Annotated in this window: 38 protein-coding genes; 9 read left to right on the top strand and 29 right to left on the bottom strand. The window is 65.4% G+C overall.

What is annotated here, in order from left to right; translation table 11 throughout:
• On the top strand, positions 1 to 1,267 hold a 1,267-nt coding region (locus ACU18_RS15730; RefSeq protein WP_157407769.1), incomplete at its 5' end, for a DUF4082 domain-containing protein.
• A 31-nt stretch (positions 1,268 to 1,298) separates the two neighbouring features.
• Here the strand turns inward: ACU18_RS15730 and ACU18_RS15725 are convergent.
• The 8 genes from ACU18_RS15725 to coaD all read right to left on the bottom strand — a co-directional run bounded on the left by ACU18_RS15725 (position 1,299) and on the right by coaD (position 7,619).
• Positions 1,299 to 2,342 carry a hypothetical protein gene (locus tag ACU18_RS15725; RefSeq protein WP_231686109.1) on the bottom strand — a complete coding sequence of 348 codons (1,044 nt, stop codon included), beginning with the start codon at positions 2,340 to 2,342 and terminating at the stop codon, positions 1,299 to 1,301.
• Positions 2,339 to 3,676 (bottom strand): MFS transporter, encoded by a 1,338-nt coding sequence (locus tag ACU18_RS15720; RefSeq protein WP_082178372.1) that lies wholly within the window; start codon positions 3,674 to 3,676, stop codon positions 2,339 to 2,341. Before ACU18_RS15720 ends, ACU18_RS15725 begins: the two co-directional genes overlap by 4 nt.
• Before the next feature lie 4 nt (positions 3,677 to 3,680).
• A complete protein-coding gene (locus tag ACU18_RS19745) occupies positions 3,681 to 4,070 on the bottom strand; it encodes a hypothetical protein (protein ID WP_157407766.1) in 390 nt (129 codons plus the stop codon).
• Between the two features lie 447 nt (positions 4,071 to 4,517).
• Positions 4,518 to 5,477 (bottom strand): bifunctional DNA-formamidopyrimidine glycosylase/DNA-(apurinic or apyrimidinic site) lyase, encoded by a 960-nt coding sequence (gene mutM / locus ACU18_RS15710; protein ID WP_050687047.1) that lies wholly within the window; start codon positions 5,475 to 5,477, stop codon positions 4,518 to 4,520.
• A 6-nt stretch (positions 5,478 to 5,483) separates the two neighbouring features.
• Positions 5,484 to 6,209, bottom strand: a complete 726-nt coding sequence (rnc, locus tag ACU18_RS15705) for a ribonuclease III (protein ID WP_050687045.1) — start codon at positions 6,207 to 6,209, stop codon at positions 5,484 to 5,486.
• Between the two features lie 21 nt (positions 6,210 to 6,230).
• Positions 6,231 to 6,434, bottom strand: a complete 204-nt coding sequence (gene rpmF, locus ACU18_RS15700; protein WP_009356569.1) for a 50S ribosomal protein L32 — start codon at positions 6,432 to 6,434, stop codon at positions 6,231 to 6,233.
• A 36-nt stretch (positions 6,435 to 6,470) separates the two neighbouring features.
• Positions 6,471 to 6,995 (bottom strand): YceD family protein, encoded by a 525-nt coding sequence (locus tag ACU18_RS19410; RefSeq protein ID WP_082178371.1) that lies wholly within the window; start codon positions 6,993 to 6,995, stop codon positions 6,471 to 6,473.
• Positions 6,996 to 7,118: 123 nt separating this feature from the next.
• Positions 7,119 to 7,619 (bottom strand): pantetheine-phosphate adenylyltransferase, encoded by a 501-nt coding sequence (gene coaD, locus ACU18_RS15685; RefSeq protein ID WP_050687040.1) that lies wholly within the window; start codon positions 7,617 to 7,619, stop codon positions 7,119 to 7,121.
• Positions 7,620 to 7,662: 43 nt separating this feature from the next.
• Here coaD and ACU18_RS15680 point away from each other — a divergent pair, with 43 nt between their 5' ends.
• Together ACU18_RS15680 and ACU18_RS15675 are read left to right on the top strand one after the other, a co-directional pair.
• Positions 7,663 to 8,892, top strand: a complete 1,230-nt coding sequence (locus ACU18_RS15680; protein WP_231686108.1) for an aminotransferase class I/II-fold pyridoxal phosphate-dependent enzyme — start codon at positions 7,663 to 7,665, stop codon at positions 8,890 to 8,892.
• Complete coding sequence (locus ACU18_RS15675; RefSeq protein ID WP_197273603.1) at positions 8,892 to 9,680, top strand: spermidine synthase; 789 nt, start codon at positions 8,892 to 8,894, stop codon at positions 9,678 to 9,680. Before ACU18_RS15680 ends, ACU18_RS15675 begins: the two co-directional genes overlap by 1 nt.
• A 9-nt stretch (positions 9,681 to 9,689) precedes the next feature.
• Here ACU18_RS15675 and rsmD read toward each other — a convergent pair whose 3' ends face one another.
• The 4 genes from rsmD to thiL are packed head-to-tail and all read right to left on the bottom strand — an operon-like array spanning position 9,690 to position 14,653.
• Positions 9,690 to 10,304, bottom strand: coding sequence for a 16S rRNA (guanine(966)-N(2))-methyltransferase RsmD (rsmD, locus tag ACU18_RS15670; RefSeq protein ID WP_050687035.1), 615 nt, complete (start codon positions 10,302 to 10,304; stop codon positions 9,690 to 9,692).
• Positions 10,305 to 10,343: 39 nt separating this feature from the next.
• The gene (locus ACU18_RS15665; protein WP_050687034.1) at positions 10,344 to 12,611 is read right to left on the bottom strand and encodes an ATP-dependent DNA helicase RecG; all 2,268 of its coding nucleotides are present in this window, start codon (positions 12,609 to 12,611) and stop codon (positions 10,344 to 10,346) included.
• Positions 12,601 to 13,587, bottom strand: a complete 987-nt coding sequence (locus ACU18_RS15660) for a DAK2 domain-containing protein (protein ID WP_050687032.1) — start codon at positions 13,585 to 13,587, stop codon at positions 12,601 to 12,603. Before ACU18_RS15660 ends, ACU18_RS15665 begins: the two co-directional genes overlap by 11 nt.
• A 22-nt stretch (positions 13,588 to 13,609) precedes the next feature.
• On the bottom strand, positions 13,610 to 14,653 hold the full coding sequence (gene thiL / locus ACU18_RS15655; RefSeq protein ID WP_050687053.1) for a thiamine-phosphate kinase: 1,044 nt from the start codon (positions 14,651 to 14,653) through the stop codon (positions 13,610 to 13,612).
• Between the two features lie 82 nt (positions 14,654 to 14,735).
• On the opposite strand from thiL, the gene ACU18_RS15650 reads away from it, so the two are divergent.
• The 3 genes from ACU18_RS15650 to wecB are packed head-to-tail and all read left to right on the top strand — an operon-like array spanning position 14,736 to position 16,836.
• Positions 14,736 to 15,302 (top strand): YdcF family protein, encoded by a 567-nt coding sequence (locus ACU18_RS15650; protein WP_231686107.1) that lies wholly within the window; start codon positions 14,736 to 14,738, stop codon positions 15,300 to 15,302.
• 55 nt (positions 15,303 to 15,357) lie between these two features.
• Positions 15,358 to 15,624, top strand: coding sequence for a hypothetical protein (locus ACU18_RS15645; protein ID WP_050687028.1), 267 nt, complete (start codon positions 15,358 to 15,360; stop codon positions 15,622 to 15,624).
• A 60-nt stretch (positions 15,625 to 15,684) separates the two neighbouring features.
• A complete protein-coding gene (gene wecB, locus ACU18_RS15640) occupies positions 15,685 to 16,836 on the top strand; it encodes a non-hydrolyzing UDP-N-acetylglucosamine 2-epimerase (RefSeq protein ID WP_050687026.1) in 1,152 nt (383 codons plus the stop codon).
• Between the two features lie 24 nt (positions 16,837 to 16,860).
• On the opposite strand, the gene ACU18_RS15635 is transcribed toward wecB, so the two are convergent.
• Positions 16,861 to 17,880, bottom strand: coding sequence for an ATP-grasp fold amidoligase family protein (locus tag ACU18_RS15635; RefSeq protein WP_197273602.1), 1,020 nt, complete (start codon positions 17,878 to 17,880; stop codon positions 16,861 to 16,863).
• 350 nt (positions 17,881 to 18,230) lie between these two features.
• Between ACU18_RS15635 and ACU18_RS15630 the strand changes: the two genes are divergently transcribed.
• Positions 18,231 to 18,941, top strand: coding sequence for a glycosyl hydrolase (locus ACU18_RS15630; RefSeq protein WP_050687021.1), 711 nt, complete (start codon positions 18,231 to 18,233; stop codon positions 18,939 to 18,941).
• 175 nt (positions 18,942 to 19,116) lie between these two features.
• On the top strand, positions 19,117 to 19,947 hold the full coding sequence (locus ACU18_RS15625; protein WP_050687020.1) for a glycosyl hydrolase: 831 nt from the start codon (positions 19,117 to 19,119) through the stop codon (positions 19,945 to 19,947).
• Positions 19,948 to 19,982: 35 nt separating this feature from the next.
• Here ACU18_RS15625 and ACU18_RS15620 read toward each other — a convergent pair whose 3' ends face one another.
• A complete protein-coding gene (locus ACU18_RS15620) occupies positions 19,983 to 21,245 on the bottom strand; it encodes an ATP-grasp fold amidoligase family protein (RefSeq protein WP_050687017.1) in 1,263 nt (420 codons plus the stop codon).
• A gap of 129 nt (positions 21,246 to 21,374) precedes the next feature.
• On the bottom strand, positions 21,375 to 22,715 hold the full coding sequence (locus ACU18_RS15615; protein ID WP_050687051.1) for a UDP-glucose dehydrogenase family protein: 1,341 nt from the start codon (positions 22,713 to 22,715) through the stop codon (positions 21,375 to 21,377).
• Positions 22,716 to 22,921: 206 nt separating this feature from the next.
• Here ACU18_RS15615 and ACU18_RS15610 point away from each other — a divergent pair, with 206 nt between their 5' ends.
• Complete coding sequence (locus ACU18_RS15610) at positions 22,922 to 23,719, top strand: hypothetical protein (protein WP_157407764.1); 798 nt, start codon at positions 22,922 to 22,924, stop codon at positions 23,717 to 23,719.
• A gap of 30 nt (positions 23,720 to 23,749) precedes the next feature.
• On the opposite strand, the gene ACU18_RS15605 is transcribed toward ACU18_RS15610, so the two are convergent.
• The 14 genes from ACU18_RS15605 to ACU18_RS15540 form a co-directional block, all read right to left on the bottom strand.
• Positions 23,750 to 24,862 (bottom strand): hypothetical protein, encoded by a 1,113-nt coding sequence (locus tag ACU18_RS15605; RefSeq protein ID WP_050687013.1) that lies wholly within the window; start codon positions 24,860 to 24,862, stop codon positions 23,750 to 23,752.
• Positions 24,863 to 24,929: 67 nt separating this feature from the next.
• A complete protein-coding gene (locus ACU18_RS15600; RefSeq protein WP_050687011.1) occupies positions 24,930 to 27,974 on the bottom strand; it encodes a glycosyltransferase in 3,045 nt (1,014 codons plus the stop codon).
• Between the two features lie 56 nt (positions 27,975 to 28,030).
• Positions 28,031 to 29,485, bottom strand: coding sequence for a hypothetical protein (locus ACU18_RS15595; protein ID WP_050687010.1), 1,455 nt, complete (start codon positions 29,483 to 29,485; stop codon positions 28,031 to 28,033).
• Entirely contained in the window at positions 29,482 to 30,408 is a 927-nt protein-coding gene (locus tag ACU18_RS15590) for a hypothetical protein (RefSeq protein WP_050687008.1), read from the bottom strand. Before ACU18_RS15590 ends, ACU18_RS15595 begins: the two co-directional genes overlap by 4 nt.
• 23 nt (positions 30,409 to 30,431) lie before the next feature.
• A complete protein-coding gene (locus tag ACU18_RS15585) occupies positions 30,432 to 32,702 on the bottom strand; it encodes a glycosyltransferase family 2 protein (RefSeq protein ID WP_050687006.1) in 2,271 nt (756 codons plus the stop codon).
• Positions 32,703 to 32,734: 32 nt separating this feature from the next.
• The gene (locus ACU18_RS15580; RefSeq protein WP_050687004.1) at positions 32,735 to 34,597 is read right to left on the bottom strand and encodes a glycosyltransferase; all 1,863 of its coding nucleotides are present in this window, start codon (positions 34,595 to 34,597) and stop codon (positions 32,735 to 32,737) included.
• A complete protein-coding gene (locus tag ACU18_RS15575; protein ID WP_050687002.1) occupies positions 34,594 to 35,430 on the bottom strand; it encodes a hypothetical protein in 837 nt (278 codons plus the stop codon). Before ACU18_RS15575 ends, ACU18_RS15580 begins: the two co-directional genes overlap by 4 nt.
• Positions 35,423 to 36,730 carry a UDP-N-acetyl-D-mannosamine dehydrogenase gene (gene wecC, locus ACU18_RS15570; protein ID WP_050687000.1) on the bottom strand — a complete coding sequence of 436 codons (1,308 nt, stop codon included), beginning with the start codon at positions 36,728 to 36,730 and terminating at the stop codon, positions 35,423 to 35,425. The genes ACU18_RS15575 and wecC overlap by 8 nt, the downstream gene beginning before the upstream one ends.
• A gap of 7 nt (positions 36,731 to 36,737) precedes the next feature.
• On the bottom strand, positions 36,738 to 38,660 hold the full coding sequence (locus tag ACU18_RS15565; protein ID WP_050686998.1) for a glycosyltransferase family protein: 1,923 nt from the start codon (positions 38,658 to 38,660) through the stop codon (positions 36,738 to 36,740).
• Between the two features lie 2 nt (positions 38,661 to 38,662).
• Positions 38,663 to 39,553: an ABC transporter ATP-binding protein gene (locus tag ACU18_RS15560; RefSeq protein ID WP_050686996.1), complete on the bottom strand. Its 891-nt coding sequence runs from the start codon at positions 39,551 to 39,553 to the stop codon at positions 38,663 to 38,665.
• Positions 39,540 to 40,418 carry an ABC transporter permease gene (locus tag ACU18_RS15555; RefSeq protein WP_050686994.1) on the bottom strand — a complete coding sequence of 293 codons (879 nt, stop codon included), beginning with the start codon at positions 40,416 to 40,418 and terminating at the stop codon, positions 39,540 to 39,542. The genes ACU18_RS15560 and ACU18_RS15555 overlap by 14 nt, the downstream gene beginning before the upstream one ends.
• The gene (locus tag ACU18_RS15550) at positions 40,415 to 42,154 is read right to left on the bottom strand and encodes a glycosyltransferase (RefSeq protein WP_050686993.1); all 1,740 of its coding nucleotides are present in this window, start codon (positions 42,152 to 42,154) and stop codon (positions 40,415 to 40,417) included. The genes ACU18_RS15555 and ACU18_RS15550 overlap by 4 nt, the downstream gene beginning before the upstream one ends.
• A 3-nt stretch (positions 42,155 to 42,157) precedes the next feature.
• A complete protein-coding gene (locus ACU18_RS15545) occupies positions 42,158 to 43,411 on the bottom strand; it encodes a glycosyltransferase family 4 protein (RefSeq protein WP_050686992.1) in 1,254 nt (417 codons plus the stop codon).
• Positions 43,412 to 43,414: 3 nt separating this feature from the next.
• Positions 43,415 to 43,855, bottom strand: a 441-nt coding sequence (locus ACU18_RS15540) for a hypothetical protein (RefSeq protein ID WP_231686105.1), incomplete at its 5' end; no start/stop codon positions are given.

Genomic DNA, 43,855 nt, shown 5'->3' with positions numbered 1-43,855 from the left:
AACCTGCCCCTGCACCCTCTATCAGGACACCCTCACCCCCGCTACCAGGGACATCGACGATGTCACGGCGCTGACGCTCGGCGTCCGCTTCAGCAGCACCACCGCCGGGACCATCACCGGGGTCCGCTTCTACAAGGCCGCCAGCAACACCGGCACCCACACCGGAAAGCTCTACACCGCCGGCGGCCAGGAACTCGCCACCATCACCTTCACCAACGAAACCACCGCCGGCTGGCAAACCGCCACCTTCAACCAACCCGTCCCCATCAACGCCAACACCGAATACACAGCCGCCTACACCACTCCCAACGGCACCTACTCCGCCACCACCGGCGGAAACAGCACAGCCCTCACCAGCGGACCACTCCAAACCGCCCCCGGCGCAGGTGCTTTCACCTACTCCCTCGGATTCCCCGGCAACGGATCCAACGCCAACTACCTCGTCGACGTCGTCTTCCAGGCAGCACCTCCGGCCGCTCCGCCTGCACCGCAGGCGCTGACGGTGGGCGCCCAAACACCGGCGCCGGGTGCGGTGAACGTCCCCCGCGATGCCAAACCGAGCCTGACAGTTTCAGCGGCGCTGCGGGCTGGATCGGCTTTGCAGGCAACCACGGCGGGGACCAGCGTGGCGGGCACGTCGGCCATTTCCGCAGACAGCAAAACGATCACGTTCTCCCCCGCCAGCCTGCTGGCTGCCAACACCCAGGTGACTGTGCGCGCCGTCAATGTGATCTCCACCGACGGTGCGGCGTTGCCGCCCACCAGTTGGCAATTCACCACGGCCAACCCGGCAAACCAATCCATGTTTGCCACTGTCAACCCGGCATCCTCCATCTCCAGCGAGACGCGGGCCATTGAACTTGGCGTTTCGTTCCGGACCACACGCACCGGGCTGGTGACGGCCATCCGGTTCCACAAGGGTGCACTGAACACGGGAACCCACTATGGGTCGCTCTGGACCGCCGCCGGCGCCCGCCTGGTGCGGGTGGCATTCACCAATGAAACACTGTCCGGCTGGCAGACGGTGACGTTAGGCACCCCGATCCTTCTGGCCGCCAACACGGACTACGTCGTCTCCTACAACGCACCCCGTGGCCGGTACTCCTTCACCACCAACTATTTCAGCCAGGCCAGGACAGTGGGCTACCTCACCGCCGCCGCGACCCGGAATGGTCTTTACAGGCTGGGAACGGGCACCGCTGTGCCCAACCTGACCAGCAACGCCACGAACTACTTCGTGGATGTGGTCTTCTCCCCCGCGTCGTAGCGGAGGGCCGGACCTATCCAGCCCTTCAGGGTCAACGGACCACCGATGGAGACCAGGCGTGCTCCAGGAAAACAGCCGGAGCTCCCCCGGCTTTGGCGGGGAGGCTCCACACGTCGCTGTCGCCCGGTTCCCCCTCGCGCGGCAATCCGTACAGCAGCGTCTGGTCATCCAGCCACTCCACCTGGTCATCGACGTTGCGTTCCTCACCGAGAGTGACGCGCGTTCCCGTGGCGAGGTCCAGGACGGCAACCCGCCACTGGGGAGTCAACCCCGACGAGACGTTGGTTTTGAAGGCAACGCGGGTGCCATCGGGCGAGACGGATGGGCACTCCACACCATCGGCTACAGCAGTCAGCGTCCGCCGGGAGATGCTGCCCCGGACAAGCCAGAGCCTGCCGGAAGAGGCCGCAGTGGCATAAAACGCATCGGGCTCACCGGGGACAAACGTGACACCCCATAGGTTCCGGTCCGCAGCGGTGACCTGCTGCCCGTTCACCATCAACGCGAAGTCCTCCAGGTTATCCGGCGCCATTCCGCCGCCCACATGGGTGATCACGGTATCGGTGGAGAAACCCGCCGCAGCGTACGAGTGACCCGTGACGAATACAGTCGTGGCGACAAGGCTGCCGTCGCCGCTCGACCTGGTCCGGCTGGGAATACCTTTAAGCGACCAATCCTGCAGCCGCTGATAGCTGCCACCCAGCAGGGCAGCGTCAAACCGGGTGACCATGCCGCGTTCGGTGGCCAGGCACATAAATCCGCTGCCCGTCGAGTAGACCCTGTCGCACGGCACGGTGCTGAGTGACCGGGCGCCTGTGGGATCGGCCAGGGGCACGGTGCCAGCCATACCGTAGCCCTGGCCGGCCGCCGTGTTGCGGAACAAAAGATACTGGCCATCCGGCAGCGTCCCCCCGCCCGAAGTGACAATGACGGAAGGCAGGGCAGCGCTGCTCTCCTGCAGCCGCTGGAACGCCATCACCGCGTACAGCCCGGTTCCTGCCAGGACTACCCCAGTGACCACCAAGAGGATAACCCACCGCATCCGGTTGGGCGCTGCTTCGGTCTCCGGACTCACGCAGCCGTGCCCTGGTAGCGGGCGTTCCGGAGGATGAAGTACGAGGCCGGAACGGCCACCGCCAGCAGGCACCCGACGATCACCATCGCCAGAGACGCGCCCACAACGAACCACAGCACACCAAATAGGGTGGACGACAGCACGCGGCTGAGCGCCACAACAGTCTGCGCGGCGCCGATTCCAGTGGCCAGTTTGTGCTGTGGGGTCAGTTGGCTGGCGAAAGCTGACAGCACCCCGTCGGTGGCGGCGTAGAAGGCTCCCAGGAGAACCAGGCAGCCCAGCGTTCCAGTCAGTCCCATGGCGGGGGCCGCAGCAAGGAAGTAGCAGGCCAGCAGTGCCACATGCCCGGCCAGGAACACCTTTCCCTTGCCCCACGTGTCGGCCAGCCGGCCCATGGGAACGGCCAGCAGCAGGAACACAACGTTGGTACCGACATACAGCAACGGGAACCACTGCACTGCGAATTGGTCCTTGTTTTGCAGGACCAGGTAAATGAAACCATCGCCAACGGTCAGGACGCCCAGGACAGCTGATGCCACCAGGAGCCGGCCGAGGCCGGGTTCGCGGAACATCGACCAGCGGATCGCCGGAATCCTTTGCCGCCGTGCCTCCAGAGCAGGCTCCCTGAGCACACCGGGCTCGGCCGCCCTGGCCTTCTTCACCCGGCTCTGCTGCCGGATGGGCCGGCCGGTGCGCAGATCGGGAACCACCAACACCAGGGCTGCCACCCCGATGGCGGCGAAAGCGAGCGAAACCACAAAGACTGTGCCATAGCCGTTGGGCATCAGCATGAGGATGACAAAGGCGATCAGCGGTCCGGCGGCGGCACCGATGTTGTCGAGCAGGCGGTGAACACCAAAGTGCCTCGCCAGATGCTCAGGCTGTGCCGCCGTCGTAATCAACGCATCGCGGGGTGCGGTCCGGATCCCTTTGCCGATCCTGTCGCCCGTGACCACTGCGGCGATCGACCAGAACCCGCCGGCGAAGAGGAACCCGATCCGGGCCACCAGGGACAGGCAGTAGCCGGCCATGGCGACAGCCTTGGGTCTGCCGGCCCGGTCCGAAGCCCAGCCCGCAGCAATGCGGACCAACGCGCTGGCGCCCTGGTTGATGCCGTCAATAACACCGAACGCGATCACGGACAGGCCAAGGAAACCGGTGATGTAGAGGGGCAGCACCGCCGCCACGGATTCGGAGGAGATGTCTGTGGCCATGCTGACCACGCCGAGCCAGAGAATGGCGGGGGAAAGCCGGAAAGGCGGCGCTGGGGTGCCTTGGCTTTCTTCAACCGTGCTTTTCCTGCCGCCCTGGCGGTCCGACATGGAGATGTACATGGATCTAAGCCGCCGGCCCGGCGGTGAAGTTCCCCAGGAGGGAAAAACGGGTATTGCCGGTTCCTGTAGTAGACAGCGTCACTGACACGGAGTCGGTGCCCCTGCTCAGACGCCGGGCCTGCTGGTCGGCCGCTGACGCGGCGTCTTCCGATGTGAAGCCTTTGGGCTGGAGGATCTGCTGGAAATAGCCTGCCACCTCATCGCGGCTGAGCCCGACTATCCCCTCTGCCGTGGCCTGAAGCCTGTCGCCGTCCGAGCTGACGCCCGTGAAGACAATCACCGTTCCTTCCGGAAAGCTCAGCACCTGGGACGGGAAACCGTCCACGGTCTTACCTTGGGCCGATGCGGTCGCGGGCAACGGTGCCCGGATCAGGGCCGGCAGCGGCGCAGGCATGGGCAGTCCGGTAGGTGGCGCGGTGGCCGGCGGCAGAACCTCCAACGGTTTTTCGTCAGGTTCGGGCACTCCGGCGGCAACACCGGGGGGCGGCCGGTCACCGCTGACCTGCCCCTCCCCGGCGCCTTGGTTTGGGCTTTCGGCCGGTTGCGCTGCGGGCTCTGAGGCAGGCGTTCCGGGCGGCGGTGCAGCGGACATCGTGCCGGACCCGCCAGCCGTTTCCCGGCCCCCGGGTTCCGCTTGAATGGAGCTGTCCGCCTGCTGGCGGGCAATGCTGTCCAAGGCAACGGCCGAGCCCCCGAGGACTATGGCGGCAGCTGCTCCAATGAGCACCAAACGCTTCACCAACATGCGCCCAGTCTGACACCGGGGAATGCCACTTCATAGGTGTATTCCCACAACATTCCCGCGCTTTCCGCACCGGAATTCCGCAGACTTCGCCGGGGCCTACCAGCGTCCGTTACGCGGGCGGGGCTGGCAGACCGGGCAGGTGTGGGAGGAGCGGTTCATGAACTGCTCCCGCCGGATGGTTGCGTGGATGCCCGCGGCGGCGCACCGCTTGCAGGGCTGGCCCTCGCGCCCATAGGCGTCCAGTGACCTGTCAAAGTACCCCGATGCCCCATTGACGTTGACGTAAAGGGAATCGAAACTTGTGCCGCCCGCTGCCAACGCATCCGTCATGACTTCGCGGGCGCTCTCCAGTACCCGCTCCGCGTCGCTGCGGCGCAGCGTATCCGTGGGCCGGGCGTAATGCAGCCGGGCGCGCCATAGGGCTTCATCCGCATAGATGTTCCCGATGCCTGACACCAGGCCCTGGTCCAAAAGGGCCCTTTTCAGCCCCGTCCTGCGGCGGCGCAGCCGGGCGTAGAACAGCGGGAAGGAAAATGCCGGGTCCAGGGGGTCGCGGGCAATGTGCGCGGCTTCCTCGGCAATGAGCGGCACCGGTGTGGCTGACAGGCCGCCCGGGCCGCCGTCGTCAGTGGGGATCAGGGCCGTGACGAACAGTCCGCCGAAGATCCGCTGGTCCACGAACCGCAGTTGGGCGGGCATGCCGTCGCGGCGGCTGAGCCGGAAGCGCACTTTGAGATGCTTCTGGTCAGGAGCGTCGTGTTCCTGGAGCAGAAGCTGGCCGCTCATGCCCAGATGTGCCATCAGCGCCACTTTAGGTTCAGCGGCGGCGCCGTCCGTTGAGTGCGGATTGTCCGTCAGAGGCAGCCAGAGGAATTTCCCGCGGCGCACCACATCCGTCACCACGGCGCCTTCCAGGTTGCCCCGGAAGTCCTCAACGCCAAGGGCATGGCGGCGGATGGACCGGGGATCGAGCACGTCCACGGCCTCGATGGTCCGGCCGCTGACCCAGCTCGCCAGGCCGCGGCGGACCACCTCAACCTCGGGCAGTTCAGGCATGGATTCCTACTTTTGGGCCCCGGAGCCGGCGGCGCCGGCCTCGACGCTCCCCGGAGTTCCCGAAAGCACGCGCCAGGCGTCGGCGGCTGCTTCCTGCTCGGCTTCCTTCTTCGAGTGGCCGGCGCCCTTGCCGTAGTCGGTCCCGCCGATCCGCAGCACTGCGCTGAACGTCCTGGCGTGGTCCGGGCCGGCGCCGTCCACTGCATAGTGGATGGTGCCGAGCTGGCGGCTCGCGGCGAGCTCCTGGATGCTGGTTTTCCAGTCGGTCCCGGCACCGAGCACGGCGGCGTCCTTCAGGAGCGGACCCACAAGGCGCATCACCAGTTGCCGCGCAGTTTCGATGTCGTTGGACACATACGTGGCACCGATCAGGGCTTCCATCGTGTCCGCGAGGATCGAGGCCTTGTTCCGGCCTTCGGTGAGTTTCTCGCCCTGGCCCAGGTAGATGAACTCGCCGATGCCAAGGCTTCGGCCGATGCCCGCGAGGGCGCGCGTGCTCACCACGGCGGACCGGCGCTTGGCCAGGTCCCCCTCGGGCAGCCCGGGGTTGTCGCGGTAGAGCGCGTCAGTGACGGAGAACCCAAGGATGGAGTCGCCCAGGAATTCCAGCCGCTCATTGGTGGGGATGCCACCGTTTTCATACGCGTAGGAGCGGTGTGTGAGCGCAAGACGAAGCGTCCCGGCGTCAATAATGACACCGAGACGCTTCAGAAGCTCTTCAGTTGAAGACATCAAGTCAGCCTGGATGGCCGATTAGACGTCTGCGACCTTGCGGCCCTTGTATTCAAGGAACAGCGCGGTGCCGGCAGAGTCGGTGACGACCTTCGCCTGGTGGGGCAGGCTGTAAGTAACCTGACCGTTTTCAACGGTCTTCACCAGGTGGGGGGCGGTCGCCTTCCACTGCGAGCGGCGGGCGCGGGTATTCGAGCGAGACATTTTCCGCTTCGGGACAGCCACGGCTAACTCATTTCTCTCTAGACAAACACGTACAAATCAATTTTGCCGGTCAGGCTTAGCCATATCAGCTAGGGCAGCCCAGCGAGGATCCAAGACCTCGTGGTGGTGCCCCGGCTCGTCTTCCAGGCGTACTCCGCATTCGGAGCAAAGGCCCTGGCAGTCTTCCCGGCACACCGGCTGGAACGGCAGGTTGGTGACAACCGCGTCCCGCAACACCGGTTCAAGATCGATTACATCGTGCTCGACTCGACGTTGCTCTTCATCATCTTCCCCGTCCGAAAACACAGCGTCTTCGTAGAAGAAAAGTTCTTGCACAGGTACCTCAAGGTCATACGCAAGGGGATCCAGGCATCGGCCGCATTCGCCTTTTACTTCAACGAATGCGCTTCCTGATACCAGAATTCCTTCGTGTACGGCCTCAAGCCTCAGATCCAGCTCGATTTCCGAGCCTTCCTGAACACCAATGAGTGCCACACCAAGATCACCTGGTGCGGGTACATGTTCCGTCAGTGTCCGCATGCTTCCCGGGCTGCGCCCGAGGTCCTTGACGTCGAACGCCAAGGGCGAACCAGCATCTCTTTTAATGAGAACTCCTGTTGAACATATGACCGACGTACCATCCTAGCCTGAAGAGCCGCAGGGACTCAAACCGGGCAGGCGGCGGCGCCGAAGTACCGGTCCAGCCTACCCCTTTGCCGGCCGATCCGCTGGCGGCTCGCCCGTGAGCATACGCCGCTGCACCGATCTGGGGATGTAGTCGGACACACTTCCGCCCAGGCCGGCCACTTCCTTGATCAGTGTTGAGGAGAGGTGGATGTAGTGCGCCTCCGCTGGGAGGAAAACCGTTTCCACGCCGCTGAGCTGGCGGTTCATGGTGGCCATGGGCAGCTCATAGTCGAAGTCCGAGGAGGATCGGAGCCCCTTGACGATCGCGGAGACCCCCCGCTGGCGGCAGTAATCGGCCAGGAGTCCTTCACCGACCGGCTCCACCACAATGCCCCTAAGCGAAGCCAGGGTTTCCCTGGCCATGTCCAGGCGGTCCGGCAGGGAGAACCGGTACGTCTTTGCAGGGTTGGTGGACACCGCCACGATGACCTCATCAAAGAGTCCGGCCGCCCTGGCAATGACCTCGAGGTGGCCGTTGTGGATGGGGTCGAAGGATCCGGGGCAGACAGCGCGTCTCATGCACCGAACCTACCCCATGGAAAGGCCGGGATACCATGACTGGATGCATCCGGACCGGGAACTTTTCACCCCTTCAGCCCCCGCCCCCTGGCAGCGGACAGCGCTCGGCGCCAACCTGCTCGCTCCGGACGGCGGCCTGGGCATCACCATCTTCGAGGAGATGACGGCACTTGCCTCGCGGACGGGCGCCATCAACCTGGGGCAGGGCTTCCCGGACGAGGATGGACCGGCGGAAATACGTGCCGCGGCGCAGGCGGCCATAGCCGCCGGGGCAAACCAGTACGCCCCTGGAAAGGGCATGCCTGAGCTGCGTGAAGCCGTTGCCGCGCACCAGGAGCGCTTCTACGGCCTGACGCCCGACCCTGCCACCGAGGTGATCATCACCACGGGAGCCACCGAGGGTATCGCCGCGTCGCTCCTGGCCTTCGCCGGCCCGGGCGATGAGGTCCTCACCTTTGAGCCCTTCTACGATTCCTACGGCGCGGTCATCGGGTTGAGCGGTGCCACGCATGTGACCGCTCCCCTGCTTGCCCCGGACTTCCTGCCGGACCCTGCCGCCCTTGAAGCAGCATTCAGCGACCGCACCAAGGTGGTGCTGCTGAACAATCCCCACAACCCCACCGGCGCGGTCTTCCCACGTGAGGTCCTGCAGCGGGTTGTTGACCTCGCGGCGCGCCACAACACCCTGATCGTCACCGACGAGGTGTATGAGCACCTTACGTTCGGGGTCCGGCACATCCCGGTGGCCACGTTGCCGGGGGCGGCGGACCGCACCATCACCATTTCCTCCGCGGGAAAGACGTTTTCGCTGACCGGCTGGAAGATCGGCTGGCTCACCGGCCCCGAAGCCCTGGTGGCGGCGGTGCGGACCGTCAAGCAGTTCCTCACCTACAGTTCCGGCACGCCGTTCCAGGGTGCCATCGCCGCCGGGCTCGCGCTGCCGGATGAATTTTACGACGGCGTCGCCGCCACCCTGGCGCACAAGCGTGACATCCTCAGTGCCGGCCTCCGGGACGCGGGCTTCGACGTCTTTACCCCGCAAGGCACCTACTTCGTCAATGTGGACACGGCACCGCTGGGCATCAGCGACTCCGTGGACCTTGCGCGGAGGCTGCCGGACCTGGTGGGCGTCGCAGCCATACCCGTCCCGGTGTTCTGCCATCCCGAGGGCGCCGAACGGACCCGCAGCCTGCTTCGGTTCGCGTTCTGCAAAAAGACGGACCTGCTTGAAGAAGCCGCAGCCCGGCTCGCCACCCTCAGCAGCCGGCTCTGATGCGGCGGGACAGCAGCGGACGGACGGAGCGGTTCCTCCGCACCACCGGACAGCATGCAGCGGTGGAACCGGATGCCTTCACGGCGGGCAGCTACGTTCTGAGCATCGGCGGTGCGGAGCAGTCACACGTCAACCTGGCACAGCCGGCGGAGATCTTCTACGAGTACCTGCGCCGCATCGGACACGTGGTGGACCTCGCGGCTCCCGCCGGCCAAGCCATCCGCGCCCTGCACCTGGGCGCCGGCGCCCTGACCCTAGCCCGCTACATCCAGGCCACCCGCCCTGGGTCCGTGCAGTACGCGGTGGAGCTGGAACGGGAACTGCTCGACTTCGTCCTCCAGCAACTCCCCCTGCCGGAGGGGACGGACCTGCACCAGGTCATTGGCGACGCGCGCGACGCCCTGGCGGACTTCGGCGGGGACCCGGCGTTCGACGTCGTGATCCTGGACATCTTCTCCGGACCGGAGGCGCCGGCCCATATTGCCTGCGCCGGCTTTTACCGGGAGGCGCGCGCCGTCCTCAGCCCGGACGGCGTCCTGATCGTCAACGTGGGCGACGAGCCCGGGCTTACCCTGGTGCGCAGCCAGGTGGCGGCGCTGCGGGAGGTCATGCCTGATGTGGCAGCCTTCGCCGAGTCCGGCATGTTTGCGGGCCGCCACCCTGGCAACATCATCCTGGCCGGGACGCAGTGGCCCTGGCCTGCCGCATGGAGCACTGAGCTGACAGCGCGCGGGCCGCATCCGGGGACAGTGCTGGCCGGAGTCGATCTGGACCAGTTGACCGGCTGACGCCGCCCTTCAGGAGCCTGTGACTGACGGAACGTCCTCGTCGCCAATGGCGTCCGGAACAAACGGCTCGGCAAACCACAGCATGGTTTCGCCATACTTTTTCCCGGCAAACCGGTCCATTCCTCCCGGCCAGGCCGGCTCCGGCGACCGTGAGGACCTTTCCACCACCACCACACCGCCCGGCGCGAGATGCGCTGCAAGCTTCAGCAGCACAGCGGACAGTGCTTCTTCATCCAACGGGTAGGGCGGATCCAGGAACACGAGGTCCCAGACGGCGTCCGCCGCGGCGCGGTCCAGGAACGGCTCCACCTTGGACCGGTGCACGGTCACGGCCTTGCGGCCCAGCACGCCGTTGATGAGGTCTGCGTTGCGCTGGCAGACGGCGCTGGCCTTCCCATCAAATTCCACAAGTTCCACTGCCAGCGCTCCCCTGCTGCCGCTTTCAACCCCCAACGCACCGGATCCGGCGTAGAGGTCCAAAACCCGGGCACCGGAGATCACATCAAACGCGTCCAGGCGGGAGAAGAGTGCTTCCTTGACGCGATCCGTGGTGGGCCTGGTCAGCGAGCCGGGGACGCCGGCCAGGGGCGTGCCACCGGCAGCCCCGGAAATGATGCGGGTCACCGGCGTCCCGCCCCGGCGCCGCAGGTCCAGGGTGCCGTGCTAACCGCGTTCAAGGAACGCCTCCTTTTCAGGGTTGAGGTACTTGTCAATGGCCTGGGCCAGTTCCGGATGGTGTGCCAGGCCGGGGTCCATATTCACCAACCGTTGCGCGTCGCCGCGCGCCTGCGCGATGAGGTCGCCGTGGTCGATCACCCGCAGCAGCTTGAGGGTGGACCGGCCGCCTGATTGTGACGCGCCGAGGATGTCGCCCTCACGCCTGAGTTTGAGGTCTTCCTGCGAGAGGACAAAACCGTCGGTGGTTGCCGCCACGGCCTCGAGCCTGCGGCGGCTGGGGTGGTCGGGCTCCAGGGCCGTGACCAGCAGGCAGGTGCCTGGCAGCCCGCCACGGCCCACCCGGCCGCGGAGCTGGTGGAGCTGGGAAATGCCGAACCGGTCGGCGTCCAGGATCACCATGAGGGTCGCATTATGGACGTCCACGCCCACCTCGATCACGGTGGTGGAGACCAGGAGCTTGGTTTCGTTGGCCGTGAATCCAGCCATGGCGGCCCGTTTGGTATCCGGGTCCTGGCGCCCGTGCAGGGGTGCCAGGGCGATGCCGGCAAGTGCCGGTTCGGTCAGCAGGTGTTCGACGACGGCAGTCACCGACGCGAGTTCGCGGGCATCCGGACCGGCTTCGTCCGGCGGCGGGCCGGATTCACCAGGGCTGAAGTCGCCGTCGTCGTCGGTGCCAATCTTGGGGCAGACCACATAGACCTGGTGGCCGGCGTCGATTTCCTCCCGTGCACGCGCCCAGATCCGGCCCGCCCAGGCGGGGTTCTCAGACAGACCCACCAGGTGCGTGGTGATGGGCGCACGGCCCTTGGGCAGTTCGTCCAAAGTGGAGGTCTCGAGGTCGCCGAACACCGTCATGGCAACGGTGCGCGGGATGGGGGTGGCGGTCATGACCAGCAGATGCGGGGGCTTGCGTGCCTTTGCCCGGAGCACGTCCCGCTGCTCGACGCCGAAACGGTGCTGTTCGTCCACCACGATCAGGCCAAGGTCGTAGAAGGAGACGTTGTCGCTGAGGAGGGCGTGGGTGCCGATCACGATGCCCGCGGTGCCGGCTGCGGCGTCCAGCATGGCCTGCTTCCGCGCCGGTCCGGACATGGACCCGGTGAGCAGCGTGACCTGCACGGAGCCGCTGCCGCCCAATCCGCCCAGGAGCCCGTCCGCTGCGAGCGGGCCCAGGGTGCGGCGGATCGAGTCATAGTGCTGGGCGGCCAGCACTTCGGTGGGCGCCAGGAGCGCCGCCTGCCCGCCGGCGTCCACCACCTGCAGCATTGCCCGCAAGGCCACGACGGTCTTCCCGGAGCCCACTTCGCCCTGCAAGAGGCGGTTCATGGGGTGGTTGAGGGCGAGCTCCGCTGCAAGCGTTTCGCCCACATCCACCTGGCCGGCCGTGAGCGTGAACGGCAGGTCAGCATCAAAGGCGGCCAGCAGTCCTGCGGGATCCGGCTTCCGGGCGGTGGCTTCCTCGGCCGCAACCGCTGCGCGGCGCCGCGCCAGCGAGGTCTGCAGCACCAGGGCTTCCTGGTAGCGGAACCGCTCCTGCGCCCGTTTCCAGTCAGCGCCGGTTTCCGGCTGGTGGATCAGCCGGTAAGCCTCGGCGATGGACAGGAAACCCTCCCGTCGGGCAACCAGGCGGGGAACAGGGTCCGGCAGGGCCTCAAGGTCCGCGGTTTCCACCAGGGTGCTGATGACGGCCTGGATTTTCCAGGTGGGAAGTTTCGCCGTTGCCGGGTAGACGGGGATGGGCATGGCAGCGATCTTTTCGGGGTCTTTGCTGCCGTTGGCGAAGGGGTCGTTGTCCAGGAGGACAAAATCGGGGTTGGTGAGGCCCAGCGCGCCGTTGAAGCTGGTGACCTTGCCGGAGAAGAGCGCCCGCTGCCCTGGGACGAGTTCGGCTTTGGCTTTGTAGGCATTGAAGAAGCTGATCTTCAGGGTGCCGGGGACGGTGCCGTGGTAGTCCTGGCCGCCCACCAGCCGCAGGCCCTGGGCGCCGTCATCATCGGAGATGACAATGTCGGTGATGGTGCCGCGGCGGGCGCGCATGGACCGGGTGGTGCTGGAGACAACCCGGGCCAGCAGCGTTACTTCCTCATCGCGGGGGATGCCGGCGATGGGCGTCAGTTCGGCACGGGTCATGTAGCGGCGGGGAAAGTACCCGAGAAGCCCTTCCACCGTGGTGATGCCCAGGTGCTTTTCCATGACCGCTGCGGACTTTTTCCCGATCCGGCGTTCCAGGGGCAGGCCCGATTCAGCGCTCATGCCCGCTGGAGTTCACTGCGTCCGCAGCGGGGTCGCGTGGCAGCGCGAGGTCGCTGATGCTGATTTGCGAGGGGCTGCCGAGCGACTCGATGATGCTGACGGCCTGGTCCGGTTCGGGCACGTGGACGTGGACCCGCCAGCGGTAATTGCCGTCAGGGTCGGCACCCGCGCCCACCTGGCTCATGATGACGGACTCGCCGATCTCGTCGAGGCGCTGCCGCAAAGTGGCGGCATTCAATGGCGACAGGGAAATGGTGCACATAACTTCCACGCCGTCGTCGTCCGGAAGCGAGGCATGGATGTGGGGATCGGACACGTCGTAACCATGCAGGCCATCCACCAGTTCGCTTTGCAGTTCCTGGCCCATAACGGCCGACCGCAGGCAGTCCAGGATCAGCAGCATGCCAACGCCGCCGGCATCCACAACGCGGGCCGTGGTGAGGGCGTCCAGCTGGTCTTCGGTGTGGATGACGGCTGCGAGGGCGCCCTCGACGGCGGCATCAAGGGCCAGCCCCAGGGCATGGTTGCTGTCATCCCCGTTGTGCGCGGCGTCCACGGCTGCGGCCGAACGGGCGGCCGCCTCCATGACGGACAGCATGGTCCCGGGGACAGGGTCGCTCAGCGCGGACCAGGCCCGGATCTGGGCCCGGTGCAGGGCGGCAGCCAACAACGTGGAAGTGAGCCTGGTGTGCCCTGCCAAGGGTTCGGCGGCCGCGCAGAGGAACACGGAAAACAGGGTGCCTGAGTTCCCCCGGGCTTCTTCCATGGCCGCCTGGCCCGCTGCGGCCAGGACAACTCCGACGTCCATCTGGGCCGGCTGGTCCGCGTCTGCCGTCAGGGCGCGGGCGGCGGCACGGACGGTGAGATAAAGGTTGGTGCCGGTGTCCCCGTCTGCCACGGGGAAGATGTTGATGGCGTTAAGACGGTCGCTGTGGTTGCCCAAAGCGGTTTCAGCCTTGCCCAACCATCGCTTCATCGCTTGCGCGTTGGCAGCAACCTTAGTCTGCAAAGTGATCCCATCCCCCGGTGTCTGCGGCCCGGCCCGCAATTCTGACGACCGGGCTTTCTTCGATTCCCAGTGCTTCTATTGAGCCTATCGCAGTGAATCCTGCAGGAAGCTGTATACCGGCAGGGAAAGTCGCCAGCAGCCCATGGTCCTCGCCACCGCCCAGCACCCAGCCGGAAGGATCCGTTCCCAGCAGCTCCACCGCAGGGGCCAGCCCTTCCGCGAGGACTGCCAGCCGGGCCGGGTCGAGGTCCAGTGCCACGCCGCTGGCTGTGGCCATCCGCAGGCCGTCCCGGAGCAGGCCGTCCGAGATGTCCAGCATGGCGGTGGCACCGGCCAGCCTCGCGGCGGGCCCGGCTGAAAGTGGTGGCTGCGGCCGGCATTGGCGCTCAAGGAACAGCCGCTGCTCCGGGGTGAGGCCCTGGAGGGCGTTGTCCGATTCGAGCAGCGCCAAGCCCGCGGCAGCGTGGCCCACGGTACCGGCGATGGCCAGCACATCGCCGGGCCTGGCGCCCGAGCGAAGAACGGGTGCGCCGCCGTCCAGGCTGCCCAGCACGGCCACGGTAACGCCGATTTCGCTGCCGCGGCCCAGGTCGCCGCCGGCAACGGAGCACCGGGTGGCACCCAGTTCCTTGATCCCGGCAACGAGGCCGTCGGCAAGCGCCTCGACCCAGCTGACTGGGGTTTCCGGGGGCAGGGTGAGGCTGACCACCAGGGACGTTGGGGTGGCTCCCATGGCGTTGATGTCGCTGAGGTTTTGTGCGGCCGCCTTCCACCCCACGTCGAAGCCGGTGGTCCGGTACCCGTTGGGCCAGACCAGGCGGAAGTCCTGGTCCTGGATTTGGGTATCAATGCTGATCACAGTCCGGCCGTCCGGTGCGGCAATGATTGCGGCGTCATCGCCCGGGCCCAGCAGCGTGGCATCGGTGTGGGGCTTCCCCAGGGCCAGGCGCGGGAAGATCCTGGCCAGCAGGCCTGCTTCGGACAGGGCTGAGACGGGCAGCAGTTCGGGGCTGGGGGAGGACTTTTGCGGCACGGCACTACGGTACAGCGCTGCTGCGACAATGACCTGGCCGGAGAATTTCCCCGCGGGCACGGCCCATGGCAGACTCAGGGGCGTGCGCCTATCAACCAGCGCGGTGAATACCGCCACGCGATGGTCCGCGGTGGTTGCAGGCGGCGGCTTTGTGCTGTGGCTGATCGTGGCGCTTCAACTTTTTGTGAACGTTCCCCCCGCGGACAAGCAGCACAGCGATGCCGTGATCATGCTGGGCGGCCTCTCCGCAGACCGTCTGCCCGCCGCCCGTGGGCTGCAGGACGAGCTGGACATCCCGGTCCTGGTCCTGGCGGAAACGGGATTGGCCGGCAACGCCTCCGCGGACGACGCATGCGACGCGGCGCGCCTCCCCAGCGCGGATCTGGTGTGTTTCCGGCCGGATCCCCTGAACACCAGGGGTGAGGCCATGGCTATTGAACGCCTGGTGAAGCTGAACCACTGGAAATCCGTGACCGTGGTGACCTCCGACTTCCACGCAACCCGCGCTGGAACCCTGGTACGCCAGTGCACGGACGCGGAGGTGCACATGGTTCCCGCGCCGGCGTCGATGGGGCCCGGGGACTGGCTTTGGCGGTTTGTGGTGGAGACCGGCGGCCTGCTGGACGCCACCGTGCGGCCCCAATGCTGAGCTGTTCCCGGCACGGATCGGGGCACCCGTGCAGCCGCGGCTAGAATCAATAAAAATGTCCGGCCGAACTGAAGGGAACCCGGTGGACCCGTCCGAGCAGCCTCTTTCCGGGGCCCCGCGCCATCTTCGGCGGCAGCGGTTCCAGGCGTCCAGCCGGGCGGGCCGGCCACGCAGTGCAGGCCGGCGCCCGGACGAAGCTGCTCCGCCCCGCCCACACCGGCGGGTCAGCCACAGCGCCAAACGCCGCATTGCCGGCGCACTGGTCCTGCTGACCCTGCTGGGCGTGGCGGCCCTGCTCGCCGCGCTGGTGCTGTTTTTCTGAGCGGTCGCCGGCGCCCCGGCAGCCGCAGTTCTTGTTTTCATTCCTAAAATTGGGGGTCCAATGCCTGTTGTTATGCCAATCTTCGGGACGCGTCCGGAGGCCATTAAGATGGCACCGATCGTCCTGGCGCTGCAGGAGGCCGCCGGATTGGACTGCGTGGTTACAGTTACCGGACAGCACCGGGAAATGCTGGACCAGGTCAACAGCCTGTTCGGGATCGAACCGGACCACGACCTGAACATCCTCCAGCCCGGCCAGTCGCTGTCCGGCATCATGACCCGCACCATTGATGGCCTGGACGCCCTTTTTGCGGCTGCCCGGCCTGACGCGGTGGTGGTTCAGGGTGACACCACCACCTCAACGGCGGCAGCCATCGCCGCTTTCTACCACGGCATCCCGGTGGTCCACGTTGAGGCGGGCCTGCGCAGCGGCGACCTGTTCTCGCCTTTCCCTGAAGAGGGCAACCGCAAAATCACCAGCCAGATCGCCAGCCTGCACCTGGCCCCGACGGCTACGAGCAAAACGAACCTGTTGGCGGAAGGGATTTCCGAAGCAGACATTGTTATCACCGGCAATTCGGTGATTGACGCGCTCCTGACAACGGTGGGCAAGGAGATTCCCTTCACGGACCCGCGCCTGGCCGGACTGGCCGCCAGCGGGCGCCGCATCCTTCTGGTCACGACGCACCGGCGCGAAAACCAGGGGGATGCCATGCGTGGCGTAGGCCGCGCGCTGGCGCGGCTGGCCGATGCGGAACCCGACCTGGTCATTGTTCTTCCCGCGCACAAGAATCCGGTTGTCCGGGAGGCAGTACTGCCGGCCATTGAGGCTAAAGCCAATGTCATCGTGACCGAGCCACTGGCGTATGGGGAATTCACCCGCATGCTTGCCCTGGCGCACGTGGTGCTGACGGATTCCGGTGGCGTGCAGGAGGAGGCGCCCAGCCTTGGCAAGCCGGTGCTCGTGATGCGCGACAACACCGAGCGGCCCGAAGCCGAGCACGCCGGAACGGTCCGCCTCATCGGCACCGGTGAACAGCGGATAGTAGATGAGGTCAGCCGGTTGCTGCATCATCCCGCTGACTACACCGCCATGGCCAACGCGGTGAATCCCTATGGCGACGGCGCGGCAGCAGGCCGGACCGTGGCTGCCATCGCGGAGCTGCTCGGAGTGGGGCTGCGGACTCCGGAATTCGACTACGCGGGAAATTAGCGCTGGCCGGCGGGGCCGGGCAGATCAGCCCAGCTGGCCCCGGCGCAGCCTGTCCCGGATCCCTGCCCACCGCGCGGCGAGGTGGCGGTACCACTGGTATCCGGGGGCATCCTCGCCGCCGTCCACTGCCAGGTCTTTGTAGAAGGTGTGAAGCCGCTCGGCGCCACGGGCTCCACCGCCGTAGGCGTAGCCTGCCCAGGCCCGGTACGGCAGGCCTGCGGGCTTGGCCAAGCCGCTCCGGAGCTCCAGGGGTGAGGCTGCAAGGGCGTCTGCTTCCGGTGCGGTTTCGTCCATCAGCGCGTCCAGCTTGTCCAGCATGTCGTTGGAGAACACAAAGATCTTCCGGTGCGTTCCACCCGGCGAGTAGGTGAATTCGCCAAAGACCGGTCCCTCGGGGCTGTCCAGCATGTCAATACTGACAAACGGCGAATCCGCCTCAAGGGAGAGGCGCTGCGCCCACCAGAGCATTTCCGCTGCGTGCAATGGAATCACCGGCATTCCCGGCCGGGCAGTTTCCGACAAAACGTAATCAGTGTTGCGCCGAAGCGGGCGGAAATCGCCATCAAAAAGTGCCATTTTCACTGGCCCGGTGTTGCGGTCAATCTGGACAATCAGGCCAACGCGGCCCCGGAAACAGTAGAACTTGTAGTCAAAGGGGATCGCCCCCACACCCAGCGTGTGGTGGATCAATTCCTCGACAATCCACACCGGGGCTTTTGTAGCAAAGGACGCGGCCTTTTCAAGTTGAATATCCTTGACGGAATCCAGGGTCAGGTTTTGCAGTGCCATGTGGTCAAAAAACCGGTCGGGGCCCTGCCGCTCCAGGATCATCACGCCGCGTGATGACCAGCCATTGGCCAGCTTCAGCACAAAGAGGTCCGGCAGGCCGGCATCCGCAAGGCCGTCGAGCGCTTCCAGGACTGCGAGCCGCTGCGGCACCCGCATCCCCAGGTTTTCCACGAAGGGATGGGAGATGATCTTCTGTGCCAATTCGCCCCGACGGGCTGTCCCCCGCCGGCGGAATTCGTCGGCGACAAAACTCAAGAACGATGACTCGATTTTTGGCCTGTTAAAGCCCTGTGGATACATTGCTGGAAATCCCCCATTTTTCAGTTGTTTCGGCATTTGTCCGGCCTGCTCGCAGCGGCGCCGGGCAAAGCCCGGTGCAAGTCTAAGGGCGAAACTGTGGGTCATGAAATCGTGAAAGAATTGGCGGACGGCAGCGGCAAACGGCCCGGCCTCCGGAAAGGGAACCAGTGGACAGGCGCGGCTTTCTCCGAAACGCATTGCTCACGGCCGCGGCGGTGCCTGCGTTAGCCGGCTGCACGCCGCAACAGGCTGCGCAGGAGCCCGGGACTCCCGTACGGCCGGATTTCGCCCGCAAGGGCATCGGCATGTCGATCGGGAAGATGTTTGGCGTCGACCAGCTCAACTCACTGGACGTGGATTGGTTTTACTCCTGGGGCGCAGGCTTTCCGGCAGCGCGGCCCCGGGCTGATTTTATTCCCATGATCTGGGGCCGCGAGAGCGTCCGGCAAGGCTCCGTGGACGAGGTTCGGTCGGAGCTGGACCTCAGCCGCGCGGCCGCGCTGCTGGGCTTCAACGAACCGGACCATCCGGCGCAGGCAGACATGAGCGTGTCGAGGGCCGTGAACCTGTGGCCCCAGCTTGAGGAGCCGGGCCTCCGGCTCGGTTCCCCGGCCCCTGTCCAGCCGCTCGGGGATTGGCTCAAGCGGTTCATGGCTTCCTGCGAGGCCAAGCAGCTCCGGGTGGATTTTGTGGCGATGCACATGTACCCGTCACCCGATGCCGGCGCATTCCTGGACACCGTCAGGAAGGTGCACGCTTACTACGGCAAACCCGTGTGGATCACCGAGTACGCCGTGGCCGACTGGGACGCCACCGCCAAGAGACCCAGCCGGCACTCGGCCCAGGACATCAGGGCGTTTATGGCGGACACCGTTGCGGGCCTTCGGGAGATGCCCTTCGTTGAGCGGTTTGCCTGGAAAACCCGCGCCGAAAATGATCCGATCATGGGTGCTTCGGCGCTCTTCCGGAAAGATGGTTCGCTGACGGACACCGGGGAACTGTACCGGTCACTGTAGCGGGCCCACCGCGCCGGCACAGATCGGCGCCGGCTGAATTCGCCGAAAGCCGGGACCCATTGTCCTCCTGCCCTTGTAAATGGTCACCGGGGCCACGAAAATATGCGGACGGGTGTCTCCGATCGCCTGTACTCTGCCGAATGGTCTCAACCATCTTTATCCGGGAGGATTCCCAATGGAACGACGTCATTTTTTAAAACTGCCCCTCGCTGCTGCTGCCGTCCCGGGCGCACTGCTCGCCGCTAACGCGCAGCCCGCCCAGGCCGCCACGTCCACCACCACCGGACTGAAGGGATTCGGGTTGTCGGGCAAGGATGCGCTCGCTGCGCAGCAGCTCAAAAGCCTGAACCTGAAATGGCACTACTCGTGGGGTTCCCGGGCCAATTTCTTCGCCCCGCCCTTCGTTCCCATGATCCGGAACGCCGCTGTGCTCGACCAGGACGCCATCGGGATCGTGACCCGGCAGCTGGCCCAGACGAACACCAAGCACCTGCTCGGTTTCAATGAGCCGGATGTCACTGCCCAGGCCAACATGAGCGTGGACAAGGCCATCAGCCTGTGGCCGAAGCTGCAGGCCACGGGCCTGCGCCTGGGGTCGCCGGCCACGGTGGCACCCAGCAGCCCCTGGCTGGCCGACTTTATGGCAAAAGCCAAGAACAAGGGCCTCCGCGTGGATTTCATCACCATGCACATCTATGCCTGGCCGAACGCCACGGATTTTCTGAACAAACTCAACATGCTCCACGACAAGTACGGCAAGCCGATCTGGGTCACCGAGTACGCCGTTGCAGACTGGGGCGCCACGGCGGCCAACCCGTGCAAGTACAGCCGGGCCGAGACCGAGGACTTCATGCGTGCCACGGTGGCTGGGATGCGTGCCATGCCCTTCATTGAACGCTTCGCGTGGAAGACCCGGCCGGCGGGCGACATCAAAATGGGGTGCTCAACCATCTTTAAGAGCGACGGGACGCTCACAAGCACTGGCAGGCTCTGGGCGGCGCTGTAGCGGCCTGCTTGGCGCGGGCTGCACCGGAACTGCGGTTACGCCCCGTAGCGGGCCACAACCCGCTGCGCGTGGGCGTACCCGTCCGCCGCCAGCCCGCGCAGGACATCGAGGGCTGAACCGTCACCGGCCGCGAGCCGGACTTCCGCAGCGCGTGCCGTGTGCCACAGGTTTCCTTGGGCCCGCGGCTCATGGAACCCGAGGGCTTTCGCTTCGAATTCCTGGAGCCGGCCGGTGCCCGTGATGGGACCGGCACTGCTCCGCACCAGTTGCTGGACGGCGAACGCCCGGCTGCCGTCCCCGTTCAGGTAGCCGATCAGATGTGCCGCCAGGACAAAAACCGGGCGGGACTTTCCTGGCGCCAGGTTCCCGCTGAGGACCGTGGGATAGCGCCTGTCCCCCTGGACGGCAGCTGCTGACATGGTCGAGTACAGCGTGGGGTGGGCTGTCACTGTTGGTTTGCGGTCCAACGATGCACGGAACACCGGCAGGTCAATGTCGAAGCCTGACAGCGCCGGCACATCCTCGCCCGCCATCGAGCGGTCCAGGAAATCAAGGATCCGGCTGCTGTAGCGGACCATGCCTGTGTCATCGCCTCCGGACGCGAACGTGAACTCACCGAAGACGGGTCCGTCCGGCCCGTCGTAGCAGTCGACTTTCACAAACCGGGTATCAAGCCCCGCTGAAAGGACGGCGGCCATTTCCAGCATGGCCCCGGCGTGCCTGGGAACAACGTGGTTTTCGGGCAGCCAGCGCTGCTCGTCGATGGTGTAGTCCCTGTCCCGCTCGAGCGGGAGAAACGCCCCGTCAAAAAAAGCCATCCTGGGCGGTGAGACGTTCCGGTCAATCTGGTTGACATGGGTGACCCGGCCCCGGAAGGCATAGATTTTGTAGTCGAAGGGCAGGGGCTTGCCCACAATGCCGGAATCAATGCATTCCTCCGCGAGCCAATAGGCGGGCGGGCGACCCAACGGCACGAGGTCCTCCGCGGTCAGCGTCCGCAGGCTCAGCAACTCCAGGTATTGCCCGCCGCCCAGCGGCTCCAGCACATAGATGCCCTTGGTGGAGTGCTGGTTGGGCTGTTTGACCACAAAGCGCGGCCCGAAGCCTTCACCGGCCGCCAACGCCTCTGCTGCGGTGCCAACCTTCGCATACCTCGGCACCGCGTAACCGGCCGCGGTGACGTAGTTGTAAGCCGTGTCCTTGTCGTCCAGCTCCCACGGGACGGGATCAGCTGCAGGATCGTTGAACATGTCGAAACGCTGCCGCATGAGGGATAGATACAGGCTGCCGGAAGTCATTTCTGAATCCTATCCAAGTGGACTGTTGCCCTGCATGTCACGCGCAAGGCTGTCGCTGACCCGGGAGCACAGCAAAAACGCCGGCGGGAATGTTGCATCCCGCCGGCGCCTTTATTACTGCAGTCAGTCCTAGTTGGCGGCAGCCAGGTCCAGCAGCTCACTCTTGTGGCCCAGCGAGACAATGTCCCAGCCGGCGGCGTTCCATGTGCCGTGGTCCAATACATTGCGGCCGTCGAACATACGCTTATGCGCAACGGCCTTGGCGAGCTCCGCGGGATCCACGGAGACCAGTTCCGACCACTCGGTCAGCAGCATCACGAGATCGGCGCTGTCCACCGCTGAGGCGAGGCTGTCCACGTAGTTGAGCCGGGGGTAGCGCTTGGCGGCGTTGGCGTTGGCTGCCGGATCGTAGACGCTGACGTCAGCCCCGCTGTTGAAGAGCCGTGCCGCCACGTCCAGGGCGGGCGAGTCGCGGACGTCGTCGCTGTTGGGCTTGAAGGCCACGCCGAGGACAGCGATGCGCTTGCCTTCGAGGGAGCCCAGGAGAGTCTCCGCAACGTGGACTGCACGGTCGCGGCGGCGGAGGTTGACTTCGTCGACCTCATTCAGGAATCGCATGGTGGAGTCGAGGCCCAGCTCGGAGACCCGGGCCTGCAGGGCGCGGATGTCCTTGGGCAGGCAGCCGCCGCCAAAACCGATGCCGGCGTTGAGGAACCTGCGGCCAATGCGGGCATCAAGGCCAATGGCGTCAGCCAGGGTCCGGATGTTGCCGCCCACAGTTTCCGTGACTTCGGAGAAGGCGTTGATGAAGGAAATCTTGGTGGCCAGGAAGGCGTTGGCTGCAACCTTGACAAGCTCAGCCGTCTCGAAGTCGGTGGAGATGAAGGGCGTCTCACGGCTGAGCGCATCCGCATAGACTTCGCGCAGGATGGCCTCTGCCGCGGCAGAATCGGACCCGATGACCAGGCGGTCCGGCCGCAGTGTGTCTTCCACGGCGAAGCCCTCACGCAGGAACTCCGGGTTCCACGCAAAACCGACGCTGACGCCGTCGCGCGCTTCCTCCGCAGCCAGCGCCTTGAGGCGGCGGGCTGATCCGACAGGTACTGTCGACTTGCCCACGATGAGGGAATCCTTGGTGGCGGCGCGGGCAATCGCGGAGACGGAAGCGTCGACGTAGGTCATGTCCGCGGCGTGCTCACCGGCGCGCTGGGGGGTTCCGACGGCAATGAAGTGGACATCGCCGAAGGCGCCGGCCTCTTCAAAGGACGTGGTGAACCGGAGCCGTCCGGACTCGGTGTGCTTGCGCAGGAGCTCCGGCAGGCCAGGCTCGTGGATGGGCAGTTCGCCCCTGCTGAGGCTGTCGATTTTTTCCTTGTCGACATCAACGCCGAGGACTTCGAATCCCAGCTCAGCCATGCAGGCCGCGTGGGTCGCGCCAAGGTATCCCGTCCCGATAACGGTAAGTTTCAGTGTCACTAGTCCCCCAGTTGCCGCGGTAAATTCTTGAAAGAGTTCAGGTTCCTGCTGCATGCAAACGACGCAACCAAACGCGTCCACTATATCGTCAGGGCCGGGAATGCTCCCCATCTGTTGCCGCCGTGGTGGTTAACGTCATGTTGCCGGGGGCACCGCCCACCGGGGGCCGGCAGCCTGCCGCTGCGTCCTATACTGCTCCGGTGGAGAAGATTCAGATAGCGCCCGCGGACTATCACCTGCTGACCGAAGCGGGGTGGTACGCCGTGGATTTCGGTAAATTCGAGCTGAACTTTTACTTCCGGCCATCGGCGGCGAAGAAGGCCTATGTCATCTCCCCTGGCTTTTTCAAGCGTGCAGACCAGCCGCACCCGTATTTCCAGCGGATCCGGATGTTTTCCGAGCTGGACGGGATCGGAATCTCCATGGCGGATCCTTCCCTGGACCTCGCCGATGACATCCAGATCGGCTGGTTCCTTGGCTCGCGCTGGGTGGACTACACAAAAACAATTGCCGCTTACCTTGAGAAGCTGTTCGCCCACTTCGGCATCGCCAACCACGATGCCTTGTTCTTTGGCTCCTCGGGCGGCGGGTTCGTTTCCCTGGTCCTTGCCACCCATATCCGCGGTGCGAAAGTGCTGGCCATGAATCCGCAGACCGAACTCCTGCGCTTCCATGACGTGCGTGAACTGTCCAGGGTCCTGGAGGCGGGCTGGCTCGGTGTCAGCAACATGAGCATCCAGCGGGACCACGCGCACCGTTTCAGCATCGCTGCCCTTTTTGACAGCGAGCAGTACATCCCGCACGGGATCATCATGGTCAACACCTACGATCCGTGGCACATCGAGCACCATATCGCACCGATGATCAAGGGGATGGTGAACAAAGACATCGGTAAGCCGGGGCTGCAGGTCCGCTTCTTCAGCAGCGAGGCCGCCGGCCACAACCCGCTCCCGGTCAACCACATCATCCCCGTGATGCTGGAGCTGAACGGGGCCTAGGCTTTCCGCCGGCGCGGCCGGCCCCGCGCGCTATCCTGCAGCCGTCCTGCGGAGTAACCGGAGCCAGTTCCGGGCGTAGTGGCCCACCACTTTCTGCTGCCGCAGGTGCGCATCGATCTCGGTCTTGTCCAGGGCCGGACGCGTACCGGTCCCCGCCAGAGCCTCTGCCACGACTTTACCCACGGCCTCGGACAACCTGAACCGGCCGACGTCGTCCGCTTCCTTGGTCGCGGCGGCGAAAGTGGCGGCGTCGTCGAATCCCGAAACCAATTCCCCGGCAATGGCGGCGGTGTCCTTGCGGGTAAACCCGCGGCCCGAAAAGTTGTGGTATTCACTGGCGTCGAAGTTCTGCGGCCCCAACCAGCCTGGACCGCCGAACTTGTCGTAGCAGTAGACAGGGACGCCGGCGAGCAAGGCGTACTGGACGGTCTTGCCGATGGTGATGACGCCGTCCAGGCCCGCGAAGGTCCCGGGCGTGACCCGGAGGGGCTTTGAGTCCTTTAGGCCGCCGGTGCCGATGGGCTGGAATTCGATACCGGCAGGCGGGGCGTCAAAGAGTTCCGCCAGTTCCGCCGGCACGTGGTTCGAGACGATGCCGAACCGTCGCTTCAGTCCCCGTTCGCCGGGCACGGCCTGGCTGAAGGCATCCGGGGCAGGATTCGCGAACACCATCATCCGGTCGGCGTCAAAACCGGCGGCGGAGCCACTGGAGCGGTGCAGGTCGAGGGTCTCCGGTGAGTTGTACAGGTGCAGCCCGGCGAGCCGGGCCTCCATCCCTGCCGACCAGGACATCTCCAGCGGATGGACCGATGACATGTGGTTGAACACAAACGATGTGTGTTCCGGATGGTTCAGGAGATAACCAGGCACCAACTGGTGATGGATCCAGGCGAGCCCGGGCGGGTCGCTGGCGAGCCGTTCATCCAGTCTGGGATCGTCCAGGTCGAAGCAGGCGATGTTGGGCCGGCCGGACAGGTGTGACATCACGGGCGGCCCGATGCTCCAGGTACCGATGGTGACTTTGCTGCCGGCGGCCGCGAAATGCTCAGCCAGTTCCAGGGTGACCATTTCGGAGCCGCCGTAGCTCAGGAGGTGGGCCTGCGAAATAAACACATGCGAAATCGTGGGGGTCGTGCTGTCCATCCGCGGGCTACCTCCATTGGTACCGTTTGAATCGGCGCGGGCGTGGCGCTGCCACGCCCGCGGGTGCTTAGTTTCGTTTGGCGCGTACTGCCTTCAGCAGCGTGGCGGCCCTGGCATCAAAATTGTGCTCGTCGCGGATCCGCTGGCTGATGGCTGCCATCTGCGCGTCATCGGGGAACCCGTCCGGATCGGCCAGGACCTGCTCCAGTTCTTCCACCGTGGTGTAGGTCCGGACAGCGCCGCCGAAGATCTCGGCGATCCCGTCGACCTCGTCGCTGATGACCCTGGCACCGGACGCCACAGCGTCGTAGAGCCGGTTGTTGGCGAACCCCCAGCGGGCCATGTCCTCGAAGTGGTCATTAAGCACCACTGCCGAGGAGCCGTAAAGGCCCGCCAGGTCATCGTTGGAAATGTAGTCGTCAGCCACCATCCCAGCGGGGATGAACTGCTCCCACCGCGGACCCCAGACGCTCACGTCCTTGCCCAGCCCCACGCAGTCGGCAACAATTTTGCGGCCAATGGGTTTGCGGGGGCCGCCCACGAATGTCAGTCCGTATTGTGTGGCGCCGGCTTTCGCGGCATCCGGGTGGAAACGCCGGGGGTTCGTCGCCTGGGGAAGGTAGTGGGCGTTGATGCCCCACTCGCTGGATACGTGCTCACACCAGATCCGCGACCCGCCGAAAACAATGTCGAACCCAAGCAGCTCATCCCTGGTGATCAGGTCCGGCCGGCTGATGGCCCACAGGACGTTGGTCTTACCGGGCTGCGGTTCGCAGCGGACCAGCCCGCGGATCACCAGCACCACATCGTCCAGGTGGTTGGACGGCCGCGAGAATGCTCCTGCGCGGTCCACCAGCGCGTCCTGGCCCAGTGCCTTGAGCGCTTCAACAAGATCCGCGGCGTAGGGGACATCGCCCCACCGGTCGCCACCTGAGCTGAAGTCGGCACCGATTTTGATGGCCCACCGCAGGCGTGGTTCTGCCACTTCGGATTCAGGGGCGGCGGCGCGTGACACAACGGCCGACGCCGGCTGGAGCCTTGGGTGCCGGGGGGCAACCACCGCGTCAACCAGGAGTCCAAGGTCGCCGTAGTGCGCTGACAGGCTGCGGACGGGGCCGGTGCCGGCGGACAGCCATTCCGCGTCCCCGGCGGTGAGGGCAGCTTCTTCAATGTAGGAGTCGGCGGCGTGGTCCACGGCGAGGGCCTCGCCGACGCAGACGAAGTCCCCGTCCGAACCGGTTTTGAGGCGGCGCAGGAAGTCGATGATGGCAGCGTCGCCGGCGAAGACGTTGGTGAACCGGCCCAGCCGCTCGAAGTCAGGTGCCCGGACACAGAAAGCCGCCGGCGCCAGCTCGTCCAGGTGGAGGCCATTGTGTCGGCGGGCATCTTCAATGGCCAGCCCCTTGAACAGGGGAATCGCCAGGCTGTTCCGGTGGGCCACTCCGCCGCCGGACACTACAACACCCACGCCGTCGGTCAGGAGGGGTTGGGCGCCGATGACGGCGGCGTCCGCCAGCCGGTCAGCGAGTTTTCCGGCGGCGCCGGCCCGGAGTTCCACGCCTTCCCGCAGGAACACCAGGTTCGGCGCTGTGGCGTGTGCCGAGGCGATGTTGTTGGCAATGGCCGGGGTGTAGCGGCGGGGAAGCTTGAGGTACTTGAGGTGCGCGATGCCGGCAAGAGCGGTCCGGAGCCGGAGGGACGTGCGGAAGCCCGGAACTTCGTCCACGATGATCAGTTCCACGGCGTCCGCGTCATCGGATTCCTGGATCTGGCGGATGCTGCGGACGGCCAGGTCGATACTGTCCGTAACGCGCATGATCACGGAGACGGCAGGGGTATCCGTGCGCTGGTCAGCCAGATCGGGCACAAACCGGTTCTGCAGGTTTTTGCCGAGCACGGCGAATTCCCAGTTGGCCGACTCGCGCCGGGTGATCCGGTCCTCGTTGTGGTCATCCACGTAGTCGCAGCCGATGAAGGGGAAGTACTCAATGGTGGCTGTTTCCGTGATCCGCAGGACCAGGTCGTAGTCCACCCAGCGGCGCAGGGACGCGTCGAAGCCACCCAGCTTGCGGACAAGGGCCGTCTGGACCACCAGCACGTTCAGGTCCACGTAGTTGCGGACCAGGAGCTTCTCGGCCGTGATGATCTGCCCGGTGTATTCCTCCCGGTCGTTGAGCATCCTGACTGCGGAGTAGGCGGCGAGGCTGCCTTCCACGGACAGGCCGGCGTGCATGTTCTTGAGGAAGTCCGGCCGCCAGGTGTTGTCGGAATCAAGGAAGGCGAGGAATTCGCCCCGTGCTTCGTCGATCCCGCGGTTACGGGCGGCGCAGACTCCCTGATGGTCGGCTTCCACGAGGCGGATGCGGGGGTCGGCTTCGGAGAGCGCGCGGACCACGTCCTGGGTTCCGTCGGTGCTGCCGTCGTCCACCACGATCAGTTCCCACGCGCCAAGGCTTTGGTGGCGGACGGAGTCGATGGCTTCCTCGATCACCAGGGCGCGGTTCCAGGCCGGCATCACAATGCTGACAGCGGGTTCACCGCCCTCAGCCGGTGCCGGAACGTCGTTGATGCTGGCAAGCCACACGTCTTCTTCGATGGCGGACCAGGTGGTCCGCCGCAGCGGCTTTTTGCCGAGTTCGATCTGCTTGGCGTTCCTGGCGTGGGCGATGACCAGTGCCCGCGCATCCAGCCAGCCGGGCGCCGCACCGATCAGCTTGTCCGGTGCCGGCAGTTCCCGGTCGCGGCCTGCCCGGAACCGGGACAGCAGCAGGGAGCCTTCGTCGGCCGGATCCGTGAAGAGCGAAGGGTCAAACAGCCAGGACCAGCGGTGCTCGCGGGACTGCTGGCTCCTCAGGTAGGTCAGGAGCGCCTCGACGTTTCCGGCCTTGTAGGCTTCCCGCAGGTGCAAGGGGAACATGCCGAGGTCAAACAGGGGGTGGAAACTCAAGCCGGCCTTCATGCCGAACTGGACCAGATGCCTTACAGCGGCGCGTTTCGACTCAAAGTCCCGCCCGCACTCGGCGGCGTAGTACTCGGCGTCAAATACCTGGGTATCGACGAGGCGCTGACCGCGTACTGCGATCGGGGCCAGGGATTCCTTGGGTGTGCTCACGTAATGCAGTTCCTTCGTTCAGCGATGATGGGTGGGCGCCGGAGCGGCGGTTGGTGCTACTGCACGGCCGCGAGTTTGGGCGCAAGGGCATTGGTGGCCAGGTCGAAGGCTACCCGCGAGAGCCGGTCCGGTCCGCTGAGACGCATAAACGCCTTGAACAGGTTCCGCGAGTTGTATCCCACCATCGCCGGCATGGCGAGGTCGGCTTCAGTCAGGGATACGCTGCCCCAGGTGCCCATACGGTGCTCCCAGTAGAAAATATCGTTCGGGTCGTAGCCCGCCAGCCGTTCGGTGGTGAACGAGGTGCGGTCCATCATGTCACCGAAGAGGTTGCGGGTGACGTTTGATCCGGAGTTGACGTCGTAGGCGTTGGCGAGCTGGCGGACGCTGACGCCGCTGACCTGGTTCATGGTGCCTTGGTAGAAGCCGCGCATGACCTCGCCGCCGAACCCGCGGACGAACAGGCCGTCGGGAACTTCAACCGCGGACTTCGTCAGTTCGGCGAGCCATGCGGATCCCGCACCGCGGTAGTAGGCGGTGGCGAGCCTGTAGGCGTGCGAAAACACGTCGTCGGCGTTGTTCAGCGTCAACCGGTTGGGGATGCCCCACACATGGGCGTGCAGCCCGTACTGCTGGGCGAGCTCGCCCGCAATCCTGGCATCCTTTGAGTTGACGACGTTGCCTTTTTCACTGCGGACGTAGGTGAAAACGTAAGGGTTCAGGTCCTTCACGGCGGCGAAGACGCCACGGCTGTCGGTGCCCGCTGTGAGCCCGAGAACGGGCCGGGAGGCGCGGTGCTTCAGATACGCCGCCATTCCCTCCAGGTGTCCTACAAGGACGGCGGCTGCGTCCTCGTTGCCGATCTGTTCGCCGGCCTCTTCCCGCGGCCAGAACCGTTCGGGGCGCTGTTCCGTGAGGTGGAGTTTGGTGTTCGGGGTGAGCTGCAGGACGTTTTCGTAGGGGGAAGCAACGCCGGGGAGGTACTTGACGTCCCGCTGGACGTAGTTTTTGGACATGATGAACGGGACAAAAAAGTCGGCGAAATTGGCACCGATGGCTTCGCGGACCAGTTCAGCATGCGATGCCGCCACAGCCGGGCCGGCTGCTGAGTAGAACACCGACCGGGATCCCATGGCATCCTGGTAGATTTCGGTGCCCGCGGGCGAGTGGACGACGAGGGCGAAACGTCCGGCAAGCCGGTCCAGCGTCGCGTAGAAGGCGTCCTCGTGCTGGATATCGTCGAGCAACTGTTCCAGGACTGCTGATTCCGCGAACACTGCACGCTCGGGGTCGAAAGCGGACCCAAGGATGGCGACGTGGATTCCGTGGGCGGAGCCTGCCGTGACGGAAGTATCAGGGTGGGTCAGGAGTTGCAGTCCGCCCAGGACAGCATGCTGCCAGCCCGGCCGGGCCGGGACCTGGCGGCCGGATTCTGTGATCACAAAGCCGTTGCGGAAGTACACGCCGCCCTGGTTGCCAATGGCCCGTTCGTCAGATGTTGAAGACATCATCGATTTCCCAGGTCCTTTCCTTGAAGTGCTTCGGCCGGAATGATGGTGAGGTTCGTGCCAAAGAATTGCTGGTGTGCGTCGTCGATGTGCTTGAGGAAGCGGCCCCGGGACGGTGGGGCGTGCCCTTCCTCCTGGCGTTCAGCGTGGAAACTGATCCTGCCGTCGGCCGTGGATCCGCCGGTGTCCGGATCCACGCCCAAGGAAAGGGCAAAGGGCGCGTAGTGCGCCTCGAAGTGGAACCGGTCCCGGGTGTTCTGGACAAAGCGGACGTAGTTGGTATCCGCTGAAGCCTTATAAAGCTTACGCATGTTCACGCGTTCACCGAATTCCGCTTCGATGTCGTTGAGCGAGCCACGGTCCTTGAACGCAGCAGCCGTCAGGGCCCTTTTGTGGCTTGGGAGATACCCGGCGATGGACGTCTGCGGCGAAAACACCACAGCGGCCGAGCCGGCAATCTGCCGGGAGAGTGCCAGGGCGCCGAACCCGCCGGCACTGCTGCCGACGCACATCACCCGGGTGTATCCGCCGTTCCGGGCAATGGCCCGGACACTCTCGGCGTATTCGGAGATCAGGTCCTGCTGGGCGCTGCCGATGTACCAGCCGATCTCCAGCGAACCGCTCTGTTCCAGCGTGCTGTCGGAAAGGTACAGGCGGGCGCACTGCACCTGGTTCAGGGTCCGGCGCCACTCAAACCTGGGCACTTTGAACCGTCCCCGGTTCAGCGCCCCATGCAGGGAAACGATGAGGGTGCCGCTGTCGAACGGTTCGTAGAGCATCCGGCCGTGCAGTCTTCCCGGTTCGCTGGGCTCAACAACAAGGTGCACAGGGTGGTCGGGGAGCTGCTCCGGGGCAGACTCGGGATGCCAGGAAAGGATCGGAGCGTTGTGCGCCTCATCCCAGGCGCCGGGGTCGTGGTCAGTCATTGGTGATTCCCCTGGTTGGTTGGTCATGCTGTCACAGCCGTTTGGTGGTCCGGGCGGAAGGCTTCGTCTTCGAACTCCGGCTCAGCGTACGGAACGAGTTCAAGGTCTGAGGCCCGCGCAAGGTTCTTCCCGATCGCTTCGTAGACTTCCTGCTCGGCTGCCGTCCACCGGACGGGCGCGCCGAAGATCTTCTCCACGTTGCGGGACACCACTCCGACTGAGTACCGCTGTTCCCGCTTTGCGCGGTTGTAGGGCGAGGCAGATGCGTGGACGACGACGGACTCCGCGGACTGCCCGCTGCGCAGCTCACGCGTGTATTCGAATGCCGTCGGGTCAAAGATGTGGACCACAGCGGAGGATACGGCGTCCGTGATTTCGACGCGGTGCAGGGTGCCCGCGTCGAACTCCTCCATGGTGGTTTTCGGGAAGGAAGCGTCGATGGAGAGGGTGTTGATGATGCTTGGCACGTGCATCACGCCCACCCGCTGGTTCTCCGCCCGGGCGTCCCGTACGGCGTTCCAAAGCCGGGCCGCCATGGGCTCCGGCGCGGCGAAATCGCCCACCACCAGGACCCCGAGGTCAAGGGTTCCGCCGCGGACGGGCAGGAACCTCGCGGGGGCGGGGAAACACCTGACGCCCGGTTCGAAGGTCATAAAGCCGCTGTGTTCGCCCTGTTCCACCTTCTCGTGCCAGTGCTCGTAGGCGGACCTGTAGGCTACCCGGTCCGGAGACCGGTAACCGAGCCTGAAATCGTCCATGGAGAGGTTGCTCGCGCCGACCAGTGAGAGGGTCAGGGGAACGTTGGTGACCTCCAGCGGTTCCTCACGGCTGACCAGCATCCTGTAGCGGAGGATGAATTCGGTGTCGGCTGCCTTCCGGACCGTGTCCCAGAAACCCAGTTTTTCCCGGATCACGTCCACGGGGAACATCGCGGAGACGTGCGCCGGTGTTACGTAGGCGCCCCGCCAGCCGCGGTAGTGGAACATCAGGTCCTGGTCCGCGCGTGCCCAGGGGGCGGAAACAAGGCGGTTGTCGGTTTGTTCGACGGCGGCAGCCACCAGCATCTCGATTTTCTGCGGGTGCTGCCAGTCGTCGCCGTCGAAGATGGTGAGGAACTGGCCGGTCGCGAGGGAATAGCCGATGTTGCGTGAGGTGTAGGCGCCGGAGTTGGGCGTATTGCGGATCACCTGGATCCGGCTGTCGGCTGTTTCCCATTTGTCCAGCCGCTGGGTGTACGGGTCGCCGGAACCGTCGTCCACGATGATGATTTCGAGGTTTCGGTAGCTCTGGTCAAGTGCCGACTGGATCGCGAGATCGGTGTACTCGTCCGGGCGGTAAACAGGCATAACCACGGTGACGAGGGGCCCGGTCTCCACTGCGTCCACGGCAGTGGCCGCGAGCCTGGCGAAAGCCGGTCCGGAGCCCGTGCGCAGCGCTATGGTGGCGAGTCCTGCGGATTCGTAGACCGCGTTGATCTCAGCCAGCCATTCCTCGCCGGTGTGGCTTTGGTGGCGGAACGGGTTCTTGGCGTTGGCACGGAACAGGTGCAGGTCGGTCGGGTTCAGCTTCTCCGCGTCGTACAGGCCCTGGAACTTGAGGGTCTGGTCACCCCTGCCGGTCTGCGACAGTGCGTCCAGGTAGAACTCGCCGCGTTTTTTGCCCTTGAAGGGGGCTGCCCCAAGCTTTTGGTAAACAAACCGGTAAATGGTGACGGCGTTGAGCATGTCATCGGCCCGGAGATTCTGGCGGTAGCAAAGATCGGCGATCAGGAGCAGCCGGATCTTGATGGTTGAGTCCAGGACCTTGGTGGCCTTTTTCTTTGCCGGGCCGCCCTGGCGGTACATTTCCAGCGCGGTTTCCAGGTCCTTCCAGTTCCACTGGCCGTTGGTCACCATCCTGACCAGGATGTCGCGGCCGTCGAGTGACCTGAGCTTGGTGAGCCGTTGCACCAGTTTTGCCGGCGTGAGTCTGGCGTCAGTGGCCCAGACGGAATCGGTGCCGAAAGAGGCTTTCGCCGGTGCCGGAGCCTGGGCCGGGACTGCCTGCAGGGCCAGGTCGCTCCGCCGGGCAGCAGTCCGCGCACCCTTCAGCAGCGCGTCCACCTTCAGCGCCGCTGCGGCGCCGCCAAGGAACAGGAGGATGAGCGCGGCAATGAGCACCGCGGGAGCACGGAAGTAGGCAGCGGCAATGCTCACCACAAACAGGAGGACGCCCGCAAGAACCGCCATCTTCTTCTGGCCGGAAAGCCTGCCGAAGCGGCGGATGAACTGCCGGACCGGAATCTTTGAGCCCAACGGTTGATTGGTCTTTTGAGAAGTGATGTTGCTCATCCCCTGTTATCAGTACTGAAGTAGCTCGAAAAGTTTGTGCTGCGGCCAGCAAAGGCCAGCGGGCCGGCCTGAATCTGGGGCGGCGGAACAAACCCGTCCCATTGTTCGGCAACACTTTGCAAAAAGGTGCTGTCGTCCGGGTTCCAGGTATGCCCGCCATGGCTGTCAACGGCGGAATGCCGGTGCATCAAATAGTTCTGCCCGTGGGACCGGTAGATCAGCCCGTCGGCTGCAAGGACGGCCTGCAGCAGGCAACGGTCAACAGCGCGGTGGACCGGGCGCCAGCCGCCCAGACGGCGAAGGTCGTCGAGCCGCAGCAGCATGGTGCCGCCGGCAACGTGGTCCGAGTACTGCTCTCCCAGCGGCGGCCGGCGGGTGGTGATGTCGAGTGCCTCCAGGTAGACGAATTCAACCTGTGCCCCCACCAGCTGGGCACCACTGTACTCGGCGCTGCGCACAAGGTCCCGGATATGGTCCGGTCCGTACCAGTCGTCGTCGTCCATCTTTGTGAGGTAGTCACCCGCGGCAACTTTGGTTCCTGCATTCAGGACGTCGCCGAAGATCGTTTGGGAGGGCACCGACAGGACAGTCAGCTGGCCCTGGTAGCCGGCAATTGCCTGTTGGGCGGCGGGGTCGTACTGGTCGAAACCATGCAGGACCAGGACCACCTCGAGCTGTTGCCAGGACTGCCGGGCTATTTGCGCCAGGGCGGATCCCACCTTGTCGGGCCTTCTGGTGGCAAGGAGGACACTGACCGTCGGCTCGGCCGCCAGCGGAAGACCCAACCCCTGCAGGACGCGGTTCCAGCGCTGGCGCGGGGCGAATTCCTCGATGGCGGCGCGCCGGAGCTCGATCGATTTTGATTCCCGTTGCACGGGCGGGTCCGCGGGATCGAATGAGGCGATGCGGCGGACCAGCGTGTCACCGAGCATGGCTTCCACCCCGGCGGAGAGGTGCGATGCCAGCAAGGGAACACCGGCAACGCTCAGTTCCGCCAGCCGCCGGGCCAGGGCCCGGTCCATGGCGGCGAATTGTGTTCCGTCGATGCTGACGTAGGCAGCGTTCCGGAGTGAGGCCAGCTCAGGGCCGGTGAAGGCCACCGCGTCCAGGGCTGCTCCTGCCGCGAGGTCAACGACCGGGCCGTCGGCGTAGGGGTTGAACCCTTGGGGGCTGATGACTGCAGTGTCGACCGGAGGCAGGTCGTGGGGGCGCGGGACCCAGGCCTGCGGGGTTACCCGCCCTTCAATCCTCGGCAATGGCCGGGGCAGCTGCCCCACGATGACGTCCACGGCGAAGATGTCATCGTCGTCCGGACTAAGCATGTCAGGGGTTACCAGGCTTGCCAGGGTGTCCCCCGCGAGCCAGCTACGGTCGCCGGGTTCCAGCACACCGGCCCGGATTCCGCCCAGCACCGGCACGGATCCGGCCGGGCCGGCTCCGGCCAGGGCAGCGGTGGCTGCGGCGTGGATGGGAACCCATTTTCCGCCGTCGATGACCGTAGCGAAGCCCAGGCCAGGCACAATCCGGCCGGCGGCCTGCGCCTTGGTTGCCAAATGCCTGCTGGTCCAGGCCGCGGCGTCCTGGTGGGGGGCGTGGCCTTCGATCACCAGGACAAACCGTTGGGCTTTGCCCTCGCTGCGGAGCAGAGGGAGCAGGCTGCGCGCTTCAGCCAGGGAGCGGGCCCGGACCAGGTAGGTGCCCCACCAGCGCCTGTCCAGGGGTACGTCATGGTGCCAGTTCCCGGCGTCGCCACTATCGCGCCGCTGCCAGGGCGTGGCGGCGTAGTCCAGCCCGAGTGCTGTCATGACGGGCGCGATGGGGGCAGTCCCGAAGCCGACGGCGACGCTGTCCAGCTTCATGAGTTGCGCGCCCGCCCGAGCATGGCTTTGGCCCGGGAGGTGATGTAGCCGGGACCCCGCCGGGCAACCGCAGCAAGCCGCGCAGCGCCCCGCTGCCGGGAGGTTCCGGCTTCCAGCCGACGGCTGTCAGCTTCCGCCCTGGCTACTTTGGCTTCAAGCTGCCTGATGCGCTCTTCGTAGTCCGCCCGGACAGCGGCGTCAGTGGCGTCCCGGACCAGGACTGTCAGGTCATGGCGGCCAGCAGCCCCTTTTCGCAGATGCAGGCGCGGCGCCGGTTGCCGGAAGTCATGGACGCCAACGGAGCTTCCCGAAACCCACCGTTCTCCCCCGGCGGCCCGAACCGACTTTTCCGGATCTCCACCGGTGTTGGTCTTGTTGAGCACTGCGCTGTCCCAGAATTCGACGGAATCAGTCCGGCCGTCCACCAGGGCGCGGATCAGTTGGGCTCCTGTGGCCTGGGCTGCATCCACGAGTGCTTCGATGGAGAAGGTTCCCAACCTGGTGCCCGCGGGCAGAACCAGGGTGTAGTTCGCGTCATGCAGGCCCGTGCGGGGGCCGGGCTGCCAGCTGAACCTGGCGTCAGAACCGAGCCACGCCCGGGTACCGGCCATACCGGTCTCGGGCACCCCGACGATCGCCGCCGTGAAATCCTGGCAGGCAGACGCCAGGAGGGACGCGGCGGTTGCCGCCACGTCGAGTTCGGCTGCGGAGCCTGCAGGGATGACGACGCTGAGCAGCCCGGACTCCGTTCGGGGCCCGTGGACAGCCTTGAGTTGGATGCCGATGGCCGCCAGGTCGGCGGTAACCGTGCCGGCCTTATTGTCCCTAACCAACGGAGTCCGCGCCCGCCAGGACGGGCTGCACCGGGACTGCAGCCTGCCTGTCGTTCCAGATTCCCTTGGTGTCGATGACCAGCTTGCCCTCGAGGTCCTGCGGTGTGACGGCAAGGAACTGGTCGTGGTCAACCAGCAGCAGGACAACGTCGGCCGTGGCCAATGCCTCAGGGAGGGAATGCATTGCGGTGATTCCGGTGTTTTTCAGGGCGGCAGGAAGATCTTCGACATGGGGATCCACCGGGAGGATGGTGGCCAGCGGCAGCCTGCGTGCGAGTTCCTGGACGATCGTCATGGATGGGGATTCCCGGACGTCGTCGATGTTGGCCTTGAAGGCCAGGCCGAGTACGGCCACCGTGGCGCTTTCCCGGTCGGTGAGGAGTTCGGTCACGCGGTCCACCACGTGGTGGGGCTTGGCGTCGTTGACTTCGCGCGCGGTGCGGATCAGGCCGGACTCCTGTGGTGCGGCGTCAACGATGAACCACGGATCCACGGCAATGCAGTGCCCACCCACGCCTGGGCCGGGGCGCAGCACGTTGACCCGGGGGTGGTGGTTGGCGAGTTCGATGAGCCGCCATACATCGATGCCAAGTTTGTCGCAGATCACCGACAACTCATTGGCAAACGCAATGTTCACGTCGCGGAAGGTGTTTTCCACCAGTTTGGTCATCTCGGCCGTGGTGGCATCGGTGAGGAGGATTTCACCCTGGCAGATGACTTCGTACAGCTTCTTGGCCAGTTGCGCGCCCTCATCGGTGAGGCCGCCAATGACACGGTCGTTCGTTGCCATCTCGATCATGATCCTGCCGGGAAGCACGCGTTCCGGTGAGTGCACCACGTGGACCTGGGCAGCGCCTTCTCCGGCGCCGGACCACAGGTCCGGCCGGACCCGGGCCAGGTGTGCGGCCAGCCGTTCGGTGGTGCCTGGCGGTGACGTCGATTCCAGGATGACCAGTTCGCCGCCGCGGAGTTTCGGGGCCAGTGCCTCCACGGCGCTGGTGAGGTAGGACATGTCAGCCCCTTTGCCTTCGGCCAGGGGCGTGGGAACGGCAATGATGTAGGCGTTGGCGTGCGGAACCTCGGTCATGGCCACCAGGTTGCCCAGGCTGACAGCGCCGGAGACAACAACGCCCATATCAGGCTCAACGAACGGGACTTCGCCGCGGTTGACAGCGTCAACGGTGGCCTGCTTAACGTCCACCCCGGCCACCAGTTTGCCTTTGGCGGCAAAGATGGCTGCGGTGGGCAGCCCGATGTAGCCAAGTCCGATCACTGCCAGGTCATAAACTGTCGTCTGCATGGTTCCCCTAAACTACGATGTGGTCTTCGGGCGGGCCGAAGAACTGAATCTTTGATGACGCCATCAGCTGGTCGTTGGTGATGGACCAGGTATGCGAGGCAGCGTCACGCCCGCGCATCTGGCAATAGTTGAACCGGTCCGCGGAGTAGATCCCGGCGCCGGCTTCCACCGCGTCGCGGAGGAACTGCGTATCCTCGCCGGTCTGCACCGGTTGGAACGGAAAACGGCGGAACGTGTCCAGGGCCGCGAAGATCGTGGGCCCGGAGACGGCGGTAACAAACCGGTGCTCCAGCTGCGGGTTGCGAAGGATGGTCGCATCGGGCCCGGCCAGGTGCATGTAATGTGCCCGCTTGCCCACAATTGCTGCTTCGGAATACATCATGGCGTGGGCGAGGTCCCCGAGGTACAGCGGCGCGTACAGGTCATCGTCGTCCCACTTGGTGGCCAGCTCGCCGTCCGCACCCCCGACCAGCGCATTCAGGCATGCCCCCAGCGGGGTGCTTTCCGGCTGATGCAGGAGGACGGCATCCGCCAGGCCCGCCTCATTGCACCGTTCCCGGAAAAGCCGCTCATCGACGTCGAACCCGTGGGCCAGGTACACCAGCTGGACGTCCACTCCCTGCTGCGCCGCCACGCCGTTGATCACGTGCTCCAGCTGGTGGGGGCGGAAGCTGGATACCAGCGCGGAAATCCGGGGGCGGGGCGCAGGGACCGCCAGGTCCGCCCTGACGGCGGCAGCAATGGTGGCGGCCCGGTGGCTGAAGGTATGGCCGGACCAGATCCGGCGCTGCGCTTTATGCACCTGCCGCTGGGAATAGTCCGGGTTGGTGTCGATGGCCTTCAACAGTTGCACGGCCTCGTCGCGGGACGAAGCGACGGGGATTTCCCCGTCCGGGAAGAAGGCTTCGATCGCTTCGCTGGGGCTGGACACAACGCAGGTGCCCGCCGCCGTGATCTCGAAGATCCGCCTGGCGCACATGGACGGCGAATCGGTGACGGAATTGACGTTCAGGAAAACCTTGTACGCCTTGTAGGCCGTGAGCATCTGCGGATAGCTGAGCGATCCCACCACGTGCTTCTTCAGGTCGCCGGGAAACTGGTACTGGGTTTCCTTGCCAAGCTGGCGGGAGAAGATTTCGAAGCCGGACTTGGTCCCGGCGGCCACGTCGGCTGCGGCGCCGAGGAGGTAGTCCATCTGGCGACGGCGGTCCTCGTACTTGTGTGCGAAGTACATTCCGGCGAAGGCGACGTTCCGGGCATGCCACCCATGGTGCGGACGAACCGGGTTGTGGATCCTCGGCTGGGCAGCGAATGGCAGCACGGACACGCGCTGGTGCCCCAGGTCCCTGTGGTAGTCGGGCAGCTTGTTGGCGTCAGTGGTGAAGACATGGTCAAAAAGCCGGGCAGCGGGGAGGAAGTCGTCATAGTGCGGCGGATCCTCCTTGTTCCAGAACACGGACGGTATGCCGGCGCTCCGGCATGCCGCAACAAATCCCACCAGGGCAGTCGAGGGGCCGTCAGTGCCGGTGATCTTGCCCCGCCACGAGCCGCCGTTTCCGGCCCACGCGGATTCGACAACAACAAAATCAAGCCGGTTATCACGGAGCTGGGACTCCCAGTCCTGCGGGCTGATGGCCAGCACCGACCATTCGGAGGCGAAGGCCGCAGCCGAAAAGTCATCCATTATGATGCCTACGTGCAGGTCTGGTCGCCGCGGTGCCTTAACGGCGGGCGGCGCCTCCCGGAAAACGAGCCGGCGTTTGCTGCCGAAACCGCGCCAGGCCCCTTCGGCTCCCCGGACGCCGGCAAGGCTTGCCTCATCCCGCTCCGGTGAGCTCCGGTGAAGGTAGCTCCTGGCCTGCTGCAGGCCGCCCCGGCGGGCGTGCCACAGTGCGCGGCGCCAGTAAGCCGCCTGGTTACGTAGTCCCATGGTTACCTGGACCGCTTCCAGCCGTTGGGAAGGAGCGTGGTCCGCATGGCAGGCAGGCTGGCCATGAGTTCGGCCCGGATCTTGCGGCCGTAGTCGGCGTTGCCTTCGTTGATGCGCCAGATGAAGCTTTTGTACTGTTTGGCAACTTCCTTGGGGGTGCCATCCATGATGAAGTCGCCCTTGTCGATCCAGAAAGCCCGGTTGCACGTGGACACGATGGTCTCGATGCTGTGGCTGACGATGAAGACGGTTCCTGCCTGGCTGGTGACCTGCTTCATCCGGGCCTTGGAACGCTCCTTGAACTGGGCGTCCCCGGTGTTGAGGGCTTCATCCACCAGCAGGATCTCAGGATCCACGGCCGCGGCGATGGCAAAGCGGAGCCTCGCTCCCATGCCGGAGGAGTAGGAATTCATGGGGTGGTAGATCTCATCTTCCAACCCGGACATTTCAACAATGTCGTTGAACTTCGCGTCAATCTGCGCGTGGCTCATCCCCATGGCCAGGCAGCCCAGCCGGATGTTCTGGGCCCCTGAGATGGAGGAGATGAGAGCGGCGTTGACGCCCAGGAGGATGGGATTGCTGGCTGCATAGACCGTTCCGGCATCAGGGATGATGAGGCCCGCCAGGACCTTCATCAGGGTGCTCTTGCCGGACCCGTTGCGGCCGATCACCCCGATGGAGTCACCCTGGTTGGCCACAAAGGACACGTTCTTGAGCGCGGTGGTGCGGACCGGGCTGCTGGTGGCCTTGCCTTTGCGGAGGGCGCCGAGCATGGAGGTGCGGGACGTGGTCCTGCTCCCCGACTGCTGCTTGGTGCGGTACACCACAGAAATGTCATCAACGACGACGGTGGGCTCGGCCAGGTGGATGCCGGGGTTTCTAGACGCGTCCATAGGATTCCTCTCCTCGCCAGAACACCAGGAGTCCGGCGGCTACTGCCACGGCGGCAAACAGCGCCAGCACCGTCCAGTCGCGCAGTGAAGGGCTGGTGGCGTACAGGACGGAGTTGCGGATGCTTTTGATGACCAGGTAAATCGGGTTGAAATCCATGATGGTTTTGATGACCGGGTAGTTATCGAACCGGTGGTCCGAGAAAAAGACCGCCGAGGCGTACATCCAGAGGCGCATCAGGAACGACAGCAGCATGCCGACGTCGGGGATCTTGAGGACCAGGGGTGCCAGCAGCATGCCGATACCGAGGTTGAACATGAACTGCAGGAAGATGGCCGGCAGCACCAGGAACCAGCGCCAGGTGATTTCTTCTGCCGGTGCCGTGAAGATCACGAAGAGCAGCATCACGATGGTGACCGGAACGTTGGACAGCAGTTCGCGGACGTTGATGGCGATGGGCAGCGAAGCCCGCGGGAACTGGAACGCCCGGATCATGGCCGTGTTGCCGGTCAGGGATTTGGCCCCGGCCACGATGGCCCTGGTGCTCATCTGGAAGGTGAAAACCCCGATGATCAGGTAGCCGATGAAGTTTTCGATGCCGCGGCTGGTGTTCAGCAGCAGCCCGAAGATCAGGTAGAACGTCAGGCCGGACAGGACAGGAGTCAGGACCAGCCAGGCGCTGCCGAGGAGGTTCTTTTCGTTGCCGCTCTGAACCCTTGCCCGGGCGTCGAAGAAAATGAAGCTTCGGCGGTCCCACAACTGCACCAGGTAGTCAAGGAAATCGGGGCGTTGCCCGATCCTGGTGAGCCGCTTGAGGTTGATGGGGACAGTGACCGCGGGCATCTCCGTCTTTTCTTCAATGCTCATCCGTTGGTGACTCCCAGTTTTTCCAGCTCTTTTGACAGGGCGGCAGCGTTGGCTGCCCACGTTCGTTCGTTCAGGACCCGTTCGCGCCCGGCCCGACCCAGTTCCGCGGCCAGCCCGGGGTCATTCAGGAGGGTGCGCAGTCCGGCGGCCAGCGCCCCGGGGTTTCCGGGTTCCGTCAGAAGGCCTGTGACGCCGGGTTCCACGATCTCCCGCAGGGCGGGCAGGTCTGTGGCAACCACAGGCCTGGCACAGGCCATGGCCTCGACGGGCTTCAAGGGCGTAACGGAGCGGGTAACCTCAAGGTCCTTCCTGGGCACGGCGAAAATGTCGAGTGCCTGGTGATAGCGGACCGCAAGCTTCTGCGGGACCCGGCCGGTAAAGATGATGCGGTCCGCGAAGTCGCTTTGTTCCGCCTGCGCGCGGAGGGACGGAGTGGATACGCCGTCGCCAACGATGAGCAGATTAAGGTCAGGATGGTCCCCGGCCAGCAGCACAAAGGCCTGCATCAGCTCGTGGATCCCTTCATAGGGTACCAAGCTGGAGACTGTGCCCACGTATTGGCCGGCCACGGGGAGACCCAGCTCACGCCGGGCATCGGCCTGGCTGCGGGGTTCGTCAAGGAAATCCCCGCCGACTGCGTTCGGCATCAGCAGCACCTTCGCCGCCGGCACGCCTGCCGCCACGATGTTCGATTTCATGGCCACGCCGAGGGTCAGCACCAGGCTGGCGGACAGCATGGCCTCCCGCTCGCGTTGGCTGAAAAGGCGGTACTTCTCGCTCTCCCGGGCTTCCGGCCCGCGGACAGAGGCCCAGGTATCAGCCAGCTGGCCCCGCACTTCGTAGACCCACGGAATACCCAGGGCATCAGCAACCGCACGGACCACCATGCCGTTAACGTAGTGCGTCGTGGTGTGCAGGACGCCGGGCCGGAACTCCAGTGCCACTTTCAGGAGTTCCTCGGCCTGCTGCTGCAGCCTGGCGTCCACCGTGGCGGCCATCCTGCCCGGCAGCAGCCGCCGGTATGTGATGCCCTCAACAAGGTCCTGGCCCTTGGCCAGGACCTTGCCCACCTGGACGGGGTACCCCATCCGCGTGACGGCCAGCACTTCCTTGCCGCCGGCCTGCTGGGCCAGCAGGGTGGAATGCGACCTCTGCGCGTACCCGCTGGCCGTGTGGGGCAGCGAGTTTGTGAGCAGATGCAGCACCCTGCCCTCGACCGGCTGGAACGGCACGGAGGCCAGGACCGGAGCGGCGCCGCGCAGGACTGCCGCTTCGGCCTTCAACCGGCGCTGCTGCAGGGGTTCCGGTCCTGACGCTCCATCCCATACCGCCAGGGCGTCTGAAACAGCACCGTCGTGCCACAACCTGCGGGCCGCCGTCGCCCGGCCATTGCGTGCTGCGCACGCGCGGTCCATCAAGAGGTCCGCAAGGTCGGGCCGGTTGGCGGCGAGGGCAATTTCCGCCAATCTGCGGGCCTTCGGCCCCGGGATTGCCGCGGCGGCTGCCAAGCGGATGCGCCGGTCCATCTCCGCGTCGTTGCCGCTGACCAGCGCGAGGAAGGACACCAGGCCTGCTGTGGAGCCGGCGGGCCACTTGCGGACCACTGCGCCGGCCAGGGGGCGGACGGCAGCAGGCAGGCGCCGGGACAGTTGCAGGAAGAGGACCATCGGGTCCTCGAGCAGGTGCTGCTGGATGGTTGCGGCAGTCAGCCGGGCATTACGTAATAGCTGGATCATGGATCAGGCGGACTTCTCCGAGACGAGGTCCCTGATGATTTCCATGTATTGGACCGAGAGAAGGTCGTAGTCCGCGTGCGTCTTCACCCATTGGCGGCTGTCGGAGTTGCGGATCAGCCGGCCGCGGTCCGCCGCCAGGCCGGACCACAGGGCAGCGAGGGCCTTGGGATCGCTGGCCACAATGTCACCTGCGTCGGCGTCTGAAATGATACGGGCCGCCTCCCCGCGGACCACAGCCGTCACGTGGCGGCCGATGGCCAGGACTTCATAGGTTTTGGAGGGGACGGTGGTCTCGAAGGACTTCCAGTCGTCCCGGAGCGATACCAGGCACGTGTCAGCCGAAGCATACCGGGCAAACATGTCATCGCCGGTGAGCGGGGCGTGGAAGGTTACCGGGGCACTAAGCTCCCGGGCGAGCTTTTCCAGGGCAGGCCGCTGGGTGCCGTGCCCCACGAGGTGCAGGTGCATGGACTCCCCCACCAGCGCCGCAGCACGGATGGCGACGTCCAGGCGCTGGCTTTCGCCGTGGTTGCCCAGATACAGCGCCTCGAAGACGGGGCGGTCCAGGGGCGGCGGGTCCAGGACAGGAATGGCTTCAAGGTGGATGCCGTTGGTCACGGTCGCGACGTTCCGTACACCGCGTGCGCGCAGCGTCGCCCCGAACCCCTCGGTGACGGTAACCACCAGGTCCGCGCGGTGCTGGACAAAGTCCACAACGTGCTCAATGACGCTCTTGACGTTGCCCTGGACCACCCTGGCGTCGCGGGCCAGGTCCGGCCAGGCATCGCGCATTTCCACCACCAGCGGGACGCGGCGCAGTTTCGCCAGCGCGTAACCCGCTGCCAGCGACGGCAGGCCGGGTGCGGTGACAATAACGACGTCGGGCTTGCGCACCATCATTCCGGCGGGCACCGAAAGTGCAGCGGAGTAGCACTGGTCCAGGAGCCTTGCGATGCGCGAGGTCCCGTGGCGGAGATAGGGCACGTGCATGATTTTTTCGGTGAACTGGCCGTTGCGCAGGTGGAACGGCCGGCCTGACATCCACCGCGGCAGTTGGCGCCGGCCGAACGGGTAATGCGCCACGGGTGTAATGACGTCAACACCCCAGCCCGCGTGCGAGAACTCCTTGATCATGGCGGTCCACCGCCGCTGCGGCGGGCTCTGCTCAGGCCAGTAGGAGTGCGTGATCAGGGTGACCTGCAGCTTGCCTGGTTCCGGCGGGCCGCTCCTGCCGGAGGCCGAAGGTTTTCCTCGCATCCCTTAGGACTTGCCCGGCTTTGGTGTTCCCATCACCCGTTTTGAACCCAGGAACCGGAAGTAGGCATAGCCAAGCCCCAGCAGGAAGACAACCACCGCAGCCTGGACGCCGACCGGGCTGCCCGTGGCTGCTGCAACAACGGCCTGGACTTTGGCTTCGATGACGGCGGTGGGCTGCTCAGCGCTGGCCACGGCCGCCGCTTTCACGGGCACGGCCGGCTCGGGCACCGCAGGCGGGGTGGGTTCCGGCGCGGGTTCCTCAACAACCGGGACCACCACGGCGGGGGCGGGCTCCTCAATGGGAACCTCGGGTTCGAAAACCACTTCCGGGGCCGGGGCCGGCACCACGGGTTCGATCGGGACCGGAACGGGTGCCGGTGCCGGCTCAACAGGAACGGGCACCTCCGGAACGGGGATTACAGTTCCCGGATCGGTCGTTCCTGG

The sequence above is a fragment of the Arthrobacter sp. ZBG10 genome (genome assembly GCF_001238605.1).
In the GTDB taxonomy this organism is placed as follows: domain Bacteria; phylum Actinomycetota; class Actinomycetes; order Actinomycetales; family Micrococcaceae; genus Arthrobacter.
This window is presented reverse-complemented; position numbering and strand designations above follow the sequence as displayed.

Coding starts and splice junctions, on each gene's coding strand:
- ACU18_RS15720 (WP_082178372.1), bottom strand. CDS start 3,676: ATGTACATCTCCATGTCGGACCGCCAGGGCGGCAGGAAAAGCACGGTT.
- ACU18_RS19745 (WP_157407766.1), bottom strand. CDS start 4,070: ATGCCTGCGCCGCTGCCGGCCCTGATCCGGGCACCGTTGCCCGCGACC.
- mutM (WP_050687047.1), bottom strand. CDS start 5,477: ATGCCTGAACTGCCCGAGGTTGAGGTGGTCCGCCGCGGCCTGGCGAGC.
- rnc (WP_050687045.1), bottom strand. CDS start 6,209: ATGTCTTCAACTGAAGAGCTTCTGAAGCGTCTCGGTGTCATTATTGAC.
- coaD (WP_050687040.1), bottom strand. CDS start 7,619: ATGAGACGCGCTGTCTGCCCCGGATCCTTCGACCCCATCCACAACGGC.
- ACU18_RS15680 (WP_231686108.1), top strand. CDS start 7,663: ATGCATCCGGACCGGGAACTTTTCACCCCTTCAGCCCCCGCCCCCTGG.
- ACU18_RS15675 (WP_197273603.1), top strand. CDS start 8,892: ATGCGGCGGGACAGCAGCGGACGGACGGAGCGGTTCCTCCGCACCACC.
- ACU18_RS15665 (WP_050687034.1), bottom strand. CDS start 12,611: ATGAGCGCTGAATCGGGCCTGCCCCTGGAACGCCGGATCGGGAAAAAG.
- ACU18_RS15660 (WP_050687032.1), bottom strand. CDS start 13,587: ATGAAGCGATGGTTGGGCAAGGCTGAAACCGCTTTGGGCAACCACAGC.
- ACU18_RS15645 (WP_050687028.1), top strand. CDS start 15,358: ATGTCCGGCCGAACTGAAGGGAACCCGGTGGACCCGTCCGAGCAGCCT.
- wecB (WP_050687026.1), top strand. CDS start 15,685: ATGCCTGTTGTTATGCCAATCTTCGGGACGCGTCCGGAGGCCATTAAG.
- ACU18_RS15630 (WP_050687021.1), top strand. CDS start 18,231: ATGTCGATCGGGAAGATGTTTGGCGTCGACCAGCTCAACTCACTGGAC.
- ACU18_RS15625 (WP_050687020.1), top strand. CDS start 19,117: ATGGAACGACGTCATTTTTTAAAACTGCCCCTCGCTGCTGCTGCCGTC.
- ACU18_RS15620 (WP_050687017.1), bottom strand. CDS start 21,245: ATGACTTCCGGCAGCCTGTATCTATCCCTCATGCGGCAGCGTTTCGAC.
- ACU18_RS15605 (WP_050687013.1), bottom strand. CDS start 24,862: ATGGACAGCACGACCCCCACGATTTCGCATGTGTTTATTTCGCAGGCC.
- ACU18_RS15595 (WP_050687010.1), bottom strand. CDS start 29,485: ATGATGTCTTCAACATCTGACGAACGGGCCATTGGCAACCAGGGCGGC.
- ACU18_RS15590 (WP_050687008.1), bottom strand. CDS start 30,408: ATGACTGACCACGACCCCGGCGCCTGGGATGAGGCGCACAACGCTCCG.
- ACU18_RS15580 (WP_050687004.1), bottom strand. CDS start 34,597: ATGAAGCTGGACAGCGTCGCCGTCGGCTTCGGGACTGCCCCCATCGCG.
- wecC (WP_050687000.1), bottom strand. CDS start 36,730: ATGCAGACGACAGTTTATGACCTGGCAGTGATCGGACTTGGCTACATC.
- ACU18_RS15565 (WP_050686998.1), bottom strand. CDS start 38,660: ATGGGACTACGTAACCAGGCGGCTTACTGGCGCCGCGCACTGTGGCAC.
- ACU18_RS15560 (WP_050686996.1), bottom strand. CDS start 39,553: ATGGACGCGTCTAGAAACCCCGGCATCCACCTGGCCGAGCCCACCGTC.
- ACU18_RS15555 (WP_050686994.1), bottom strand. CDS start 40,418: ATGAGCATTGAAGAAAAGACGGAGATGCCCGCGGTCACTGTCCCCATC.
- ACU18_RS15550 (WP_050686993.1), bottom strand. CDS start 42,154: ATGATCCAGCTATTACGTAATGCCCGGCTGACTGCCGCAACCATCCAG.
- ACU18_RS15545 (WP_050686992.1), bottom strand. CDS start 43,411: ATGCGAGGAAAACCTTCGGCCTCCGGCAGGAGCGGCCCGCCGGAACCA.